At 46.6% G+C, this 57,671-nt stretch carries 56 protein-coding genes, 1 pseudogene and 1 CRISPR repeat array (1 of these 58 running past the window's edge); of the genes and pseudogenes, 31 read left to right on the plus strand and 26 right to left on the minus strand.

Annotated elements, in window-relative coordinates:
- From M0P91_RS05940 to rho, 11 genes are all read right to left on the minus strand, one after another.
- Positions 1 to 1,187, minus strand: a 1,187-nt coding sequence (locus M0P91_RS05940; protein WP_295065626.1) for a methyl-accepting chemotaxis protein, incomplete at its 3' end; no start/stop codon positions are given.
- 144 nt (positions 1,188 to 1,331) lie between these two features.
- Positions 1,332 to 2,891, minus strand: coding sequence for a sensor domain-containing diguanylate cyclase (locus M0P91_RS05945; RefSeq protein ID WP_295065628.1), 1,560 nt, complete (start codon positions 2,889 to 2,891; stop codon positions 1,332 to 1,334).
- Between the two features lie 238 nt (positions 2,892 to 3,129).
- Positions 3,130 to 3,360, minus strand: a complete 231-nt coding sequence (locus M0P91_RS05950) for a hypothetical protein (RefSeq protein ID WP_295065630.1) — start codon at positions 3,358 to 3,360, stop codon at positions 3,130 to 3,132.
- Complete coding sequence (locus tag M0P91_RS05955; RefSeq protein WP_295065632.1) at positions 3,357 to 3,548, minus strand: YwbE family protein; 192 nt, start codon at positions 3,546 to 3,548, stop codon at positions 3,357 to 3,359. Before M0P91_RS05955 ends, M0P91_RS05950 begins: the two co-directional genes overlap by 4 nt.
- Positions 3,549 to 3,908, minus strand: a complete 360-nt coding sequence (locus tag M0P91_RS05960; protein WP_295065634.1) for a cupin domain-containing protein — start codon at positions 3,906 to 3,908, stop codon at positions 3,549 to 3,551.
- Positions 3,909 to 4,077: 169 nt separating this feature from the next.
- Positions 4,078 to 4,263, minus strand: coding sequence for a hypothetical protein (locus M0P91_RS05965; protein ID WP_295065636.1), 186 nt, complete (start codon positions 4,261 to 4,263; stop codon positions 4,078 to 4,080).
- 175 nt (positions 4,264 to 4,438) lie between these two features.
- On the minus strand, positions 4,439 to 4,657 hold the full coding sequence (locus M0P91_RS05970) for a cold-shock protein (RefSeq protein ID WP_013459406.1): 219 nt from the start codon (positions 4,655 to 4,657) through the stop codon (positions 4,439 to 4,441).
- A 273-nt stretch (positions 4,658 to 4,930) separates the two neighbouring features.
- A complete protein-coding gene (locus tag M0P91_RS05975; RefSeq protein WP_295065639.1) occupies positions 4,931 to 6,829 on the minus strand; it encodes an EAL domain-containing protein in 1,899 nt (632 codons plus the stop codon).
- A gap of 78 nt (positions 6,830 to 6,907) precedes the next feature.
- Positions 6,908 to 8,515, minus strand: a complete 1,608-nt coding sequence (locus tag M0P91_RS05980) for a DNA polymerase III subunit gamma/tau (RefSeq protein ID WP_295065641.1) — start codon at positions 8,513 to 8,515, stop codon at positions 6,908 to 6,910.
- Between the two features lie 113 nt (positions 8,516 to 8,628).
- The gene (murI, locus tag M0P91_RS05985; RefSeq protein ID WP_295065643.1) at positions 8,629 to 9,378 is read right to left on the minus strand and encodes a glutamate racemase; all 750 of its coding nucleotides are present in this window, start codon (positions 9,376 to 9,378) and stop codon (positions 8,629 to 8,631) included.
- Between the two features lies 1 nt (position 9,379).
- Positions 9,380 to 10,705, minus strand: a complete 1,326-nt coding sequence (gene rho / locus M0P91_RS05990) for a transcription termination factor Rho (protein WP_295065645.1) — start codon at positions 10,703 to 10,705, stop codon at positions 9,380 to 9,382.
- A 286-nt stretch (positions 10,706 to 10,991) separates the two neighbouring features.
- Between rho and M0P91_RS05995 the strand changes: the two genes are divergently transcribed.
- A complete protein-coding gene (locus M0P91_RS05995; RefSeq protein ID WP_295065647.1) occupies positions 10,992 to 11,798 on the plus strand; it encodes a formylglycine-generating enzyme family protein in 807 nt (268 codons plus the stop codon).
- 154 nt (positions 11,799 to 11,952) lie between these two features.
- Here M0P91_RS05995 and M0P91_RS06000 read toward each other — a convergent pair whose 3' ends face one another.
- Positions 11,953 to 12,357 carry a YchJ family metal-binding protein gene (locus tag M0P91_RS06000; RefSeq protein WP_295065649.1) on the minus strand — a complete coding sequence of 135 codons (405 nt, stop codon included), beginning with the start codon at positions 12,355 to 12,357 and terminating at the stop codon, positions 11,953 to 11,955.
- Positions 12,358 to 12,442: 85 nt separating this feature from the next.
- On the opposite strand from M0P91_RS06000, the gene M0P91_RS06005 reads away from it, so the two are divergent.
- The 5 genes from M0P91_RS06005 to M0P91_RS06025 all read left to right on the plus strand — a co-directional run bounded on the left by M0P91_RS06005 (position 12,443) and on the right by M0P91_RS06025 (position 15,839).
- The gene (locus M0P91_RS06005; RefSeq protein WP_295065651.1) at positions 12,443 to 12,877 is read left to right on the plus strand and encodes an NfeD family protein; all 435 of its coding nucleotides are present in this window, start codon (positions 12,443 to 12,445) and stop codon (positions 12,875 to 12,877) included.
- A 20-nt stretch (positions 12,878 to 12,897) separates the two neighbouring features.
- Positions 12,898 to 13,815: an SPFH domain-containing protein gene (locus M0P91_RS06010; protein ID WP_295065652.1), complete on the plus strand. Its 918-nt coding sequence runs from the start codon at positions 12,898 to 12,900 to the stop codon at positions 13,813 to 13,815.
- 52 nt (positions 13,816 to 13,867) lie between these two features.
- Entirely contained in the window at positions 13,868 to 15,169 is a 1,302-nt protein-coding gene (rmuC, locus tag M0P91_RS06015) for a DNA recombination protein RmuC (protein ID WP_295065654.1), read from the plus strand.
- Positions 15,170 to 15,340: 171 nt separating this feature from the next.
- On the plus strand, positions 15,341 to 15,577 hold the full coding sequence (locus M0P91_RS06020) for a CopG family transcriptional regulator (RefSeq protein WP_295065656.1): 237 nt from the start codon (positions 15,341 to 15,343) through the stop codon (positions 15,575 to 15,577).
- On the plus strand, positions 15,570 to 15,839 hold the full coding sequence (locus M0P91_RS06025; RefSeq protein WP_295065658.1) for a type II toxin-antitoxin system RelE/ParE family toxin: 270 nt from the start codon (positions 15,570 to 15,572) through the stop codon (positions 15,837 to 15,839). Before M0P91_RS06020 ends, M0P91_RS06025 begins: the two co-directional genes overlap by 8 nt.
- 10 nt (positions 15,840 to 15,849) lie before the next feature.
- On the opposite strand, the gene M0P91_RS06030 is transcribed toward M0P91_RS06025, so the two are convergent.
- Complete coding sequence (locus tag M0P91_RS06030; RefSeq protein ID WP_295065660.1) at positions 15,850 to 16,398, minus strand: CDP-alcohol phosphatidyltransferase family protein; 549 nt, start codon at positions 16,396 to 16,398, stop codon at positions 15,850 to 15,852.
- A gap of 341 nt (positions 16,399 to 16,739) precedes the next feature.
- On the opposite strand from M0P91_RS06030, the gene M0P91_RS06035 reads away from it, so the two are divergent.
- From M0P91_RS06035 to M0P91_RS06100, 14 genes and pseudogenes are all read left to right on the plus strand, one after another.
- On the plus strand, positions 16,740 to 16,985 hold the full coding sequence (locus M0P91_RS06035) for a FeoA family protein (protein WP_295065662.1): 246 nt from the start codon (positions 16,740 to 16,742) through the stop codon (positions 16,983 to 16,985).
- On the plus strand, positions 16,975 to 19,113 hold the full coding sequence (gene feoB, locus M0P91_RS06040; protein ID WP_295065664.1) for a ferrous iron transport protein B: 2,139 nt from the start codon (positions 16,975 to 16,977) through the stop codon (positions 19,111 to 19,113). The genes M0P91_RS06035 and feoB overlap by 11 nt, the downstream gene beginning before the upstream one ends.
- Before the next feature lie 35 nt (positions 19,114 to 19,148).
- Positions 19,149 to 19,811 (plus strand): response regulator transcription factor, encoded by a 663-nt coding sequence (locus tag M0P91_RS06045; RefSeq protein WP_295065666.1) that lies wholly within the window; start codon positions 19,149 to 19,151, stop codon positions 19,809 to 19,811.
- A 91-nt stretch (positions 19,812 to 19,902) separates the two neighbouring features.
- Entirely contained in the window at positions 19,903 to 21,210 is a 1,308-nt protein-coding gene (locus M0P91_RS06050; RefSeq protein ID WP_295065668.1) for an ArsS family sensor histidine kinase, read from the plus strand.
- Positions 21,207 to 21,973 (plus strand): annotated as a pseudogene (surE, locus tag M0P91_RS06055) (5'/3'-nucleotidase SurE). Before M0P91_RS06050 ends, surE begins: the two are co-directional and overlap by 4 nt.
- Positions 21,970 to 22,611, plus strand: a complete 642-nt coding sequence (locus M0P91_RS06060) for a tRNA threonylcarbamoyladenosine dehydratase (RefSeq protein ID WP_295065670.1) — start codon at positions 21,970 to 21,972, stop codon at positions 22,609 to 22,611. The pseudogene surE and the gene M0P91_RS06060 overlap by 4 nt, the downstream one beginning before the upstream one ends.
- Before the next feature lie 35 nt (positions 22,612 to 22,646).
- Positions 22,647 to 24,404: a GGDEF domain-containing protein gene (locus tag M0P91_RS06065; RefSeq protein WP_295065672.1), complete on the plus strand. Its 1,758-nt coding sequence runs from the start codon at positions 22,647 to 22,649 to the stop codon at positions 24,402 to 24,404.
- A 55-nt stretch (positions 24,405 to 24,459) separates the two neighbouring features.
- The gene (greA, locus tag M0P91_RS06070) at positions 24,460 to 24,957 is read left to right on the plus strand and encodes a transcription elongation factor GreA (RefSeq protein ID WP_295065674.1); all 498 of its coding nucleotides are present in this window, start codon (positions 24,460 to 24,462) and stop codon (positions 24,955 to 24,957) included.
- A complete protein-coding gene (gene argC, locus M0P91_RS06075; RefSeq protein ID WP_295065676.1) occupies positions 24,944 to 25,957 on the plus strand; it encodes an N-acetyl-gamma-glutamyl-phosphate reductase in 1,014 nt (337 codons plus the stop codon). The genes greA and argC overlap by 14 nt, the downstream gene beginning before the upstream one ends.
- Positions 25,947 to 26,699 (plus strand): metallophosphoesterase, encoded by a 753-nt coding sequence (locus tag M0P91_RS06080; protein ID WP_295065678.1) that lies wholly within the window; start codon positions 25,947 to 25,949, stop codon positions 26,697 to 26,699. The genes argC and M0P91_RS06080 overlap by 11 nt, the downstream gene beginning before the upstream one ends.
- Positions 26,696 to 27,640, plus strand: a complete 945-nt coding sequence (locus M0P91_RS06085) for a chemotaxis protein (RefSeq protein ID WP_295065680.1) — start codon at positions 26,696 to 26,698, stop codon at positions 27,638 to 27,640. The genes M0P91_RS06080 and M0P91_RS06085 overlap by 4 nt, the downstream gene beginning before the upstream one ends.
- 10 nt (positions 27,641 to 27,650) lie before the next feature.
- On the plus strand, positions 27,651 to 30,185 hold the full coding sequence (locus M0P91_RS06090) for a chemotaxis protein CheW (RefSeq protein WP_295065682.1): 2,535 nt from the start codon (positions 27,651 to 27,653) through the stop codon (positions 30,183 to 30,185).
- A gap of 2 nt (positions 30,186 to 30,187) precedes the next feature.
- On the plus strand, positions 30,188 to 30,682 hold the full coding sequence (locus tag M0P91_RS06095; protein WP_295065684.1) for a chemotaxis protein CheW: 495 nt from the start codon (positions 30,188 to 30,190) through the stop codon (positions 30,680 to 30,682).
- A gap of 38 nt (positions 30,683 to 30,720) precedes the next feature.
- The gene (locus M0P91_RS06100; RefSeq protein WP_295065686.1) at positions 30,721 to 32,151 is read left to right on the plus strand and encodes an aminopeptidase P N-terminal domain-containing protein; all 1,431 of its coding nucleotides are present in this window, start codon (positions 30,721 to 30,723) and stop codon (positions 32,149 to 32,151) included.
- Positions 32,152 to 32,377: 226 nt separating this feature from the next.
- Positions 32,378 to 34,766: a CRISPR direct-repeat array (repeat unit 30 nt; unit sequence GTTTCAATACAACAAATGTATCGGTTCAAG).
- A 165-nt stretch (positions 34,767 to 34,931) separates the two neighbouring features.
- On the opposite strand, the gene cas2 is transcribed toward M0P91_RS06100, so the two are convergent.
- From cas2 to M0P91_RS06160, 12 genes are all read right to left on the minus strand, one after another.
- The gene (gene cas2 / locus M0P91_RS06105; RefSeq protein WP_295065688.1) at positions 34,932 to 35,243 is read right to left on the minus strand and encodes a CRISPR-associated endonuclease Cas2; all 312 of its coding nucleotides are present in this window, start codon (positions 35,241 to 35,243) and stop codon (positions 34,932 to 34,934) included.
- Positions 35,240 to 36,244 carry a type I-B CRISPR-associated endonuclease Cas1b gene (cas1b, locus tag M0P91_RS06110; RefSeq protein WP_295065690.1) on the minus strand — a complete coding sequence of 335 codons (1,005 nt, stop codon included), beginning with the start codon at positions 36,242 to 36,244 and terminating at the stop codon, positions 35,240 to 35,242. The genes cas2 and cas1b overlap by 4 nt, the downstream gene beginning before the upstream one ends.
- A gap of 17 nt (positions 36,245 to 36,261) precedes the next feature.
- Complete coding sequence (locus tag M0P91_RS06115) at positions 36,262 to 37,515, minus strand: ATP-binding protein (RefSeq protein WP_295065692.1); 1,254 nt, start codon at positions 37,513 to 37,515, stop codon at positions 36,262 to 36,264.
- A gap of 84 nt (positions 37,516 to 37,599) precedes the next feature.
- Positions 37,600 to 38,091, minus strand: coding sequence for a CRISPR-associated protein Cas4 (locus tag M0P91_RS06120; protein ID WP_295065695.1), 492 nt, complete (start codon positions 38,089 to 38,091; stop codon positions 37,600 to 37,602).
- Between the two features lie 180 nt (positions 38,092 to 38,271).
- A complete protein-coding gene (gene cas3 / locus M0P91_RS06125) occupies positions 38,272 to 40,689 on the minus strand; it encodes a CRISPR-associated helicase Cas3' (protein ID WP_295065697.1) in 2,418 nt (805 codons plus the stop codon).
- Complete coding sequence (gene cas5b / locus M0P91_RS06130) at positions 40,676 to 41,437, minus strand: type I-B CRISPR-associated protein Cas5b (protein WP_295065699.1); 762 nt, start codon at positions 41,435 to 41,437, stop codon at positions 40,676 to 40,678. Before cas5b ends, cas3 begins: the two co-directional genes overlap by 14 nt.
- Entirely contained in the window at positions 41,437 to 42,333 is an 897-nt protein-coding gene (locus M0P91_RS06135) for a type I CRISPR-associated protein Cas7 (RefSeq protein ID WP_295065701.1), read from the minus strand. The genes cas5b and M0P91_RS06135 overlap by 1 nt, the downstream gene beginning before the upstream one ends.
- Positions 42,326 to 43,621, minus strand: a complete 1,296-nt coding sequence (locus M0P91_RS06140; RefSeq protein WP_295065703.1) for a hypothetical protein — start codon at positions 43,619 to 43,621, stop codon at positions 42,326 to 42,328. The genes M0P91_RS06135 and M0P91_RS06140 overlap by 8 nt, the downstream gene beginning before the upstream one ends.
- 48 nt (positions 43,622 to 43,669) lie before the next feature.
- Positions 43,670 to 44,014, minus strand: coding sequence for a hypothetical protein (locus M0P91_RS06145; RefSeq protein ID WP_295065705.1), 345 nt, complete (start codon positions 44,012 to 44,014; stop codon positions 43,670 to 43,672).
- Complete coding sequence (locus M0P91_RS06150; RefSeq protein WP_295065707.1) at positions 44,011 to 44,727, minus strand: CRISPR-associated endoribonuclease Cas6; 717 nt, start codon at positions 44,725 to 44,727, stop codon at positions 44,011 to 44,013. The genes M0P91_RS06145 and M0P91_RS06150 overlap by 4 nt, the downstream gene beginning before the upstream one ends.
- Before the next feature lie 50 nt (positions 44,728 to 44,777).
- A complete protein-coding gene (locus M0P91_RS06155; RefSeq protein ID WP_295065709.1) occupies positions 44,778 to 45,206 on the minus strand; it encodes a hypothetical protein in 429 nt (142 codons plus the stop codon).
- Entirely contained in the window at positions 45,206 to 45,694 is a 489-nt protein-coding gene (locus M0P91_RS06160) for a hypothetical protein (protein WP_295065711.1), read from the minus strand. Before M0P91_RS06160 ends, M0P91_RS06155 begins: the two co-directional genes overlap by 1 nt.
- 357 nt (positions 45,695 to 46,051) lie before the next feature.
- Here M0P91_RS06160 and M0P91_RS06165 point away from each other — a divergent pair, with 357 nt between their 5' ends.
- The 5 genes from M0P91_RS06165 to M0P91_RS06185 all read left to right on the plus strand — a co-directional run bounded on the left by M0P91_RS06165 (position 46,052) and on the right by M0P91_RS06185 (position 53,707).
- Positions 46,052 to 46,750 carry a DUF445 domain-containing protein gene (locus M0P91_RS06165; RefSeq protein ID WP_295065713.1) on the plus strand — a complete coding sequence of 233 codons (699 nt, stop codon included), beginning with the start codon at positions 46,052 to 46,054 and terminating at the stop codon, positions 46,748 to 46,750.
- 294 nt (positions 46,751 to 47,044) lie between these two features.
- Positions 47,045 to 49,621 carry an AAA family ATPase gene (locus M0P91_RS06170; protein ID WP_295065947.1) on the plus strand — a complete coding sequence of 859 codons (2,577 nt, stop codon included), beginning with the start codon at positions 47,045 to 47,047 and terminating at the stop codon, positions 49,619 to 49,621.
- Between the two features lie 183 nt (positions 49,622 to 49,804).
- Positions 49,805 to 50,716: a PhnD/SsuA/transferrin family substrate-binding protein gene (locus tag M0P91_RS06175; protein ID WP_295065715.1), complete on the plus strand. Its 912-nt coding sequence runs from the start codon at positions 49,805 to 49,807 to the stop codon at positions 50,714 to 50,716.
- A complete protein-coding gene (locus tag M0P91_RS06180; RefSeq protein WP_295065717.1) occupies positions 50,713 to 53,346 on the plus strand; it encodes an EAL domain-containing protein in 2,634 nt (877 codons plus the stop codon). The genes M0P91_RS06175 and M0P91_RS06180 overlap by 4 nt, the downstream gene beginning before the upstream one ends.
- 7 nt (positions 53,347 to 53,353) lie before the next feature.
- Complete coding sequence (locus M0P91_RS06185) at positions 53,354 to 53,707, plus strand: hypothetical protein (RefSeq protein ID WP_295065719.1); 354 nt, start codon at positions 53,354 to 53,356, stop codon at positions 53,705 to 53,707.
- Between the two features lie 12 nt (positions 53,708 to 53,719).
- Here the strand turns inward: M0P91_RS06185 and M0P91_RS06190 are convergent, their stop codons facing one another.
- A complete protein-coding gene (locus M0P91_RS06190; RefSeq protein WP_295065721.1) occupies positions 53,720 to 54,244 on the minus strand; it encodes a hypothetical protein in 525 nt (174 codons plus the stop codon).
- A 141-nt stretch (positions 54,245 to 54,385) separates the two neighbouring features.
- Between M0P91_RS06190 and rpmH the strand changes: the two genes are divergently transcribed.
- The 6 genes in view from rpmH to mnmE are tightly spaced (at most 34 nt apart) and all read left to right on the plus strand, a layout consistent with a single transcriptional unit that may run on beyond the window.
- On the plus strand, positions 54,386 to 54,520 hold the full coding sequence (rpmH, locus tag M0P91_RS06195; protein WP_013459438.1) for a 50S ribosomal protein L34: 135 nt from the start codon (positions 54,386 to 54,388) through the stop codon (positions 54,518 to 54,520).
- Positions 54,521 to 54,531: 11 nt separating this feature from the next.
- Positions 54,532 to 54,882, plus strand: coding sequence for a ribonuclease P protein component (rnpA, locus tag M0P91_RS06200; RefSeq protein WP_295065723.1), 351 nt, complete (start codon positions 54,532 to 54,534; stop codon positions 54,880 to 54,882).
- Positions 54,883 to 54,916: 34 nt separating this feature from the next.
- Complete coding sequence (gene yidD / locus M0P91_RS06205; protein WP_295065949.1) at positions 54,917 to 55,192, plus strand: membrane protein insertion efficiency factor YidD; 276 nt, start codon at positions 54,917 to 54,919, stop codon at positions 55,190 to 55,192.
- Positions 55,186 to 56,787: a membrane protein insertase YidC gene (yidC, locus tag M0P91_RS06210; RefSeq protein WP_295065725.1), complete on the plus strand. Its 1,602-nt coding sequence runs from the start codon at positions 55,186 to 55,188 to the stop codon at positions 56,785 to 56,787. The genes yidD and yidC overlap by 7 nt, the downstream gene beginning before the upstream one ends.
- Positions 56,774 to 57,616, plus strand: a complete 843-nt coding sequence (locus tag M0P91_RS06215) for a Jag N-terminal domain-containing protein (protein WP_295065727.1) — start codon at positions 56,774 to 56,776, stop codon at positions 57,614 to 57,616. The genes yidC and M0P91_RS06215 overlap by 14 nt, the downstream gene beginning before the upstream one ends.
- A 6-nt stretch (positions 57,617 to 57,622) precedes the next feature.
- A protein-coding gene (mnmE, locus tag M0P91_RS06220; RefSeq protein WP_295065729.1) for a tRNA uridine-5-carboxymethylaminomethyl(34) synthesis GTPase MnmE crosses the window boundary here: on the plus strand, positions 57,623 to 57,671 show its 5' end (the start). 1,295 nt of this gene lie beyond the right edge of the window; only the first 49 of its 1,344 coding nucleotides appear in the window; its start codon is at positions 57,623 to 57,625; the stop codon falls past the right edge of the window.

The raw sequence follows: 57,671 nt of genomic DNA on the forward strand, positions 1-57,671 counted from the left end.
TTTCCTTCTTTGATCTGTCCGACCACCTCTTCGATGATATCGGAGGTCTCTTTGGCGGCTGCCGCCGCCCGTTGGGCGAGGTTCCGCACTTCATCGGCGACGACGGCGAATCCCAGACCGTGTTCCCCCGCCCGCGCCGCTTCGACGGCTGCGTTGAGGGCAAGGAGGTTGGTTTGAAACGCGATCTGGTCGATCGCTTTGATGATACCGGAAATTTTTGCCGCCGATTCGGTGATCGCGTGCATGGAGCGGGAGAGCTGTTCTCCCTTTTCATATCCGGCACGGGCCGAATCGTTGGCGTTTTTCGCGAGGATATCGGCCTGACGGGCGTTGTCAACGTTTTGTGAATTGATCGCGGTGGACTCTTCTAACGTCGCGCTCACCTCTTCGACGCTGGAGGCCTGTTCGCTGGCCCCTTGGGCCAATGAGGATGAGGAAGCCGCTACTTGATCGGATGCCGAGGTGATCTGCATCGCCCCGTCGCGGATGGTGGTGACGCTCATGGTGATGGCTTGGTTGATGGAGCGGATGGTGTAGAGTGCAATACCCAGAATGACGATAAAAGTGATCAATCCGCCGATCAGTAAAATCATGACGAGATCGTCGGTGTTGCTCTGCTGAAGTTCAACCTCTTTTTGCCCCTCTTTTTTCTGGAAATCAAGGAGATTTTCAGCACTCTTGTACGCTTCTTTAAAGAGAGGAGCTACGACTTTGATTCGGTGGATATTAGCCTCTTTGTATCTGTTTTGGTGAAGCAGCTGCGCATTTTCTATCAACCCCTCTTTTACAAATTTCCCCCGTTTCTCTTTAAACGCTTGTGCCAGAGCTTTCTCTTCCGGTGTCAGGGGGGAGGAGATGTACCCCTCCCATAACGTTGTAATGGTCGCTATATTGGCAGTCACTTCATCCAGATGTTTATGGATGGAATGGTTGTGCAGGGTACTCTCTTCCAGCCGGGGATCGTGCATGCCGGCTAGCATCAGCTGATTAACGTTGGCATGCATGAGATCTAGGATCGTACCGATAGTGACCGCCGGTACCAGTCGATCGGTCAGTATCTTTTTGGCACCATTGGCGGATCGTTGTGCATTGATGATACTGTATGCCCCGACGCCCAGCAGTATTGCGAGCAATAAAGCGATCAGTAGCACCATTTTTTTACCGATTGTCCAATTATGGGTGTTCATACCGTGATTCCTTTATCGTCAGGAGTAATTTTTAGTGTTTTTGAGAATGAAGTATAACTTTTTTTGTAAAATATTACATAAATGTCACAAATTAAAAAAAAAGCGCTGAAGTGGGGGGGAAGAGAGAACCATGAAATGATTCGCCTAGAGCGAAGCAATTTGATTTCTTCCCCCGTTTTTGGCATGATAAAGGGCTGCGTCTACCCGTTTCATGACTGTGTCGATCGTATCGTCCGGATAGTAGGCGCTCACGCCGAAACTGGCGGTGATGCTCCCCATTTGTCCAAAATCAAACATTTCGATTTCCAATCTCAGCCGCTCGGCGAAGGCTGAAGCCTGCTCAAGAGTGGTGTAGGGGAGTAGAAGGATAAACTCTTCACCTCCCCATCGGGCGAAGAGGTCGCTTTCCCGGACACTTTTTTGGGTTATTGCGGCAATCGCTTTTAAGACATGATCCCCTTCCGGATGACCGTAGGTATCATTGATATTTTTAAAGTGGTCGATATCAAAAAGGATAACCCCAAGCGGATGGTCATACCTTTTCGCCCGGGTGAGTTCGTAATTCAGTTGTTCGTCAAATTTCATCCGATTCCATATCCCTGTCAGACTGTCTGTAGCGGCCAGCATTTCGAGCTGCTCTTCGAGTTTGATGAATTCGGTGATATCTTTTCCGGTGGAGACAAAATAGATAATATGGTTATTGCGGTCTTTAATCGGGACGATCGTTTTGTATTCGTGATAGAGCTCCCCGCTTTTTTTCTTGTTAACCAGATGCCCCCGAAAGCACTCTCCGGAGAGGAGCGTATTCCACATCTGTTCGTAGAACGTATCGTCATGTTTGCCGGAGCGGAGAAAGTTGATTTTTCGTTCGCGAACCGTTTCCAGCTGATATCCGGTATGTTTTTCGAAGGAGGGATTCAGATACTCCACGATCCCGTTGATGTCGGTAATGACGACGTTGTCGTCGCTCTCTTCAATCGCATGGGCAAATTTTTGCAGCTTGGTTTCGGTTTCGTGGCGGAATATGCTCAACAGCTCAAGAACGGTATAGGCCGCTACCAAAGCGATCACTCCCCGGAGAAGCTGAACCGGAAAACCGAAGGTGTTCTCAAAGGTGGTGTAATTCAGTGTTGAGGCGGGGAAAAAATGGGCATCGGGAACGATTATCCCCGCAGCGACCGCGTAGAGCAAAAGTGAAGCGATCAACAGTTTAAATGCGGTTTCAATTCGCGGGAGTTTGAGTTTTTTCAGATATTCAAACCGTAAATAGAGGGCATACGCACTTAAAATAATCCCCGGTATCCCGATACAATAGCGGGTGAGGATATTTCCCAACAAAAAAGGGTCACTGCTTTGGCCAATTAGAATGAGAATAGACAGCGGTAGGGGAGAGAGTGCTGCCACAAGAGTGAAGAAGGGGAGTTTTTCGAGTTTTTCGCTGATCATTCGAAGCCCGAAACAGAGGAGGAACAGGTACGAAAGGGCTAAGAGAACCAAACTGATCCCTTGTAGCAGGAGGGGTTTGTTCTGCTCGATCGTAAAAAACATATCGATCCACTCGACGACTCCGTGCGAAATGCCGAATGCACCGATGAGCCATATGTTTTTGGCAAGTTTGTATCTACTCCCCCCTTTCGGATAGAGCAAGATCGCAAACCCCATTAAAAAAAAAGCCAAACCGTATCCGAAAAAAAGTAGATACAAAGGATTCCTTTCAAGTATTAATGATTTAATGATACGTTATACCGTTTTATAACTTACACTCAGAAAAGAAAGTTTTCCGATCCCCCGTTATGGGGAGATCTAATTGAGTAACTGATCTTACGCACCTTGCCCTAGCAAGTACATAAAGGGAAATTAATCTCGCGCATCCGAAAGATACGGGTAGCTTCAGGGGGTTGTATGGGTGAAAAGCGTTAAAAAAGTCAACTGCTTGGCTTTTTTAGCTTTGGAACCCGGCCGATGCACAAAGTGCCGGCTTGAGCGTGACCGAATCAAATCCCGCCTCTTCGGCGAGTAAAAAGGCGCTTTGTCCCAGGATCATGATTTCGCGATAACGCACTTCATCAAGATGGATCCCCATCGTTTTTAAAATCTCGACGTTGGCGGCAAAATACCATTTTTCCGTCTCCACCAGGACGCCGTCGTTGTCAAAAAGGATCTGTTTTTTCAAAATACCTCTTTAACCCGTCCCACTTCACCGCTCATGAGACGCACCTTGATTCCGTGCGGATGATTGGGGGATTTGGTCAGGATATCGCGCACGATCCCCTCTGTCAATGCCCCGGTGGACTGGTCTTGTTTCAAAACGATGGTGACCCGTTTACCCGATTGGATATGTTTGCGTTCTCTACCGTCCATTTAGCACGCCAATACTTCGATCGTGTCCTGAGTTTTAGGGACAAGGCATAAAAAGTTGTAGGGTTCGTCGCCAAGGGTTTCGTAGCTGTGCGGTACTCCCGCAGGGATCAGCAGTACGTCTCCCGCCCCTGCCTCAAAGCTTTGATCGCCGATAACGACCCGTGCTTGCCCGCTGATCACGTACTGTTCGTGTTCGACGGTGTTAGTGTGCAGGGGCATATGCCCGCCACTCTCAATGGTGAAATTTCGCATCGCAAAATTGGGAGATTCGTCCGGAGAGAGGAGCATTTTCATGGCTACCCCTTTACCCGCTTTTTGGGGCATCGCTTCGATCGTATCGATTTTTTTGTGTAGAAACATCGTGATCCTTCTGTATGCCTCGTAAGAGGCTGATTTTAATGCCCGGAGAGTATCATCGGGATTACTTCCGTGCGCATAATACGATCAAAAGGTTAGCACAGAATTGTTGTGGATTTCATATGAAGGAGAGGGAGGTTTGCCTGTTTAAGGCAAAGGAAATATTCGGGGATTAGTCCCGTAGATTAAGCCAGGAGGGGGGATTATCAAATGAGAGTTCACTTTCGTGCCAGTCACTTTTTTCACCATGGCGTGCATGCAATTTCCCGTTCACGAGATGATATTGCAATCCTGTAACATTGCTGGTAAGTTTTTTACCTTGAGCGAGTGCTTCTAAAACAGCTTCTCTGCTTTCCATACGGTCCCCTTTTTTAATCGTAATGTCGATCCTAAAGCGCAAGAGGCATCTTGTGCGTATAATGGCTAAACGTAGGGGATAAAAGTACTGTAAAATATCTATTTAAAACACCCGATAGTGTCTTAAGAAAATAGTTTTGAGAAGAGGGGCAGAAAAACTCTGCCCGAGGAGAGAGTTACAGTGCTGTAACGTTTTCTGCTTGTGGACCTTTTTCGCCCTGACCAACAGTATAAGTCACTTTTTGACCTTCGTCAAGAGAAACACGACCATAACCGGTGCTGTTGATTTGACGGAAGTGTACGAATACATCTTTACCGCCGTTGTCTTGTTGGATAAATCCAAAACCTTTTTCGCTGTTGAACCATTTAACGGTTCCGTTTAGTACGTCTGCCATAGTAAACCCTTTGTGTTTAAAATACACTCCGTTTCCGAAGTGGTCGAAAATATAAAATGGAGTATTCTAAGGGCGGGTCGTACTGTTAACTAAAAGGTCTTCAATAAAAAGCAAGCCAAAGATGAAACTCTAAATCATCTTTCAATGGATAGATTATAGCTGAAAAATCAATATTGTACAAGGGGAATAGATACAAATTGTTAGATTTACACCATTGTGGGAATATTTCACCCTTTCAGCTTCTCCAAAACAGCGTAATGTTGAGCTACCCCCTTACGTTTTGACGATCGGGTGAAAAAATCTCTTTGCAAATTCATCCGATGGCATCGGGCGTGCAATATAATACCCCTGAATATAATCGCATTGAATCGATTCAAGGTAGTTTCGTTGTGCGGCAGTTTCAACCCCTTCCGCGATCACTTTAATCCCAAGACGGTGTGCCATGATGGCAATCGCTTCGCATAAAATCCTGTTGTCGTTATCGGTTTCAAGATCTCTAACAAAAGTTTTGTCAATTTTGAGAAACGTAACATCAAATTTTTTGAGGTGGGCAAGAGAGGAGTGGCCCAGACCGAAATCATCGATGGAGAGGGTAATCCCCCGATGGTCAAATTTTTGGAGTGTCTTAATGGTGGCATCACTTTGTTCCATGAGAACCATTTCGGTAATTTCTACGACGATGGCATCTGCCGGGAGACTCTGGTTGTCGATAAGCTCCGAAAGTTTTAGACATTGGGAAGAATCGCTTCGAAATTCTACGGGAGAGATATTGATTGAAATTTGAAACGTTGGATCGTAGTGCTCACGCCACACTTTGAGTTGGGTGGAGACTTCATCAAAAATCCATTTTCCGAGTTCGACAATCATCCCGGTATCTTCCGAAAGGGGGATGAAATCGGCAGGACTGACCAGCGTACCGTCATGACGCATCCATCGGATCAATGCTTCGGCTTTGTGGATCGTCTTGCTCTCTACGTGGAGAATGGGTTGATAATAGAGGACAAATTCTCCGTTCTTGATCGCTTCGCGCATCTCATCGGCCAATTGATGCCGTTTATGCAGGGCGTCTTGCATCATGGGGGTAAAATAGTGGTATCGATTTCTCCCCTCTTTTTTTGCCGAATACATCGCCTGATCGGCGTGTTTGAGGAGTACTTCCGCCGACAAGCCGTCGGTCGGAGCGACGGCGATACCGACACTGGCGGAGATAAAGGCTTTTTCGCCGTGCAAATCAAAGGAACGGGCCAGTTCGCTGAGCAAGGATACGGCAATTTTATCTATGACCAGTTCGTCATTGACTCCGGGGAGGATAATGGTAAATTCATCCCCTCCCAGACGGGAGACAATGTCGTTTTTTCGGACACATTGGGTAATCCGTCTTGCCGCTTCGCGGAGCAAAACATCCCCCTCATCGTGCCCGAAGGAGTCGTTTACCTCTTTGAAATTATCCAGATCGAGAAACATCAAGGCCAGAGGCAATCGGGTGCGTTCAATCTCATGCAGCTCTTTTTCGAGCCGATACATAAACAGGTTCCGATTCGGAAGCGCGGTTAAAAGGTCAAAGTTGGCTTGATACCAGATTTTTTGACGGCTCTCCTGATCATCATTGAGATCGGAAAAGATGGCAATACGTCGGTAGGGGTGGCCGTCTTCGTGAAAAAGTGTCCGTATCGTAAGCCATTTGGAAAAAAGATATCCGCTTTTATGGCGGTCGACAATCTCCCCCTCCCAACTGCCGTGGAGATTGATAGCATTTTTCATCCCCTCATAGTACGCTTTGTCATGATGCCCGGAGTAGAGAATATTTAATTTTTTACCCTGAATTTCATCGCTGCTGTAGCCGGTGAGTTTTTCAAATGCGCTATTGACGCGGACAACATGCTCATTCGTGTCAATGTCCGAAATGATGATGGGATCACTGTTGTTTTCAAAAAGAATTTCGGTCAGTTTGGCCTGATCGTCACGATTATGCAATTCATTTTTTAGCTGCGTCAATCTGGTGCGAAGGGCATAGGTACGGAGGATACCGGCGATAATGAGTAGGATAAGGATGAGTAAAGAGAGTGTCAAATAGGTGTAATCGACGGAACAGCAGGGGGACACATCTGAAGCACAGAGGGGGGCTGAAAGGGAGAGAAGGGGCAACACAAAGGATCGCTGTAACCGCATCATTTAACCTTCTGTTGATAAAATGAATATAACTTAACGTAAATGTGTAATGAGTTATTATATCGGATTTTTTTTAATTTTTTAAACTTTTGACTGAACGGTAATTTTGGTCGCTTCGAAAAGTTCCGCCGCTTTTTGAACCATCGGCTCTTTAAGGACATCGCTGCCGTTAAACTCTTTGACGCTGGTTTCGCCGCAGTCTGCAACACAGCTTCCGACACCGATTTCGGACTCTTCGACCATGGAAGCGGTTTGCGGCAGCGGTTCTTCTCGGGTCAGGAGGGGTGTTTCCAGAGCAGGCGGGGCGCTTTTGGTGCAGGGTCCCGATTTGATTTGGGTATCAATGCCGTAAATTTCGCGGACGAACTGGCGGATAATGCCGAAACTGTTTTTGAGGAGTTCTTTATCTTCCCCCTCGGCACAGCTCTCCCAGGTGAGGGTATTGCCTTCAAAGGAGACAAAGGAGACATTTTTCGTGAAACAGCGCTCCAGCTCTATGCTCCGGTCGGAAATTTTGTCGCATAACTGTTCAAATAATGATTTGGCCGGTTCGCGGAGGGTGACGGTAATCGATTCGGGGGGAGAGGTCATCTCCGGTACTCTCGGTGCTTCTGTGTGGGGAGTTCTGGATTCAAGAGACTCGATCATCTCATCGATCTCTTTGATACGCAGTGCCTCGATCATTTTAAAAAGGGCGAGACTGACGACGAACCCCCCGTCTGCATTGATGGCAAAGAGGGATTTCGCATCACTGAGGATACGGAAAAAACGTTCAATAATCAAAGGGCTGAAACGGTGGTCTCCGGTGTAGAGCCGTTCTTTTAGAAAAGCGATCAGCTCATCCACCACCATTTCCGCCTCATAGGCTTCGAGCTCTTTGACGATTCGCGTCAGCTCCGTCCGGTTTTTGGCAAATACGGCGGCAAAAAGGGTATCGATATAAAGGGGATCGAGTAACCCCAGCATATCGGCAACCGTTTTAATGTCAACAAACCCTTTGGAATAGATAATGGCCTGATCCAGAAGGGTGAGGGTGTCTCGTAAACTTCCCGATCCGCTGCGTGCCAAAATATCAAGCGCTTCGGATTGGAAATCGATCTTTTCGAGATGAAGAATATGGGTGAGATGGTTCACGATATTGGGATGGCTGATCCGTTTGAACCGAAAATGCTGAGTTCGGCTTAAGATGGTCGGCGGCAGTTTGAGCGGGTCGGTGGTCGCGAGGATGAATTTGACAAAAGGGGGCGGTTCTTCGAGTGTTTTAAGGAGGGCGTTGTGCGCCTCTTTGGTCAGCATGTGCACTTCGTCGATAATAAAAATTTTGACACTAGCGCTGGCAGGGCGGTATTTGGTGTGCTCAATCAGGTCGCGGATATCGTCGATTTTTCGGCTGGATGCGGCGTCCATCTCGATGATATCGATGTGGCGCCCCTCATTGGCCATGACGCAGTGGGTGCAGACATCGCACGGAGCGGAGGTCGGCCCTTTTTCACAAACGAGTGATTTGGCAAAAATCCGTGCCGTCGATGTTTTTCCCGAACCGCGAAGTCCTGAAAAAAGATAAGCGTGCGACAGGCGCCCCGTATCGAGGGCCAGAGAAAGGGTTTGGGAGATGCTCTCTTGTCCGATGAGCTCTTCGAACCGTTTCGGGCGGTATTTTAACGCTAATACTTCGGACCGTTCTGCCATTCGTTCTCCTTCTTTAATTCCTTGGTTCCAAGGTAATTATCTGCCTCGTGAGAGGCAAGCTTCAGTGCCATAGCGGCCAGCGTAGCCAAGCGGAGCTTTGCTCCGTTGGCGTTCTAATCCAGCGACAACCACTCTTTGGCGGTACGGCGAAGCCCTTCGGGATTTTCGGAAGCGAAAAATTTCAGTTCCGTTTTTTCAAACCGCTTGGTGAAATCGTAATGGTGTTCCAGATATTCGACAATTGCCTCTCCCGAATGGATCAGGGCACTTTTCTGGTTAAAGTAGCCGTCAATGGCTTCGGCAACGAGGGGGAAATGGGTACATCCCAAAATAATCGCGTCGGGATTCTTTTCCAAAGCACCGAAATAGTGATGAAGGGCACTTTGAAGCACTTCTCCCTCATAGAGCCCCTCTTCGACGATGGGGACGAGAAGGGTCGTGGCGATCGCACTGTGGCGCCGGTATCCCAGCTCTTCAAGCCCTTTTTCATAGGCGCGTGAACGGACCGTCGCTTTGGTTCCCAGAATCAGAATATTGGCATCGGTATCGGGGACGGCATTTTTAAGCGCCAGTACTCCGGGTTCGACGACCCCGATAACGTCACAGTCGCTGTGCAGACGCATCTCATCGAGGGCATAGGCACTGACGGTATTGCAGGCGGTGATCAGCAGATCAATTTCGAAATTTTTGAAGAATTCAAGTGCTTCAAGGGAGTAGCGGATAATGGTATTTTGGTCTTTGACACCGTACGGAACGCGGGCGGTATCTCCGAAATAGATGATCTCTTCGAAGAGTTTGTGTTCGAGTAACGATTTGACGACGCTCAAACCCCCGACACCGCTGTCAAAGACTCCGACTCGCATCTTATTTGGTCGACTCGTTCATACTGTCGAGAAACTCGCTGTTGCTCTTGCTTTTGAGCATCGTGTTGTAGAGGAAACGGAGTGCTTCGACTTCGTCTTCTTGCTTGTGCAGCATCGAGCGAAGGACAAATACTTTTTGGAGGATCTCCGGTCCGATGAGGAGCTCCTCTTTTCGGGTTCCCGATTTGAGGATATCAATCGCCGGGAAGATACGGCGATCGGAGATTTTGCGGCTGAGGACCACTTCGGAGTTTCCGGTCCCTTTGAACTCTTCGAAAATGACTTCATCCATTCGGCTTCCCGTATCGACGAGTGCGGTGGCGATGATCGTCAAGCTTCCGCCGTTTTCGATGTTACGCGCGGCACCGAAGAACCGTTTCGGTTTGTGCAGGGCGTTGGCATCGACCCCGCCCGAGAGGACTTTTCCCGAACTCGGGGTAACGGTATTGTAGGCACGGGCAAGGCGGGTGATCGAGTCGAGGAGAATCACGACGTCTTTGCCCAGCTCGACGCGTCGTTTGGCCCGCTCAATCACCATCTCGGCAACTTTGACGTGGTTTTTGGCCGGTTCGTCGAAGGTAGAGCTGTAAACCTCTCCGTTGACGGAGCGCTCCATATCGGTGACCTCTTCGGGACGTTCATCGACCAGCAAGACCATCAGCTCCACTTCAGGATGGTTGTTTGTGACCCCGTGGGCGATCTCTTTCATCAATTCCGTCTTACCGGAGCGCGGAGGAGCGACGATGAGTCCGCGCTGCCCTTTTCCGATCGGGGAGAAGAGGTCCATCATCCGCCCCGTCAGTTTGGTCGGCTGGTATTCGAGTTTGATCTGCTCTAACGCATAAAGAGGGGTGAGGTTTTCGAAGAGAGGGCGTTTCTTGGACTCTTCGGGGGGGAGATAGTTGATCGCTTCGACTTTGAGGAGGGCGTAATAGCGCTCCTGATCTTTCGGCGCACGAACCTGACCGGTGACGATATCCCCGTTACGAAGAGCGAAGCGGCGGATTTGGGTACTGGAGACGTAGGCGTCGTGCAAAGAGTCGCTGAAGCTTTGGTCCACGGCACGTAAAAAGCCGTAGCCGTCTTGCATAATTTCCAGGATACCCGTAAAGAGGATGAATCCCCCCTGCTGAACCTGTGTTTTGAGAATTTCAAAAATAAGGTCTTGACGTTTAAGTTCGTTGGGGTCTTCGATATTGAGCGAGTTGGCGATTTCAAGAAGATCTTCGAGTTTTTTGGTTCGAAGCGCTTCGATCGTAAACCCTTCTACCGGTATATGGGTACGGTTTTTTGAATTGTTTTTCGGAGTTTTTGAGGTTTCGCTCATTCGTGAAATGCCTTAATTATATGTGGATTTAGTCGGCGAGATTTGGGTGAGATGTCATAGACAGGTCATATAGTTTGTTTGATGACATTATAAACTATCGTTTAGCAGCTTGTCAAGCCGGAAAAAAAAAGGGGGAGAAAATCATCCGTTGGATTTAGGTTAACGGGGATTATCTTCTCCAATATAATTATGGTTTAAAAAAAATTGTTGTTTTGTTGCAAAATATAAACATTTTTTGCTATGGTTGCGTATCAAGTAACTCGATAAGCATGCAAAAAGGTTTAGTTTGTTCGACTTTTTAAAAAAGAAACCCGAAATCGTCCCTGAAATCGAACCGGTCATTGAAACCCCTAAGAATTTTACCAACTCCATCGGTATGGAATTCCTTTACATTGACGGCGGAGAGTTTATCATGGGGCGGAATCCTCAGTATCATGAAGGGGGCGATGTCGAATCACCGCACCATCCGGTATCGGTCAGAGGTTTTTGGATCTCGAAATACCCGGTAACGCAAGAACAATATTTTAAACTCACCCGCGTCAACCCTTCGTATTTTAAAAACGATAAAGTGGAAGAAGCAAGTTCGCACCGTCATCCGGTCGAGCAGGTGAGCTGGTTTGACGCCAAAGCATTTGTGGAACTCCTCAACCGGTATGAGGGGAAAACACGTTTTTATGCGCTCCCGAGTGAAGCACAATGGGAGTATGCCGCCAAAGCAGGGGGGAATACCCGCTTTACGTTCGGCGATTCGGAAGCACTGCTGGATGATTACGCAATTTATGAATACAGCTCCAATTTCAGAACGGGTGTAGTGGGGGAAAAACTCCCCAATCGGCTGGGAATATACGATTTGTTGGGGAATATATGGGAGTGGTGCGAGGATGACTTTTTTGCGAACTACATGGGGGCCCCGAAAGACGGTTCAGCCCGCATCGGCGCTCTGGAGGGGGAGTCGTTCAAAGTTCGGCGGGGCGGAAGTTATAAAACGGGGTATATGTGTTTACGAAGTTCGTTTCGCGGCTATTCGCGTCCCGATTTTATTTCCAATGAGATCGGATTTCGTCTCGTTATTAACGGCCACCCTTTTTCATAATTGATATTACGCACTTTACGGGCAGAGCCCGCAAAGTGGCGGGGACAATTTGTCCCCTGCACCCCCCTGAAGCTACCCGCATCTTCCGGATGCGGGAGAAAAACTGCCCTTTCACCCTTGTTAAAGGAAGGTGCAAAACATCAGCGAGTGATCGTTACGATTCGGGAAATTCTCCGCTTTCGTAGAGCCATTTCTTGTCTATCTTATAAAATCGGCTTTTTTCAATAAAACTTCCCTCTCCCAAAACTGCGCTAAACGTTACATATGCGACCGACTCCCCGTCAATAAAATCCAGAATTTTTAATCCGGTAAAATCGTGGGTACGCGAAAACGCGAGGATGCTCCGGGCCCACGCCGCTCTATCGTCGCTGTAATCGCCGTTATTAGGATGGGTCGTATCCATGATGTATTCGGGCAGGGAAAGGGCGAACGCACTGTAGCGCGAGCGCATGAGTTTTAGAGCATTGGAGGGGAGTATCCCCTTATGATAAGGGTGGCAGCATTTTTTGTATTTGTCGCCGCTGTGACAGGGGCAGGGGGCATTGGGTGAAATTTTCATATCCGAATGATAATGTAATTTACATCAGAAGGGAATAAGGGGAAAATGTGTAATCTTAAATCCAAAATTCACCAAGGGTAACAAAATGTCCTATTTTTTCTGGCTGATTGTGGCGGTAGCCGCTTTTGTGATCGAGATGATGATGCCCACATTTTTCGCTTTATTCGCCGGTGTGGGGTTTCTGGTCGCGGCGGGGGTGGCGTTTGCCTCCCCCGAATCGCTGTTTGCCCAGCTGGTCGTTGCGGCGATTTTTATGATTATCGGGGCGGTCATATTTAAAAAGAACCGTATCGGCGACGATGAACGCAATGCGGTCGGAACCCACAACGAATTCACCGGAATCGAGGGGAAAGCGACGAGATCCCTCTCGCCGCATTCGGAGGGGGAGGTGGAATTGTATGAGCCGATTGTGGGGAATCGGGTGTGGCCGGCTCTCTCTTTAGAGGGGGAGATCGAAGCGGGGGGGCAGGTGCGCGTCGTCAAACTCAGGGGCAACACGGTCGTTGTCGAAAAAATTTAAATAAAGGTAAAGGATTTATTATGGATATCAGCGTTCTCTTTTCGTTAGTACTGGTCGTGGCGGTGGTTTATGCATTGTCGCAAATGGTCCGGATTGTTCCGCAGGGGGAAGAGTGGGTCGTCGAGCGGCTGGGGAAATACCATACGACGCTGCTGCCGGGGCTCCATCTGCTGATCCCTCTCATCGATATCGTTGCCTATAAAATCGTCACCAAAGAGCTGATTCAGCAGACCCGTGAGCAGGAAGTCATCACCAAAGACAACGCCGTCGTCATCATCAGCGCGGTGGTTTTTTACCGCGTTACCGATCCGGGGAAAGCGTCGTATTCGATCAGCAATTTCGAAAGTGCCGTCGCCAATATGACGATGACAACGCTGCGTGCGGTGATCGGCGGAATGACGCTGAATGAATCGTTGTCGCAGCGCGATGTGATCAAAGCCGAAGTGGCGGGAAAAATACGCGATTCGCTCAGCGGCTGGGGATTGACGCTGGGGAATCTGGAGGTACAGGATATTCGCCCGAGTCAAAATCTGCAAGAAGCGATGGAGCGTCAGGCGGCGGCAGACCGCGAACGCGAAGCGGCCATCTTGATCGCGGACGGTCAAAAGCGTGCCGCCATCGCCGAAGCCGAAGGGCTCAAAGAGTCGATGATTCTCGCCGCACAGGGGAGACTCGAAGCGGCCAAACTCGAAGCGCAGGCGAAAGCGGAACTGGCCGATGGGGACCGCAAGGCGATGGTGATTGTTTCCCAAGGGCTTGCGGGCGGGGATGTGGCTCCCCATTATCTCCTAGCGCAGCGCTATATCGACAGCGTCAAAAATCTGAGTGAATCGGAGAATGCCAAAGTGGTCTTCATGCCCTCGGACTGGCAGCAAAGCCTCGCCGGTGCCGTCGGATCGCTGGGGTATCTGGGAAGCATGCTGAGCGAGAAAAAATAGGGCAGGATGCCAACTATTTCGTCTCTTAGGAGCGGTTGGCTATAATCGTGCCATGATCTACGAAATAACTACTTTTATCTCTCTAGCCGCCGCCGGCATTATGACAGCCGCTTGGATGCGGAGCCATCACTCAGCGGCGCTGTCACAATCACAAGCGGTACAGTTGCAGGAAGCGTTGAATCAGGAACAAGCCTCACGGCGCGAAGTGCAGTCGAAATTCGAATCGCTCAAAAACGAATATCATGGACTGGAACGCGATTATGCGATTCTCCATACCCGGAACGAAGAGTCGGGGAGGGCATTCGAAGAGAAAATCCGCCTCCTCGACGAAGCCAAAACACAGATGAAAATGCAGTTCGAACATCTGGCAACCCAGATATTCGACCAAAAAGCCAAAACATTCGACGAAGCCCATGCCAAAGGGCTTGACCTTCTCCTCAGACCGTTCCGCGAACAGATTGCCCATTTCGCCCGCCAGAGCGAAGAGCGATTTGTCCACGACCTCAAAGAGCGTCAGAGTATCAAAGAGGAGATTATCCGCCTCAAATCGCTCAACGAGCGCCTCAGCGAAGACGCGATCAATCTGACTCAGGCACTTAAGGGGGAGAATAAAACCCAGGGGAACTGGGGGGAGATCGTCCTAGAGCGGATACTCGAAGAGTCGGGGCTACGAGAGGGGCACGAGTACGAGATCCAAAGCACCCTCAGCGACGAAGAGGGGAAAAAGTTCCGCCCCGACGTCATCGTCCACCTGCCGCAGAACAAAGACATCATCATCGACTCCAAAGTCTCCCTCGTCGCGTATGATGCCTTTACCCGGGCTGAAAACGACGAAGAGCGTGCCCATGCCCTCAAACAGCATCTCCTCTCGATCCACGGCCATATTAAAGGACTCAGCTCCAAACGCTACGAACAGCTCAGCGGTGTCCGAACCCTTGATTTTGTCCTGTTGTTTATGCCCATCGAGGGGGCGTTCTTGCTGGCCCTCGAACAGGACAACACCTTTTTCAAAACGGCGTACGAGCAGAACATCGTCGTCGTCTCCCCCTCGACATTGCTAGTGACGCTGCGGACCATCGAGCACATCTGGCGCAGCGAATATCAGGAGCGCAACGCCAAAGCGATCGCCGCCTCAGCCGAAGCGCTGTACGAAAAACTGGTGGCGTTTGTGGAGGATATGGAGAAGATCGGTGAGCAGATCGGGCGTACCCAAAAAAGCTATGAGGGGGCGATGAACAAGCTCTCCACAGGTAAAGGGAATTTGATTCGTCGCGTCGAGGCGATGCGGAAACTGGGGCTGAAGCCGAAGAAGATGCTTCCGTCGTCGGTGATGGATGAGGGGGAAGAAGAATGAAATACATACAAGAGACGATTGAATGCAATAAACTATTTGATGCCTATTTAGTTGGACGAGAAGATTTAAAATCTAAGGGTTTCAGCCTCTCGATTATTTGATTACGCCGTTATTGACATTATGAATAAAATTGAATACAATTGTTTTATAATGAATAAAAAAGGGGCTGTTGTGAAAACAGTAACGATGAGAGTTGATGACTCGGTTTATCAAATGATTGCACTTGCGGCTTCGGGTGAGCGACGAAATATTTCCAATTTTATTGAGTATGCGACATTGCAATATCTTTCATCGGCGCAATATGTCGATAATGCAGAGATGGCGGAGATCATGACGGATAAAGAGTTGGTAGAAAATCTTAAACGTGGATTTGAAGAGGTGAAAAACGGAGAGTATACGATTGTCTGAGTTTTCAATTGCTGAAACGAAAAGCTTTGAAAAAATAAAAGCGGGTATTGAGAAAAAACTGTATACGAAAATTACGAATATCGTCTATCCGCAGCTCCGTCAAAATCCCTATTTCGGAACCAATATTAAAAAACTCAAAGGGGAGTTTGAGGGATATTACCGCTACCGTCTCGGTGATTATCGACTTTTTTATCTTATTGACGATGGAAAAGTTGTGGTTGTTGTCGTCGATTTTCGACATCGCCAAAATGCGTATGGATGAACCAGCACTTTTACAGGTGCGGAATCTTCACTTTCGAGTTGAGCAGCGCTCCGATGAAGATCATCAAGGCGAGCACCCCCATCCATCCGATAAATCCCGATCCCAGCCATACAAGCCACAGTAAAATCGCCCCCAGCGGCGTCGGAACCCCTGTAAAATGTTTGGCTACTTCTCCGGCATCGGCGTTAATATTAAACTGAATAAGACGGCGCAGACCGCTGATAACGTAGTAGATGGACGCGATCGAGGTGATGATGAGAGGGATGCCGGAGAGATGGGCATAAACCCCCTGAAAGATAAAAAAGGTGGGGACAAGGACGAAGCTCAGAAAATCGGCGAACGAATCGAGCTGAATCCCGAATTCGTTGGAGAGACCGAAGCGACGGGCGATTTTTCCGTCGATGATGTCGAATGCCCCCCCCATCCATGCGAGGATGACGGCGAGTATAAATTGATTTTGGGTGATGAAATAGGTGGCTAAAAGCCCGCAGGTGATATTTGCCATTGTGACGAGATTCGCGAGATTGAAATGACTGGTTGAACGCCAAAGAAAGGGCATGGGACTCCGATGAAAGCGAATTATAGAAGGTGCAATTATAACCAATCGAGCACAAATTGAGTTAAATGGCTTGTAAATGATAATTCTTTTCATTTGCTAAGTGTGCTGTAAGATGATAATATATATCATTTCTAGAAGTAAAGAATATTGTTATTAATAACTGATGTTACGCACTTTCCGGGCAAAGCCCGTAAAGTGGCGGGGACAATTTGTCCCCTGCACCCCCCTGAAGCTACCCGCATCTTTCGGATGTGGGAGATTACTAAGCTTTTCGCACTTGTTTAGACAAGGTGCGTAAGGTCAGTCAATAATTTGAAAGTTTTAAACAGAAGGATTTTAATATGGAAAAATCCACGATGACTCTCCTGAGCGCTTGCAGTAAGGGGGGGACGGCACGAGTTGTTAAGATCAATGCGACGGGCCCTTTGAAACAGCGGCTCCTCTCTTTCGGATTGATGAAAGGCTCTGAGGTGAAAATGCTCGAATGTTCTCCGACCAAAAGTACGTTTGAGATTAAAGTGGGGAATGTGAGTCTGGCATTGCGCAAAGAGGAAGCTGAACTGATCGAGGTAGACGATGTCCGATAATCTCCAGGTGTGTGAAATCGACAGTAAAAATTTAAGAATCGCCCTCGTAGGGCAGCCGAATGTGGGTAAAAGTATGCTGATCAATTCGATCGGCAATGCACGGCTGCACGTCGGGAATTTTACCGGGGTGACGGTCGAGAAGAGCGAAGTGCTGTTTGAATACAAGGGGTACCATTTTACCGTCGTCGATCTTCCGGGGACTTACGCCTTTACCGATTACTCCATCGAAGAGCGGGTGACGCATGAATTTCTTTGCAATGAACGTTATGATTTAATCATCAATGTCCTCGATTCGACCAATATGGAGAAAAATCTTCAGCTTACCGCCGAACTCATGACGATGAGCAAAAAACTGGTGGTTGCCCTCAATATGAGTGATGAAGCGCAGCGGGAGGGGATTGAGATTAACGCCCCTTATCTTTCGCAGCTTCTGGGACTTCCGTGTGTCCGCGTCTCTGCTGCGGCGAAGACGGGGTTGGATGAGTTGATGAGTGCGGTTATCAACGTTCACGAAACGCCGTTTCAGGAGCAAAAACTCATTTTTAGCGAAGCGGTCGAAGAGGAGATCTCCCTTTTGTCCGATTATTTGGACCGTCATCGCTTCAAAGCAAAGATATCAAACCGCAATATCGCGATCAACCTTTTGCAGCAAGAAAAGAAAACCTACCGCACCCTGCACGAAAACCCGATATGGGTTGAGATGCAGCCCCTTTTGCGGGAAGCGGACCGTCATATCTCTTTGCATCACGATACGGAGGATGTCAAAGAGATTTTTGCGGAGGAGTATCTGGCCTTTAATCGGGGGATTATCGCCGAAACGGTCAAGATAAAGCCGAAAGCCGTTGAGCAAAAAACGACAACCGAAAAAATCGATGCCGTTTTGATCCATCCGTTTTTCGGAATCCCCCTTTTCTTGTTTTTTATGTGGTCGCTGTTTCAGCTCACCTTTGAGATCGGCTCTATCCCGATGGTCTGGATCGATGCCTTTTTCGGATGGTTCGGCGGCGTCGTCGGATCGACGATCCCCAATGAAGCGGTTCGGTCGCTGGTGGTCGACGGAGTGATCTCGGGGGTGGGGGCCGTCGTGCTGTTTGTCCCGAATATTGTGATCCTTTTTGTCGGGATCGCCTTGCTTGAATCGACGGGGTACATGTCGCGCGTCGCCTTTTTGCTGGATGGATTTTTCCATAAATTCGGTCTGCACGGACAATCGTTTATCCCCCTCGTGACCGGGTTCGGATGTTCGATCCCCGCCTATATGTCGGCGCGAATTTTGAAAAACGATCGTGATCGCCTCTTGACGCTGTTTATTATCGGGTTTATGAGCTGCGGTGCGAGACTGCCCGTTTACGTCCTCTTTACGGGGGCGTTTTTCGGCCCTGAAATGGCGGGCAATGCCCTCTTCGCCATTTATATTCTCGGTGCGATGATCGGTCTGAGTGCGGCAAAACTCCTTAAAATGACGGCGTTTAAAGGGATGGATGAGCCGTTCGTGATGGAGATGCCCAAATACCGCCTCCCTTCCTGGAAACTGATCTGGCATACGGTGTTGACGAAAACGATGATGTATCTGAAAAAAGCGGGGAGCTTTATCGCCGCCGCATCGATGCTGGTATGGTTTTTAAGCACCTATCCGAAAAACGGGGAGTTAGAGAGACAATACGCGCAACAGATTGAAAGAGCCTCTTCGGAACAAGAGGTTAAGACGCTTCAAAATACTTTGGCCGAAGAGCAGCTCTCCCAAAGCTTTCTGGGGCGTATCGGACATACGATCGAACCGGCGTTTGCCCCTTTGGGATTTGATTGGAAGATGGCGGTCGCTCTTCAGACCGGATTGGCCGCCAAAGAGGTCGTGGTGTCGACGATGGGGGTACTCTATTCTCTGGGAAGCGATACGACCGAAGCGGACAACTCGCTGATGCGTGCGATCCACACCCATATTCCGTTTGCCTCGGCGGTTGCGTTTATCGTCGTTATCATGACCTATCTCCCCTGCCTCGCCGCATCGGTCGTCTTTACCCGCGAAGCGGGGGGGATCAAATACTTCGGCTATCTCTTCGCTTTTACAACGATCGTTGCCTATTCGTTGGCGTTTATCGCGTACCATCTCACCTTGTGGTTGAGTTAGGTGCGTATTAACCGTCTCTGGGTTACAATAGCGGCATGAGTAAAATATTAATGATTGAAGACGATCTCGAGCTTGCCGAGATTCTGACCGAATTTTTAGAACTGTACGACTTTTCGGTAACGACCGAAGATGATCCGTTCAAGGCGCTTAGTATCCTTAAACTGGAAAAATTCGATGTGGTTATTCTGGATTTGACGTTACCGGGAATGGACGGGTTGGAAGTATGCGAAGCGATACGGGCACGTCAGAATATTCCGATTATCATCTCTTCGGCCCGTTCGGATGTGACCGATAAGATCAATGCCCTTGAATTGGGAGCGGATGATTACCTCCCCAAACCGTATGACCCCAGAGAGCTGGAGGCGCGAATCCACTCCGTGCTGCGCCGATACGATGCCGCTTCCGCCGCCGCCTCCGAGAGAGCGTGTGATTTCAAATTGAATGAATCCGCAATGCAGATCAGTTATAAAAATCGTCCTCTTGAACTGACCAATGCCGAATACGGCATCCTCGCCCACATGATTAAGAAGCAAGGGCTGGTTGTCTCCCGGGAAGATTTGATCCATAATGTCGCGGCAATCAACGAAGACTCATCCAATAAGAGTATTGATGTCATGATGGGACGTATCCGTAATAAACTGGGAGACAAAACCCTTATCGAATCGATACGCGGTATCGGCTATAAGTTACTCAAATGAGAAAAAAACTCTGCCCGAAAAGGGCTAGCTTCAGTGCTAGAGCGGCCAGTGCAGCCCGAGGGATTTTATTCCTTGGGCGTTCAAACTAACGATGCTCAAAAATAATGCTGTACTCGCGACTGTTTTATTCGCCATGACGGTGACGGTTGTCAGTGTCAGTACGACATTTTATCAGCTGTACGAAATTAACCGCGTCAAATATATCGACAATATTTTCAACAAACACTCCCTTATCAGTCAGATTTACCATTCGTATCTCCTCAAACAGATCTCTCAGCCGATGTTTGAAGCCAATCTGGCGCTGTATGACCTATACGAAGTGGTTGACGCCGATGCGTATAAGAAAATTACGGAGCGGGGAGAGAGGTTAAAAGAGGAGGGGAAATCGGCAGAGGGAATTGATGGCGATTTGTTGATGGAAGCCCCTTATGCCGAGCTTATTGTCAGTCCGATCGCCTCAACGATGATCGATTATCGGGGAGATATCTATTTTTTGATCGAATCTTCCCACAATGCCGTATTGCTTGAAGACCGTAAAACCGAATCGTACAGTCCGGTGATCCTCCTCTCCGCCTACGGAACGATTATGTCGATTTTGATCGTATCGTTTGCGCTGATTATCCATCGGCTAAAACCTCTGCGCCGCCTCCGTCGACAGATTGCCCGATTCGGAGAGGGGGATATGGGGGTGTCGTTCAAGATCGCGGGAAATGACGAGATCGCCTTGATCGCCAATGAACTCGATACGACCCAGAATAAAATCCGTTCACTGATCGAATCGCGGACCCTTTTTTTACGCAATATTATGCATGAGCTCAAAACGCCGATCGCCAAAGGGAGAATCGCTTCAACGATGTTGGCCGATGAGAAGCAGCAAGGGCGTTTTTTGGGGATATTTGAGCGGCTGGAATCGCTGATCGGGGAGTTTGCCCTGATCGAAGAGATCACCTCTGGAAATCAGCACCTTGAGAAAAAAGAGTATCGTCTGGTCGATATTATCGACGGGGCGATCGACAGTGCCATGGTGGAATACGATTCGGTCATACAAGAGGTTGATGCTTCGATTAAAATCGTTGCCGACTATCGTCTGTTTGTAACGGCTATCAAAAATCTGATCGATAATGCGATCAAATATTCCCCCGAGAAAAAAATGTCGATATCAATGGAAAACAGTGAAATTGTTTTTAAAAATCTTGGTGAACCGCTCAAAAAACCCCTTTCGTATTACATTGAACCTTTTACCAAAGACCACCCTACCAAAGACAGCTTCGGGCTGGGGCTCTACATCGTCGATGCCATTTTGAAAGAGCACGGCTATGTCCTCGCCTACGAACGCCGAGGTGAGGAAAACTGTTTTATTTTTGTCCCTTACACCCAACGATCAAGGAATAACCGATGAAAGAGATACTGATTAGTAATGACGACGGATACGAATCCCCGGGACTGCGTGCCCTGCTTGACGCATTGGACGGATTGGGGAGGATTACCGTCGTTGCCCCCTCGACCGAAAAGTCGGCATGCGGCCATTCGCTGACGCTGACCCGTCCTTTGAGCTTTTCAGCGTCGAAGACGATTTTTACAAACTCGACGACGGCACCCCAAGTGACTGTATCTATCTGGCCCTCCATTCGATTTTCGAAGAGCGCAAACCCGATCTGATCATCAGCGGGATCAACAAGGGGTCGAATATGGGAGAGGACATCACCTATTCGGGTACCGCCGCCGCCGCAATGGAGGGGGTATTGCACGGTGTCCCCTCGATCGCTATTTCGCAGGTGATGGACTTTACCCAGCCGATGGGGGATTTTGCCCTGGCCAAAACGGCGATACGGACATTGGCGTCAAAAGTTTTGGAGGGGGGATTCCCCCTGCGTCACCGTGAGTTTTTAAACGTCAATATCCCTTACGGCGTCGATACACTCGAGTGGTGCGTCACCTACGCAGGATACCGCTATTACGCCAATGATGCCCATCTGCACCGTAATCCGAGGGGGATGGAGTATTACTGGCTCGGTCTGCATCCGCTGGAGTTCAAAGCCAGAGAGGAGCAAGAGGGGGTGTGTGATTTTGAGGCGATCGAGAAAGGGATGGTCTCTGTGACCCCGGTTCAGCTGGACATGAGCGCCTATGAATCGATGGTGCGACTGCAGGAGTGGCTGTGAGAGATACCCGTACCAAACTCGTTTTCGGCGAAGAGGCGTTCGGAAAACTTCAGAATGCGAAAATCCTCCTGCTCGGGGTCGGAGGGGTCGGAAGCTTTTGCCTCGACTGCCTGTACCGCTCCGGAGTGCGCAACATTACGATGATCGATTTCGATGTATACGACAAGACGAATCAAAACCGTCAGATGCATTCGGAGCTGCATGAGGGGGAATCCAAGGTTTTAGCCCTCAAAAGCCATTATCCGGAGGTCGAAGCGATCCATCTGCGCATTACCCCCGAATGGGTCGAGACGTTTGATTTTGAGCCCTACGACATCGTCCTCGATGCGATCGATGATATGAAAGCCAAGATAGCGATCATCCAAAAGTGCTATCCGAAACTCATCAGTTCGGTCGGTTCGGCCAAACGGCTCGACCCGACCAAGATCGAGGTGTGTTCCATCTGGAAAACCCACGGAGACCCTTTCGCCGCCAAAATCCGTGCCGAACTGCGTAAACGGCATTTCAAAGGGGATTTCTCCTGTATCTTCAGCTCCGAACTCCCCCGCATTAAAGAGAAGGGGAGCTTTGCGGGGGTTACGGGATCGTTTGGTTTGGCGATGTGCTCATTGGCACTGCGGAGGATCTCCCAGCTGTAATCATTTTGTGATGAAAGAGGCCTATACTCCCAGTCATGAAACTTTTTCATCCCCTTTATCATCATTATTTAACGGTACTGGATATCGCATTTCAGCCGATTGTCGATATTCATACCGGAGAGATTTTCGGTGTAGAGGCACTCCTTCGGGGAACCGATACTCTCGGGTATGAGTCGATCGGCTCATTTTTTGATGCCCTGTATGCGGATGGAATCCTCTACCGCTTCGATGTGCATCTGCGGGAAAAAGTTGTAGAACGGTTTCGTACGATCTCGGGATGTGAGAATCTGAAGCTTTTTTACAATATTGATAACCGTCTCTCGGAGATGGCCGATTTTTCAAAAGGGAACACCTCCCAAATCCTTCAGCGGCACGGTTTAGACAGCAAAACGATCGTCTTTGAACTTTCCGAACGCAACGAGATTATTCACAGCACCCGCTTTTCCCAACTGATCCACCATTATAAAGACGAGGGATTTTGTATTGCCATCGATGATTTCGGAATCGGGCAATCGGGTTATAAGTTTCTCTACCACTGCACCCCCAACATCATCAAGATCGATCGGTTTTTTTTAACGTCGATCGATAAAGACCCCAAAAAAAAGCTCCTTGTCCGCCATATCGTCCAGCTTGCGACGTTGATGGGATGCCGGGTAATTGCCGTGGGGATCGAAAACGAACAAGAACTGGTTGTCTGCAAGGAGGTGGGGTGCCATATGGTACAGGGGTATTTTATTCAGTATCCCACCCTGGACTCTACCCAAATTCTCCACAAGTACCCGCATGTATCGAGTGAGTTTCTGGTGGACAAACGCTCCAAAAGCGATCAAAATATTATTTTGAAACGGCTTGAATACCTTGATCCGATCATCGTCGGGGAGTCGATGGAGTCGCTGTTGGACCGGTTAAAACAAGACGAGGAGATGTTTTTGGTCCCGGTCGTCGATGCACACTACCATCCGCTGGGGATTATCCATGAACACCGGCTCAAATCGGTTATCTATTCCCCTTACGGCAGATCGTTGATCCAAAACCGCTCTTCGAATCTGTCGGTTTTGGAAAACTATATTGAACTGATCCCCATCGTCGATCTAACGATGCCGTTGGAGACGATCATCGAGCTTTTATCGCTGAGTGAGAATGCACCGGGCGTTTTGGTGATGGTCTCCTCCCGATACATCGGCTATCTGAGCGCACGGGTTATGATTGAAGTGATCCATGAACGCAACCTGATCCGTGCACGCGACGAGAATCCCCTCAGCCGCTTGCCCGGGAATTACATGATCAACGAGTATATTGCCCGGACGTTTGAAACAAAATCGGAGGCGGTTTTGTGCTATTTTGACTTTGACCATTTTAAGCCCTATAACGATTATTACGGATTTCGCAACGGAGATCGGGTGATTTTGCTGTTTGTCGATCTGATGCACAAAGGTTTGGCGCAGGAGTATTTTAAAGGGCATATCGGCGGGGACGATTTTTTTCTCGGAGTCACTTTGAGCAAAACCAAAACGTTTGAAGAGGTGTGCGGCGAAGTCGAAAGGGTGATCTTGAAATTCGGCGAGGATGTACGCGAGTTTTACGATATCAAAGACCGGGAGCAGGGGTGCATTATTGCCGAAGATCGTGACGGGACCCGTCGCGAGTTTAAACTCTTAGGGGTCAGTTCGGTCGTGATCCGCGTCGGAAACTCATCGACGATCACCTCTGCCGAACAATTGCAGCGTGTATTTTCAATCGAGAAAAAAACGGCTAAAAAAGCCCCCAACCACATGAGTATCATTGATAAGTGATCCTATCGGAAGGCATGTTTGGTATAATGTCTTAGAATAATTTTTGGAGTGTAATGTGGAGCAAAAAGAACCCATGACCAAATTCGGGTTTCAGCGTCTGTCCGATGAGCTGAATACCCTTAAAACCGTTGATCTTCCTGCCGTTAATGTCGAAATTGAGCGGGCTAAAGAGTACGGAGATTTAAAAGAAAATTCGGAGTACCATGCCGCACGTGAAAAACAGGCGTTTATCGGTGCGCGGATCGCGGAACTGGGAGAGGTGATTTCACGGGCGCAGATTGTGGACCCGAGTGAGCTTGAACATGCCCGGATCAGTTTCGGCTCTACGGTGGTATTGTGTGATCTCGACACCGATCAGGAGGTGACCTATACGATCGTCGGAGGGTGTGAAAGCAACCCCTCCAACGGCCTTATCTCTTTTAACTCTCCGCTGGCCAAACAGCTATTGGGACGTGAAGAGGGGGATGATTTCAAGGCGAAACTCCCCGGCGGCGAAAAATCGTTTGAGGTATTGGAAGTGAAATATCAGGAGATCGTGTTTGAATCGCATTAACGTCGGAATTATCGGAGTCAGCGGCTATACGGGACTTGAACTCGTAAAAATGCTTCTGCAGCATCCGATTTTCAATCTCACCTACTGCGCCAATACGGAGGGGGGAGCCTCTTTATCCGAACTTCACCCCGTTTTGAGCGGTGTGTGCGATCTTTTGGTCGACAAAGTGGATCTGGAGCGTGCCGCACAATCGTGCGAACTGATGTTTTTGGCGCTGCCGCATAAAACGGCGATGAATACGGCCAAAGGGTTGTTGGAGAGAGGGGTCAGAGTGGTCGATCTCTCTGCCGACTACCGCCTGAGCCGAGAAAATTATGAAGCGTTTTATTGCGAGCACGAGGATGTAGAGAATCTGGAACACGCGGTCTATTCGATCCCGGAGCTGCACGGTAGGGTTGCGCAGGGGGCACGATTGATTGCCAATCCGGGATGCCATGTGACGGCTAGTTTGATGGCATTGGCCCCGTTTCTGGATCGGATTGATACGAAGAGCCCGATTTTTATCGATTCCAAGACCGGGGTATCGGGTGCGGGGAAATCCCCCTCATCGACGGTCCACTACGTCAATGTTAACGACAATATCCATTGCTACAATATTATCAAACACCGCCACGCCACGGAGATCGAGCAGCACGCCTCGTCATTGTGCGCCCGGGAGATCCGGGTGACGTTTGTCCCCTCTCTCGTGCCGATGACGCGGGGGATGCTGGCGTGTGTCTATGCAACCCTCACATCAGAATGCGATCCGCTTGAGGTGATGGAGGCGTTTTATGCTTCCAAACCGTTTGTCCGCATCCGCACCGCACCGCCGCATACCAAAATGACGGCGGGGACCAATTTCGCCGATGTGTATGCCGCACGTCACGGAAATGCCCTCGTCGCGATGTGCGCGATCGACAACCTGATGCGCGGAGCGAGTTCTCAGGCGCTGGTGAACGCCAATATCATGATGGGACTTGACGAGACGATGGGGATACCAAAAATTGCCTATGTCCCCTGAACCTTTCGGTTTGCAAGAAGGGGCGATACTGGTCGCCGATGCCCATTACGCACCGTGGAATCCCCCTTTTCTCGATTTTTTACGTGCGCTGAGAGGGGGAAAAATCCGGACCCCTCAGCTGATTTTGATGGGGGACATTTTCGATCTTCTTTTCGGCGATATCGATGCGACTCACCCTTTCAACCGTGAAGCCGTCGATCTTTTGAATCTCCTCTCCGAAGCAATGGAGATACTCTATCTGGAGGGGAACCACGATTTCCGTTTGCGGCGGCTGTTTCCCCGGATACGGGTTGTACCGCGCACTCGGCAGCCCCTTGTCGGGACGTTTAAAGAGCTGAAGGTGGCCCTGTCGCACGGGGATACCCGAATGGGTTTGGGATACGAGCTCTATACCGCATTGATCCGTAACGGAGTTATCCTGAAGATCTTGAACCGGATCGATCAATGGGGGGGCGGATTTATCGTGAAACGGCTGACGACGATGATGATGGGGAAACGCCATTGCCACCCGATCGAAGGATTTGAGGCGCTAATTCGCAACCGCTATCCGCAGGGGCGGTCGGTGTCGGCGGATGTGATTATCGAGGGGCATTACCACCAAAACACCTCGTTTGAACTGGGAGCGAAGCAGTACTATTTTAACCTCGGTGCTTTTGCTTGCAATGAAAGATATTATGCTGTACAATCTTCCCAAAACAGGATGGTTTTGAAAGAAGTTTTCTTATCTAAGGAGCCCCAATGAAGGGACGTTCAGAAATTTTGAAAGTCGGAACCAACGAGATGGAATTGGTCGATTTTCGTATTTTTAAATATGAAGGCGATGAAATTTATGAGGGGATATACGGAATCAACGTCGCCAAAGTGCGCGAGATTATCCGATTCCCGAAGCTGACCGAACTTCCGGGTGTTCCGTCGTTTATTGAGGGGATTTTTGATTTGCGCGGCGTCGTGATCCCGGTTGTCAATCTCGCAAAATGGATGGGGGTCGTCGCTCCCGAAGAGATGAGTAAAAACTCCTGTATCATCATTACGGAGTTTAATAATATCCTGATCGGATTCGTCGTCCATGAAGCGAAGCGGATCCGCCGTATCAACTGGAAAGATATTGAACCCGCATCCTTTATCTCCGGAGAGGGGGGGCTGGACGGCTCCAAAGTGACCGGTGTCACCCGCATTGAAAACGACGGGGTATTACTGATTCTGGATTTGGAAGGGGTTGTGCAGGAGCTGGGACTCTATCAGCCGGCTCACGGGAAACTGGAAGCGGGGAAATACAGTTTCAGCGGCTATGTCCTCCTTTTGGATGACAGTGCTACGGCACGCCGCATTATCCGCGATGCCCTCGAAGAGATGGGATTTACGGTAATCGAGGGGACGGACGGTGAACAGGGGCTTCAGATTCTTGAAGATTTGTACCGGACGTACGGATCGGAGATTTCGTCCAAACTCCGCCTTATCGCTTCGGATATCGAGATGCCGTTGATGGACGGATTCCATTTCGCGGCAAAGGTGAAAGCCGATAACCGTTTCAAAATGATTCCGATTGTCTTTAACTCCTCCATCAGTGACCATTTCAGTGATGTGCGGGGGAAAGAGGCCGGAGCAGAGGCCTATCTGGTCAAGTTCGATTCGAATTTATTTTACGATGAAATCGCGCGTGTCGTGAACACGCATATTCAATAGGGGTAACGTGATGGATGAATTTCAAGAGATATTGCAAGACTTTTTGATCGAGTCGTTTGAGCTGATAGAGCAGCTGGATCAAGACCTCGTAGAGTTAGAATCACGTCCGGATGATTTGGATTTGCTGAACCGCATTTTTCGGGTTGCCCACACGATCAAAGGGGCCAGTTCCTTTTTGAATTTTGATGTACTGACCCATTTGACCCACCATATGGAGAATCTCCTCAATATGGCCCGTCACGGAGATCTGGAGATTGAGCCTAACGTTATGGACGTTATCTTAGAATCGATTGATCTGATGAAAGCGCTATTGGTCCGTATCCGTGACAGCGGTGAAGATTCGGGATTGGAGATTTCCGGATGCGTCGCACGTTTGGATGCGGTGGCGAACGGTGAAACCGGTGCCCCCGCCGAAGCGCCGAAAGTTCCGGAGCCTGAACCGGTCGCCGTCGTTGCGGCGGCGAAGAGCGATGATGAGCCGGATTATTCGGCGATGAGCGATGCGGAAGTGGAAGCGGAAATCGAGCGGCTGTTGGCCGTACGTCAGGCTGAAGATGCGGCGAAGCGCAGCGTCAAACATGAGAGTAAACCGCAGACTGAAGAGGAGATCGATTACGAAAATCTCAGCGATGCGGAAGTGGAAGCGGAAATCGAACGTTTGTTGGCCATACGTCAAGCCGAAGATGCGGCGAAGCGTGCAGCCAAAGGGGGATCTTCCGCTCCGGCCGCGCAGCCTGCCTCGGTTCCGGAGCCCAAAGTGCAACCTGCCCCTGAACCCAAAGCGGCTCCCGCTCCGGTAGCGGCATCCACTCCTCCACCGGTTCCGGCCGCTGCCCCGAAACCTGCAGCGGCCCCCGCACCGAGAAAAACCGAACCGAAAGAGGATGGTGAGAACCGTGGCGGTGCGGCGGTAGAACAAACGATTCGGGTCGATGTTAAGCGGCTTGACCACCTGATGAATCTGATCGGAGAACTGGTACTGGGGAAAAACCGTCTGATCAAGATCAATGACGATGTTGAAGAGCGCTATGAAGGGGAAGCCTTTTTGGAGGAGCTCAATCAGGTCGTTTCGATCGTTTCTCTGGTAACCACCGATTTGCAGATCGCGGTAATGAAGACCCGGATGCTTCCGATCGGCAAAGTGTTTAACAAATTCCCCCGGATGATTCGGGACCTTTCGCGTGAGCTCAACAAAAAAATCGAGCTTGAGATTACCGGTGAAGATACCGAACTCGACAAATCGATTGTGGAAGAGATCGGCGATCCGCTGGTTCACATTATCCGTAATTCGTGCGATCACGGTATTGAAACGCCGCAGGTACGTCTGGCGGCCGGGAAAGAGGAGACCGGAACGATTCGGCTCAAAGCCTATCATGAAGGGAACCATATCGTCATACAGATCATTGATGACGGTAAGGGACTTGATATCGAAATGTTGAAATCCAAATCGGTCGAAAAAGGGATTATTACCGAAAAAGAGGCCGATATGATGTCGGAAAAAGAGGCATTCGGCCTCATCTTCCGCCCCGGTTTTTCGACGGCTGCCCAAGTGACCAGCGTCTCGGGACGCGGGGTCGGTATGGATGTCGTCAAGACCAATATCGAAAAGCTTAACGGAATGATCGATATCGATTCCGAACTGGGGCAGGGGACCTCGATGAAACTCAAAATCCCCCTCACCCTTGCGATTATTCAGGCGTTGCTGGTCGGGGTGCAGGAGGAGTACTATGCGATCCCTCTCGCTTCGGTTTTGGAGACGGTCCGTATCAGCAAAGACGAGATCTATACCGTCGAGAGCCGTTCGGTCATGCGGTTGCGGGATGAAGTCCTATCGTTGGTTCATATCGGCGATATTTTCGAAGTGGAGCGGGTTTTTGATAACAACGAACACGCTTATGTCGTCGTGCTTGGGCTTGCCGAGAGCAAAATCGGTCTGATTGTCGATTCTTTGGTCGGGCAGGAGGAGATCGTTATCAAATCCCTCGGTGAATATCTCAAAGGGATCGAGGGGATCGCCGGAGCGACGATTCGCGGCGACGGCGGTGTAACGCTGATCGTCGATGTCGCGGCGCTGATGCAGATGGCCAAATCGGTCAAATCGACGGTAGGACAAGAGAACAATGAGAAGAAGGGCCGATCCGGCAGCAAAAATAGTGCGAGTGACTATTGTGTCATGATTGTAGACGACTCCAAAACCGACCGCACCATTATGCGCAAATCGATAGAGCCGCTGGGGATAACGCTGATCGAAGCGACCGACGGTGTTGAAGCGCTCAATATCCTCAAACAAGGGGATCATAATTTTGACGCCATGCTGATCGATATCGAGATGCCGAGAATGGACGGATATACGCTGGCTGCGGAGATCAAAAAATACAACAAGTATAAAAACATGCCGCTGATTGCCGTCACCTCACGCAACGGGAAAGCGGACCGGATGCGCGGAGTCGAGTCGGGTATGGTTGAGTACATTACCAAGCCGTACTCTCCCGAGTATCTGATGAATGTGGTCAAACGCAATATCAAATTTAATGAGGGGCTATAACGATGAGCGAAAAACTTCAACAAATTATTAACAAACAGCACAAGTCTCTCGCGGGGGACGATACAAAAATCGAAGAAGTGATTCAATTGGTCGGATTTATCGTCGGGGATGAAGAGTTTTCGGTCCCCATTCTGAGCATTCAGGAGATCATTAAACCGATCTCATGGACACGGGTCCCTCAAACACCTCCCTATATCTTGGGGGTATTTAATCTGCGCGGTTCGGTCATCCCCCTGATCGATCTGCGTTCGCGTTTCGGTTTGGAGGTGATGAAGCACACTGAAGATACCCGTTTTATCGTGATGAAAAACGGGGACGATGTGGCGGGGTTTGTTATCGACCGTCTGACCGAAGCGATCCGCCTTCCGAAACGCGATGTGGGACCGGCACCGGAGACGATCTCTACTGAAGAGAGCATGATCGACGGAGTCGGAAAACAGGCCGACCGCATCGTAACGATCCTGAAGGTTCGAAAACTTCTGGAACGGAATTTTTAACGGTTTTTTTTAAAAAACACGCATCGAGACGCATCCCGATGCGCTACGCTAACGTTGAGTTCTCTTCGGCAGAGTGCCCAGAACAAGGGGACCGCTTTTCGCTTAATAGCGAAAATGTTTCTCTGAAAACCGTTTGCGATTTTTGTTATTTATGGCACAATAACGCCATGAATGAAAACCACTTTTTAAACCGCCGAAACAAACTTCTTGAGCGCATGGAGGCCGGGGTTGCGATTATCGCCTCAGCCTCTCCCCAAACACGCTCCAACGATACCGAATACCCTTACCGACAGAACAGCGATTTTTACTACCTTTGCGGATTCGATGAGGATAACTCGGTATTGGTTCTAATCAAAACGGCGCACGAATCCAAAACACTCCTTTTTGTCGAAGAGATCAACGATGAACACGCCCTGTGGAACGGAGCGCGTCTAGGGGTCGCGCGGGCCAGCGAGAAACTCGGTATCGACGAGGTCCGGGATATCGCGGTTTACCCTGAGCAGATTCAGGAGATTTTACGCGAACACACCCGTATGTATATCGATTTGTACGATGAGGGGCATTTTCTCTCGCAAGCGAAACAAGGGGCCAAAGCACTTCAGGCCGCGCGCGGGGTGAAGTCCCATATCCGGACGATGCACGATCTCACCTACCTGATCCGATCCATGCGGCTCATCAAATCAGAGGAAGAGATCGCTCTTATCAAGAAAGCGGTTGCCATCACGGCCGAAGCGCACCACGAAGCGATGCGCATATGCCGGGGGGGGATGATGGAATACGAACTCCAGGCCCGAATGACCTATCAGTTTCAATCACGCGGGGCGCTTTGCGAAGCTTACGGTGCCATTGTCGCAGTGGGAAATAACGCGAATACCCTCCATTACATCGATAACCGCGATATCCTCGGAAATGACGATCTGGTATTGATCGACGCGGCGTGCGAATGGGAACTCTACGCCAGCGATATCACCCGTACTTTTCCCGTCAGCGGAAAATTCACCGAACCGCAAAAAGAGCTCTACGAAAAAATACTGGAGGTTCAGCTCAAAGTGATCGCGGCGATGAAACCGGGGGTCAAACGCGATTGGCTGCAACGCTACAGCGAGGAGCTGCTGTGTCAGCTCCTGATCGATCTGGGGATTCTCCACGGAGATTTGGATACGCTTCTCGAATCAAAAGCCCACAAAAAATACGCCCCGCACGGAATCGGTCACTGGATGGGGCTGGATGTCCACGACCCGTGTCCTTACGTCGATGAATCGGGAGAGAGTCTGGCGTTTTTGCCCGGCATGGTCATGACGGTCGAACCGGGGATCTATATCCGATCCGACGATGAGTCGGTAGAGGAAAAATACCGGGGAATCGGCATCCGTATCGAAGACGATATCCTCATCACCTCTGAGGGATGTGAAAATCTCTCGTACATGATTGCGAAAACGGTGGAAGAGATAGAGGGGATGTGTCGTTAAAAAAAAGAATTAAATAACTGACCTTACGCATAGTATTGGTTTTAACCATTCAAAGTTGCCTTTGGCTTCGTCATTCCCGACTCGATCGGGAATCCAGCTCTCTCTTATGGGGATGGATCCCCGGGTCAAGCCCGAGGATGACGGAAAACGAATCGAGTGCGTAACATCAGTTAAATAATATGTAGAAAGTGAAAATGGCTCTATAAATCTCCTCTTCTTCATGGGCGTTTCAATACAACAAATGTATTGGTTCAAGAGTGACTACGCAACATCGATCGATAAAACGGTAACGTTTCAATACAACAAATGTATCGGTTCAAGTTGAAGTCCTTCGTTTCTGTATTGATACACTGAGAAAGTTTCAATACAACAAATGTATCGGTTCAAGAATCGGGATATCAACGACGAGAGAATTTAGATAATGTTTCAATACAACAAATGTATCGGTTCAAGTTTTCTTCTTCCGTCCAACTGTTTACAAAAGCGACAGTTTCAATACAACTAATGTATCGGTTCAAGTACCTTTGGTCACGGTCTTACAACTATTACCGAATCGTTTCAATACAACAAATGTATCGGTTCAAGACGTGTATCCGGAACCCCACTAAAGCGGGTAATGTAGTTTCAATACAACAAATGTATCGGTTCAAGGATAAAAGAGGTTGAAATAATCAATCGCTTTGTAGGTTTCAATACAACAAATGTATCGGTTCAAGTGGCGTGTTTTTGGTGATCTCTTCTTGCTCTTCGGGGTTTCAATACAACAAATGTATCGGTTCAAGTATGACTATAATTTGATAAACGGTTTATTAATTTCGTTTCAATACAACAAATGTATTGGTTCAAGTACGGCGACGGAGCTTTCGATAGCCGATACGTTTGGGGTTTCAATACAACAAATGTATCGGTTCAAGAGGGGGGATTATGGGATACCGCTACAACCATTTACCCGTTTCAATACAACAAATGTATCGGTTCAAGCGGGGGCGAACTAGGCCGTCACATGATCTTTAATTCGTTTCAATACAACAAATGTATCGGTTCAAGTTTTTATGTAGCTGATAACGGTAATGGCATACCTACGTTTCAATACAACAAATGTATCGGTTCAAGTACACCATGTCAGAGCTTGTGGATAAGTCTTCAAGGTTTCAATACAACAAATGTATCGGTTCAAGATTCGCAATGCCGTGTAGTCTTCCACGTCTTCTTGTTTCAATACAACAAATGTATCGGTTCAAGAAAAGGCAATCAGACCAAAAGAAGACATATCACTGTTTCAATACAACAAATGTATCGGTTCAAGTACACCATGTCAGAGCTTGTGGATAAGTCTTCAAGGTTTCAATACAACAAATGTATCGGTTCAAGATTCGCAATGCCGTGTAGTCTTCCACGTCTTCTTGTTTCAATACAACAAATGTATCGGTTCAAGCGCCGATAAATGCCGCCGACAACAATGTCCTTTCGCGTTTCAATACAACAAATGTATCGGTTCAAGGAATTGATATGCGGTGTATGTATCGCGTTCTAGCCAGTTTCAATACAACAAATGTATCGGTTCAAGATGGACGTGACGCGTTTGCGGACGATGCAACATTGTTTCAATACAACAAATGTATCGGTTCAAGGGTTGCGAAAATCGTAGAGCAGCTCAAGGCTTCAAAGTTTCAATACAACAAATGTATCGGTTCAAGCGATGGTCTAGGATGGTGTATGCAATTCCATCATAAGTTTCAATACAACAAATGTATCGGTTCAAGAATACGATGGAACATCGATGAACTATATTCTAAAGTTTCAATACAACAAATGTATCGGTTCAAGCCATTTCGTTTCACAAACGCAAAGTTGCTAAGGTGTTTCAATACAACAAATGTATCGGTTCAAGAGAGCGTGTTCCATTGGTTGGAACTGGAGGGATGCGGTTTCAATACAACAAATGTATCGGTTCAAGCATTTGCGTTCCCTCTTTGTTTCTTCAATCTTGACGGTTTCAATACAACAAATGTATCGGTTCAAGTCGCATACGGGGTCAATAAGCTTCTTGAAGCTAAAGAGTTTCAATACAACAAATGTATCGGTTCAAGCCGCTTCCATCGTCCCAACAACTTCTGCCATGTCATGTTTCAATACAACAAATGTATCGGTTCAAGCTTTCATTAATGTTCCGAAAGTATTACCAACTACTGTTTCAATACAACAAATGTATCGGTTCAAGATAGGCCAGTAACCTGTGTTATAACATACTTCTAATGTTTCAATACAACAAATGTATCGGTTCAAGGACATCCGCTCTCTAATAATCTCATCGTCATGGTCGTTTCAATACAACAAATGTATCGGTTCAAGTTTAATAACGTATTTAGATGGGATGTTATCATCTCCGTTTCAATACAACAAATGTATCGGTTCAAGGCAGTGTGCTGATGAAAATAATAATTGATAAAACTAGTTTCAATACAACAAATGTATCGGTTCAAGAAGAACAAGCGCATTTGAGGGTGGATACTCTAACGAGTTTCAATACAACAAATGTATCGGTTCAAGAGGCACTTGAAGCCGTATTAAGGAGCCATAAACTAGTTTCAATACAACAAATGTATCGGTTCAAGGAAAGTAAATAGGCAATTATATTTTTTTAGATTGCCTAAAAATAGGGGTTGGAACGACTTTTTCCAACCATTTTAACAATGAAATTTGAAAGAGCTTTCATACGATTAAAACTCTTTATTTTAGCCATTTATCGAATAAAAATCCAGTGATTCGGTTGGAAAAATTCAGATAAAAATTGATTCTTGTTCCCTGTCGGTGTTGCCGAGTGTTTCTTCGCTAAAACTGCCGCTGTGGAGGACTTTGATAATCGTGATGAAATCGAGTTCCGGATCGATCACTTTTTTGAGTTGGGCGGTCATTTTGATTTGATTGGAGGGGGTGATATTGCCTCGAAAAATCGATTTTTGGTGGTGTTTGAGGTACTTTTTACAGATTTTAAATACTTTGGCGACGCGATATTTTCCTATTTCGCTAAATTCATCGGCGATATCGTAAAACAAAAAGACGTAGTTGTAGTTTGTGGTGTCCTTTTTCACTCTTTGTCCTTGAGTGAAAAGGGTCGAAATTCGCGCCCTTCGACGATGGTTTTGATCAGTTTGTATCCGTCGAGTTTGATCGCATGTTTGTAGGAAACCTTTCGTTTGAGTTTGGGGTGGAGGAACGATTCGTTGAGCCGCTCTTCGAATGCGTCGATAAAGATTTTCTTTCCCTCCTCGTTGAGAAGCGCGTAGTTGAGATTTTTATCAAAATGTTTGGTTACCTGGAGTTTTTTACGGCCGACGAGATCGAAAATCGTTCGAAACACGATGATCGGTTTAAACGCTTCGCTCAGATCGAGGCTCAGGCTAAACCGACCTTCCCGGGGGCTGTGGAGGAAGCTGATCGATTGGTTGAGATGGGTATTGTAAATCGCCGAAATGGTTTTGGTATAAAGCAGCGTGTTGCCGAAACTGACCAATGCGTTCATCGGATTGTCGGGAGGGCGTTTGACCCGTTTATTCATCAGAAAATCTTCGGGTAAAAAGTGGCTGAAGCTGTCGTAAAACCGATTCCAAATTTGCCCCTCGATAAATAGTATCTGTTCGATCCGCAGCTCTTTATCCAGAAAGTTCGGTACATCACTTTTGAGCCAGTCGAGATAGGGCTTAAGCTCTTTTTTGTCATGGCGATAGTAGTGGTAGAGGATTTCGTGAATATTGCGCGCGATGGCGTTAACGATCGATTTGGCGATGATGAGGCGGTTTTCGATATACATGAGCGATTGTTTGATCGTCAGATCGCCGCTGATGAGCTGATCTTTGGGATAAAACGTACCGCTGTAGTTGCCGTGATAGTTGAACAGATGGATCGTGATCCCCGCACGGGCGATGAAATCCAGAAACTTGGTGTTGAAACTCACCTCATTCATGCAGTAGAGTTCGCGCGTATCTTCGATCGGGATGTAAAAATTCCCTTTTTCGTTGATAAACGCGATGGAGTTGTCCTTGCGTTTCAGCTCCCCCATCGAAAAGATGTACCGGGTATGATTTTTTGCCATTTTTGCCTCTTTAAAGATTACTGTAATGCAAATCTCTCAAAACTTACGACCTCAACATCTCCTAAGACTTTGTCGGTCTCATAGGTAATAAGTTTGCAGCTTTCGTCCCCTTTTTTAAAAGCGTCAAAAGCGTTTAGCTCTCTCTTTTTCGTTTTCTCGTCACGGATATCGTATGAGACTTGATAGAGTGTTTTATCGGTATAAAAATCTATCTCATAGGTATCTTTGAGATAGGTGAGTGACTCATATTTTTGCCATAAAACATTAAATACGCCGTTTTCGAGAGCCGCACCCAAATTGTCGGAAAATTTCGGTAATATCTGCAAAAAGCCGTTATCTTTTACATAGATTTTTTTCATCGATTTGATTCGCTCTTTGGGTTTGGTGTGAAATCTGTCGATACGACTGACTAAAAAAGTCTCTTCGAAATAGTGGATATACTCTTTGATGGTTTTATCACTGAGTTCAAATATAGATGCTAACGTAGTGTAGTTGAGCATCGTGCACGCATTGCCGATGAGATAAAAAAAGAGCCTCTCGATACTTTCGCTATTACGTATCCCATAGCGAGGGACGATGTCGCGGTAGATGATATTTTTCGCATAACTTATGAGCAGCTCTTTTTTTGCCAATGGTTCTTCTACGGTAAAAACTTCATAAAAACCACCCCAGCGCAGATACTCCTCTTTGGCTCTGAGTATAGCGATTTTATTGCTTAGACGCGCGAGCTCATCACTGTAATCGATTCGGTAAAAATCCAGAAACTCTGCAAATGAGAAGGTGTCAAGATGGATATTGAGACTTCGACCCGTGAGCAACGTACCCAAATCGTTCGAGAGCATCGAGGAGTTTGATCCCGTGATGATAAACTTGATATCGCTTGATTCGTACTTGCTTTTTAGGTAAACCTGCCAGTTTTCAAAAAACTGTATCTCATCGAAGATGACATAGATTTTCCCCATCGGACCCAGCAGTTTGAGATACTCCTCATAAATCGTCTCCAAATAGGTCGCATCGTGACGATATTCCAAAAAAAACGGTTGTTCGAGATTGACGAATAGAATATTTTTCGGATTCACTCCCGTCTCGATGAGATGATGTATGGCCGTTTTTGCAAGGGTGCTTTTACCGCATCGTCGAATACCCGTAATGGTGATGATTTGTTTTAGCGGGAGATAACGAACCAAAGTAGCAAATTTCTCTCGTTGCGCATAGGTGATCAACATACCGTTCCAATGCGGATTTTGCTCTTGGAGTACTTTTTTAATCATAATTCTCTATTTCCAATCATTATACGGAAGTATATTTACCAATATTGTACATATATAGGGAAGTTTGTCAAGTATTTAGTCCGTTTATATGAAACAATACTCATAATACGCACATTTTTTGCATTTGTTTTCAAAAACAGGGCTCGGCGCAGAGGGGAGGGCGATGAGGTGCTCTATCTCCTCCACAACCTCTAAAAGGGCCTTTTCATTTGCCTCGTCCAGTTCGACGATTTGCGTTTTTCGATTTTGACGGTTGGCCTCGATGTACTCGATTTTCCCTTTTTTCTCGATCCCTTTTTGACGCAATAGATACAGATACAACAGCACCTGCCATTTGACCGCTTCGGGGTCAGAGTCGGACTTTTTCACCTCGACGAGATAATCGGCGGTGAGCTTGTCCAACCGAACGTTATCGATTTTAATCTCAGTGTGTTGGGATTTCTCTTCGTTAATCTCGTGCAATACTTTGCCGATACGAACATCCTCGGAGTTATCTTCGAGGTTTAGACGATTGGCGTGCATCCAACACTGAGTTTTACAGTGAAAATAGTAGTTGATGAGGGTTCCGGTGATCATTTTTTTTCCAACATATTACTATCTCTCATTTTGCAGTTACTTGCTTATATTTTTTAACTGTCCGTTTTTTTCGGACAATTCACTTACTATCATTTTCAACTGGCTACAATTTGAAGCCAATCGACTTTTTGCATATTTTTTCGACTCAAAAAGTTGTATTTTTTGCAGGGGGTTCCTCTTTTATAAAAAATTAGAACTTTTGATAGTGTTGTATTGTTCTCTATCAAACTTACCTTCAGAAGTTATAAACTCTTCATAGTTTTTGACATAATAGTAGCCATGTTCCTCTTCGCCAATGTACGGTCTTTGTCCCGTATAATTTTTGAAAATAGTAAACGTAAAAAATTGCATCAAAGCGTTAAGTTTTGATTTTTGATACTCTCTTTTTGAAAACCCCTCGATAGTATTGATTAATTTAAATTCGTCCCAAACTTTTTGCCCGTCCAGTTTTCCATCGGTCAAAAACACTTCATCCAATAGGGCAAACTCTTTAACGCCTTCATAGATCGATAAATCGATTTGAAATGGAAAATAGAGGGTAAAGTTTTGAGAGTTGATAAGGATCATAGTTTTTGAAATCTCTTTATAATTGAGCTTTTTTAGTAACTCTGCAAAATTATCATAATTTGACAATAGTCCGTTGTTGTAACGTAAACCTTTTGTCTGTATAACTTCTAGAACTTCTTTGTAATATGCTCCAAAATCTTTATTGCTAAGGATTTCTTTATATTTATCTTGCTTTAAATCAAAACCTAGACGATTATCATCTCTGTAAATTTTTCCTACATCATCCATATCAAAAAAATAAACAATCCCCTCTCTCAAACAACTTCGATTGATTCGTCCCATAAACTGCTCTTCGCTATCAATCGTAGAAATATCTTTAAATCCGATATCCATATCAATATCTACACCCGCTTCGATGACCTGCGTCGCCACAATAATCAACGTCTCATTTTTACTTTTATTGATAACGTACTGACGGTACGCTTTATTGTCATCACCGCTCAGTTCATACACATTATCAAACTCATCTTTGATTGTGTTATAAAACTCTCTGGCACTCTGTTTCTTGATAAACTCAAAGAGGATTTTTTTCTCTTTCGGTTGTGTACGTAAAATCTCAACCAATTTCTCTATATTCATCTCACCATCAATTAAAGAGAAATCCATCGTGACGCTTTTTTTAAATAGATCATCACCAAACAAGATTTTTCTTTTTTCATCCCCTATCAGTGCTACAAAATTATCTTTTTTCTCCAAGAAAAAATCGAGTTTTGGCAATGTTGCCGACATAATGATAATTTTGATATTGAGGTGTGAGGCATATTTATCGAAAAACTCCACCATATACCACCACAAATGGTTATTGTAGCTTTGTATCTCATCAAGGATAATAATGCTATTGGCGAGTTGCCAAAGGGGGAAATTATCCTCTTTTGACGTTCCGAAGAGAATATTAAACAAACTCACATGCGTAGTAATGATAGCAGGTGAGTGAAAAAAGAGTCTATTGATATACGATTTTTGGTATTTACTCTCTTCATCTTCTTGTTTTTCTTCATTGATGGTTATCGGTGTTATCGAATTGATTACCTCTATTTTGAGTTCATCTTTAAATATCTCGTCAAACACATTTTTGGTTTGTTCTACCAATGTATTGAACGGGAAAATATAGAAGAGTTTATTGAGCTTTTCATCGTGAGTGAGTAATTGCAATGCCAGATTTATCGATGTAATCGTTTTTCCGCTTCCCGTAGGGGCTTCGAGATAAAAGATGTTTTTAGCAAGGTTTTGAAGTAAGTTTTTTTGTGCTTCTTCAAACATATCGTTTCGCAGTTTATTGATACCTTGAGGATTTTGGAACTTAGGAGAGGAGAGATATTCATCAAACTTTGCTTTTAATCTCTCTTTATCATCAGCACTAAAAAGTCCAAAATCCTCTGTTTTTATTGCCGCCATGTATTCGGTCGTTGCGTAATAATCACTGGAGACGAGGAGAGAGAAAAGGAGTTTATTGAGGATGTAGAATTCAAACTTATTTTCAATATATGAATCTATGTTTTTTTTGATATTGTTAAAATCGGGATGATTTTTCTGCTCTTGGTTCGTTTTTGAAAAATAGGTTTCAATATTTCCCAAAGCTCCATGATGTTTATCGATATGATAAGCGAAGTTGTAAAGTATAAAAATCAATCGGTAGTAAGTATGATCATCTTGTATAGCATCAATTTTTTGTTTGTAATAATCAAGATATTCCAATGCCCCACCATGAGAATGGTTACTGTCTCCACACTCTTCAAATCCTTTAAAAAGAGGGTTCTTCATCTTTTTAGCTTGAAAACAAGGATTTTTTTTCCCTAAGTCGTGCAGATAGATAGCATTTTCAAACATCTCTTTAATGAGAATAAAATTTTGTGTGTCTATTGTGTGGATTAAGCTATTAATGATGCTATCCAAATTTTTCAACGTAGATATTTTATGAAAATATTCCATCGTCAAATCTAAATGATTTATCAAAGTTTCACTTGGTATTTCATCTGTTTTTGAAGTATGTGCATGGAATCGCTCATCGACTCCAAAATTAGATAAAAGCATAGTTTTGACCGCCTAATGAGTAAACATTATCGAAATCACCGCTTTCGATAATGTGATTCGTAAATACCAAAGGTGCATACTCATAAAAATGAAACTCTGATTGTAAATGTATAGGAGATATTTCTTTAAAATAATAAGAAAGTTCCCCGCGAGGAGCTATTTTAGAAATTTGAAGTTTATTTTCATCAAATAATGAAGAAATTTTTATTCCCTCTAATGGATCTTGCCCCTCTAAATACTCGACATTCTCTATCTTCGCAGGATGATCATTTTTACCTAAATAAGGGATAAAAATCGATTTTCCATTTATCAAATACTCACTGATTTTTTGAAATTCATCACTACCGTCATCAAGAATCATAATCTGCCATTGCGGATTTTCCAGCCACTGTTCACGAACAACTAAATTTCCCCCTTGCTCTTGCGATGCATAGCCTACAGAGTTGTTAAACGTTTGGATTTTTTTCGAAAAATAGCCGTTCGGTGCAAGCGGTGTAATCGAAATTTTTAGGTGCCCCAGTTTTTCGTAAAATTCGGGATACCCCTCGTTCAGAGGTTTTTTCTCTTTTTTCAACCGTTCATTTTCATCGTGCAGTTGCGTATATCCACCCAGCCCGATAATCGCTCCCAACAATCCCAATAATGCCGGTTTATGGATATTGTTATAGGTAAAATAGGTGTAAACATTGACATCAGGTTTACGGAAACACGCCGTTTTACCACTGAGCTTAAAACTGATCGCTTTCATTAGGCGATAGACTCTTGGGTAAAGATGTTAAATCGATTCAAAGAGGTTTTAACATCTAATTTAAACGGATTGTAAAACACTTCGACTTTTGCGTATTTGTCTTTGATGAGTTCTTCGACTTGTGAGAGATCAATACTTCTGTTTTGGCTATCAAATAGGATGTAATCGCTCAAATCGGGTAAATAACACTCATCATTTTTACACTCGACAAACAACGCGAACTCGTTTTCACATCCGACTTTAGAGTTGGTGCTGTATGACGTAGCACTCACCAACGCCACTTTTTTAAACTCGGCATAATCGGCTTCACTATAGCCTTGAAAGTTATCCCCTAAAAGAGTTTTATACTCGTTGTAATTAGCTGGATTGATACTGAATCCGTAAAAATAGTGTGCTTCATCAACGGTGATTTTAGTACCGAGGGTAGATTGTTTGGCATCCTCTTTTGTGGAATCGGCAAACGGGGATAAAATATCTTGGATTTCAATATTGGTATCATCAAATTTGTTAAATCCTTGCCCGAATTGTACCGCTCCAGTAATAGAGATATTTTGCTTTTTCTCAGCAAAAGTAGCGCCAAAATTTTTAACATCCGTAGCTTTAAAAAGATTTTGCATCACTTCTGTGGTAGGGGTTTTATCTGTAATTTCCCCAAAGAGTAAAATATAACGATCTTCAAGCTTTCGAGGAACGATAGAACCTTTTTCATCTTTCCAACTTTTGATAAAAAGAACTTTCTTGCCCTCATTTTCCCACATCTTTTTCATCGGGTATTTGAGTGCTTTATCGCTCCCGAAAATATCACCGTTACTTGTACTTTTCGGTCTGCCCGTAAAATCTGCATTCCAATTTGCCATTTTTGCTTTAATGCCGATGACTCCATATACTCTATTCATCCGATCCCCCTTCTTTTTTCATATAAAATAAATTTTGTGACAACACTCCGACCAAAAATGCATCTTGATCAATCGATGGATCATTGTCATCATAAGCGGTAATAAGTGATAGTGCATTATTAAATTTAGTCTGATTCAATCCGATTTCATGTTTGTATTTAAAAAATGTAAATTTGATCTCTTCTTTGAGTTTTTTCACATTTTTGGCTCTCAAAAACGGTTCAAGCATGTCCGCATCTTTTTTACCCGATTTGCTTTTTGTGAGCAAATACTTCGAAACCTGCCCCGCGAGATAGCAAAACTCTACTTTGTCCAAATTTGTATAATCGGATGTTTCGAGTTTTTCAATCATCTTTTTTTGCATGAAATTTATATCCATAATCTGTTCTCCTTTATGATGTAATAATGAAACTTTAAGGTTCAAACTCTCTTTAGCCCTATACTCCCGATTTTGCCGTAGATGTTCAATAACAAAATCAGTCCCGTATTTTTTGACAACCTGATAAAACTCCCTCTCATCAAATTTTTTGAAATAGTTCACCATTGCGTATTTGGTTTCAAAAATAAGTTGTTGCAATTTTTTCGATACGAAATCGGAAACTTTTAGATCATCTCTAAAATAGTTATGTTTCAACTGTCTATTGTAAAAAACTTCGTCTACTACATTTTCGAGCTGCCAAAGCTCATGAATCTCATCATCTTCTTTATTTGGAATTTGAAGATAATTGTGAATTCGGATAGAATCATTGAATTTCTTAATTTTGAGTGGTAGATAATCAAAATCATTAACAATTGCTTTTCCATTATCAGAGTATTTATTAAGAAATATGTTTTTAAATAAATCTGTCTTGTAAGGCTGTAAAGCTAACCAATCAAAAAATAGTTTGCTTTGCATCGCAATATCAGAGGAAATCATAAAAGGCGTTGTTAATTTTCTTGTTTTTTGTTCCAAAAAAGGTTTTTTATCATTCAGTCCCATATTATCATTTGATAAACCATATATAATTTTGTTCGTTTCTATTGAATATTTGTTTTTATTATAGATTTTAAGTGCAATATAAATTGCACTTTCTTGTTTATAAATTTCCTCATTTTTATCAAAATAAACCCTTATATACTCTTTTGGATTATATTCTTTTGCAAACTCTTTCAAGTATAAAAGCTCATATTCAAGTCGTCTCATTTTCTTAACGATGTCTTTTTTTCGACTTAAAGGTTTGATAACATGACAAAAACTTGCAAGAATTCTTTTCTCATTTTTTGAATCAAATTCTTTAAAACTTAACACTTTATTGAAAAGCTTTGTTCTAAGATGAGAAAAATCAAGATTTAAAAACTACTCTATCTTCATAAAAAGTGTTAAATAATTATTATTATGAATCGTTTTTTTAGGAGCATCGTATGCTTTACCTGTATCAATTACATTACTATAATAATCTCTTTGTTTAAACCATTCATAGAGGAGATTTTGATTATTGCTTAAAGTGTCTTTAAAAGAATGTTCTGTTTCATTTTTTCCATCTTTTTTAACTTTTTGACTTGATTTAATATAATAACCGATGTTTCCATTATCATTAATTTTGACATACAACCCATCTTTTAGCTGATAATTATCCAAAATCAGCTTATCCCCTTTTTGTTCATACTCTTTTTTGAAAACTTCTAATACATCATATATCATCTCATCCCCCCAGCCAAACAAAACCCCCCGCCATAACTATTTTTCTCCCCCAGTCCGCACGCCAGTGCGATAAACGCCAGTTTTTGGCTGATGGGGTCTTCGTTGGGGACGATTCTGAACTTGTTGCCAAAAAAGGTGACCGGTTTACCGTCTTTGTGAATTTTGATATTCTGGGGGACGCGGTTTTTGATTTCGATCATCTGGATGAAGTTTTGGGGTGCTTTGATTGCTTCACCGTAGAAGCTTTGGTATTTTTTTTCCAGATTGTCGTGAAGCTGACGTTGGAGCTGTACGATATCGCCGTTTTTCTCCATCGTCCAGTAGAGGCTTCCCTCGCAGGTGACGATGACGGGGGTGGCGCTGTAGAGCTCTTGAATAAAAAAAGGGGTTGTTTTTTTATGCGCGGTTTCGACGACGATCAGATCGGGGTGGTCGATGTTTTGCCGCAGCGCTTTGGAGAGGAGGGTGATAAACGCTTCGTCGAGAGCCCGGATGGCGAAACGGTAGGTGGAACCTTTTTTATAGGTTTTATCGCTTTGCGTCGGGAGGAGTCCGCCGAATACGTAGTGCTTATACCCGCTTTTGGTATGGGTTTCCTCCAACCCTCCGCGCATCATCGAAAAGGTGATAAAAGCGGAGAGGGTTTCGAAACTCCGGTGAAAATCCAGATCGGATTTCAAATATGCTACGCATGTCAGTTCAAAATAGTGCATCGTGTATCCTGTTGTTTTTTTATAACAACAGTAGTTTAAGATTATGAAACTTAATTGTAACTATAACTCCACCCGTTGAGGCCGTCTTTAGCCTCTTGGAAGTTGTCGGATTCTCCTACGAAATCGATGATGTGCAGGAGCTTCCAGGGAATCGTATTGGCCTCGGCATCATCGATGAGGTGGCGGGGCATCGGGGTCTCTTGGGAGGTTTGAGCGAAGGCGACGCGCTCCAGATTGCTGAGGAGGTGTTTGACTCCGCTGATACCGTGTTCCTGACAGAATTTCTCCAAAATTTTCGGTTGTATCTCCCGGGGGATCGGGTCGGAGGTGTTTAAAAAGAAGGTGAAATGGATTTGCGGTTCCGATGGGGGCATCATGGAGGGGGCTGCCATGATGATAAATTCGACATTTTCCAAATGGCGTTCGATTTCGGAAGCGGAAAGGTAGCTGTTGATGCTCAGAGGCTTCATGGTTTCCATTAGTGTTCCCCTTTGAGAATTTTAGAGATCAATGAAGTGATCCCGAGATGAAGATTGTAGTTCGTGATCGGAAAGTCGACCCACTCATCGCTGAGGTTGACGCTGTAGCCGCTCAGATAGCTCCCCAGTTTTTCCAAATCGATCGGCCGGTATCGCGCTGCATCGGCTGCATCGATTTTAGTCCGGAGCAGTTTCCCCGCGTCATTGCTTTTGCTGAGGGTAAATGCGAGTGTTTTGAGACTCATCAGATCGCACCACCGCAAGAACAGCTCAACTGTGAGTTCTTCTTGCGGAATCCCTTCGGGAGTAAAGAGGAGTTTTTCATTTCGTAAGGGGAGGAGGACGCTGAGAATCGCTTCGCAATAGGGGAGGGTTTTCTGCTGCCAGAAAGGGGCGTCATCGCTTCGTTCCAGCGCGGTCGAGACGGCCCCTGAAATCGAGGGGAGATCACCGGAGCGCAGGAGTGTCGACATTGAGTGTAAAACCATTATAAATGCTCCTGAATTTTTCGCAACTGTAACCTTTTTTGTATAATACCCCTATTAATCCCCCTTCTTAATCTCCCGCATCCGAAAGATGCGGGTAGCTTCAGGGGGTTGTATGGGTGAAAAGCGTTAAAAAAGCCAACTGCTTGGCTTTTTTAGCTTAGGAGCCGATGCACGAAGTGCCGGCTGGGCTGTCCCTGCCACATTAGGGACTTTGTTCCTAATGTGTGTAACAGTTTAATCTCCCGCATCCGAAAGATGCGGGTAGCTTCAGGGGGTTGTAGGGACGTTAGTCCCTGCCACATTAGGGACTTTGTTCCTAATGTGTGTAACATTAATATAATAAACGGAGGTTTTTGTATGGATAAAGGATGGGTTACGAATATCACCGCCCTCGGGGCGGTTGGAGTCTCATACGCATTGGAAGGGAGCGGAGCCGATATGCTCCGAAACGCGGGGCTCTTTGCCCTCTCCGGAGCGGTGACGAATCAGCTGGCCATTCATATGCTGTTTGAAAAGGTTCCGTTCTTGTACGGTTCGGGGATTATTTTGGATCGGTTCGAATCGATTCGCGATGCGATCAAAAATCTGATCATGGAGCAGTTCTTTACGCCCGAAAAAATCGAATCGTTTGTCCGTTCCCAAGAGCGTACGATCGATTTGAGTCCGATCATAGAGGAGACCGATTTTACTCCGGCGTATGACGCATTGGTGCGAAGCGTTATGGAATCACCGATGGGGGGGATGCTGGGGATGTTCGGGGGCGAAGCGCTGATCGCCAAACTCAAAGAGCCGTTTTTGGTGAAGATCAAGGCCTCTACCGTAGAGATTTCCCAAAGCGAATCGTTTATGAATGCGCTTAATGTCCATCTCCATCAGGGGAGCGGCCATTTGGCCGAATCGATCGAGGCCATCGTCGAATTGCGTCTGGCGGAATTGACCCCGACGATGGTTAAAGAGATGCTGCACACCCTGATGAAAGAGCATCTGGGATGGCTCGTCGTATGGGGGGGAGTCTTCGGCGGGGCGATCGGGGTGATCGCCTCTTGGATAAGTTAATCTACGCTTACGCATCTTGCACTAGTAAGTGCGTCAAGGGGAATTAATCTCTCGCATCCGAAAGATGCGGGTAGCTTCAGGGGGTTGTATGGGTGAAAAGCGTCAAAAAAGGCAACTGCTTGGCTTTTTTAGCTTGGGAGCCGATGCACGAAGTGCCGGCTGGGCTGTCCCTGCCACATTAGGGACTTTGTTCCTAATGTGCGTAATATAAAATTGAATATTTTTATGCAAAAGACTTGACAACAATAGACTCAAAGTATTATAATTTCCGTAACTCAAGTAGGAGAAATGATGATGCAACATATTTTTGAGAAACTAACCCACCAAATGACCGAGATGATCGAATCGTCGATCTCTTTGGCCCTTCATAATAAAAACAGCGAAGTCCAGCCGATCCATTTTTTATGGGCATTGCTTGCCAACAGCAATTCGCCGCTCAATCAGGCGTTGATGAAAATGAACGTAGAGAAAACCGCCATTGAACTGGAGGTGAAAAGTCTCGCTTCCAAACTGCCGAGCGTGTCGAGTATCAGCAAAGAGAATATCCGACTCTCGCGTGATTTTGTCAACGCTCTGGAACGTGCGGCAGCCGAAATGGCGGTATGGGGCGATTCGTTTATCGCTGTCGACACCTTTTTGGTCGGAAACCTGACCACCTCTCCGTTCAAAGAGGTGTTTGAAAAATATCTGAACGTTCGTGAGCTGCACAAAACGTTTGAGGCGATGCGCGGCGGACAAAAGATCGAGAACCAAACCTCGGACGAAACGCTGGAGAGCCTCTCCAAATACGGGATCGATCTGACACGCGAAGCGTTGGAGGGGAAACTCTCCCCTGTTATCGGACGGGATGAAGAGATCAGCCGGATGATGCAGATTCTGATCCGCAAGACCAAAAACAATCCGATCCTTTTAGGGGAACCGGGAGTCGGAAAAACGGCATTGGTTGAGGGGCTGGCACAGCGGATTGTCAACAAAGAGGTGCCGCTCTCTTTGCAAAACAAACGGGTTGTCACTCTGGACATGAGCGCTTTGATTGCCGGGGCGAAATATCGGGGTGAGTTTGAAGATCGCCTCAAAGCGGTCATCGATGAGGTCAAAAAATCGGCGAACGTGATCCTTTTTATTGATGAGATCCATACCATCGTGGGTGCGGGGGCATCGGAGGGGTCGATGGACGCGGCCAATATCCTCAAACCCGCATTGGCACGGGGAGAACTCCATACGATCGGTGCGACGACGCTTAAAGAGTATCGCAAATATTTTGAAAAAGATGCGGCGTTGCAGCGCCGTTTTCAGCCGGTACACGTCGAAGAGCCGAGCGTCAATCAGTCGCTTCAGATTCTGCGCGGGCTCAAAGAGCGTCTGGAATCGCATCATAACGTGACGATCACCGATTCGGCACTGGTGGCGGCGGCGAAACTCTCCGACCGTTATATCAACGACCGTTTCCTCCCCGACAAAGCGATCGATCTGATCGACGAGGCGGCGGCCGAGCTGAAAATGCAGATCGAATCCGAACCCAATGCCCTCGCATCGGTCAAACGCAAAATTACTCAGCTTCAGGTTGAAAAAGAGGCGCTCAAGATGGAAGAGAGCGTCGCCAATACCAAGCGTCTCGAAGAGATCGAGCGTGAACTTGCCGATACGAGCGAAGAGCGTCGAAGTTTAGAAACCCAGTTCTCGCATGAAAAAGCGGTGTTTGAACAAGTCGCGAAAATCAAAAACGAGATCGAGGCGAAACGGCGCGAAGCGGAGTCGGCAAAACAGAGTGCCGATTTTAACAAAGCGGCGGAGATCGAATACGGCCAGATTCCGAAACTCTTCGAAGAGGAGAAGTTTCTTCAGGAAAAATGGAAAGGGATGCAGGCGCAGGGGACACTTCTTAAAAACAGCGTCGATGAAGCGTCCATTGCGGGGATTGTGAGCCGTTGGACGAAAATTCCGGTCAACAAAATGCTGCAAAGCGAAAAAGAGAAGATTCTCCATATCGAAGATGAGTTGAATCAGGAAGTGGTGGGGCAAGAGAAAGCGACCCATGCGGTAGCCCGTGCCATCAAACGGAACAAAGCGGGACTCTCCGACAAGAGCCGTCCGATCGGATCGTTCCTGTTCCTCGGACCGACCGGGGTGGGAAAAACGCAGACGGCGAAAACCTTGGCGAAATTCCTCTTCGACAGTGCAGAATCGATGATTCGTATCGATATGTCCGAGTACATGGAGAAACACGCGGTATCCCGCCTCGTCGGTGCCCCTCCGGGATACGTCGGGTTCGATGAGGGGGGACAGCTGACCGAAGCGGTCCGCCGCAAGCCCTACAGCGTTATCTTGTTTGACGAGGTTGAAAAAGCACATCCCGATGTCTTCAACGTCTTGCTACAGGTTTTGGATGACGGGCGTTTGACCGATAACAAAGGAGTTGTCGTCGATTTTACCAATACGATCATCATCCTCACCTCCAATATCGCCAGTGACAAAATCATGGCCCATCACGGAGAGAGCGGATTGGAAGGGATGGTTCTCGATGAGCTCAAGCGTCACTTTAAACCGGAGTTTTTGAACCGTCTCGATGACGTTGTCGTCTTCAATCCGCTTGGTGAATCGCAGATTCTCAGTATCGTCGATCTTTTCTTCAAAGAGATTTCGGCCAAAGTAGAAGAGCGCGATATCGTCTTGACCCTATCGGATGGGGCGAAGCGCTATATCGCTCAGGCAGGATTCGATCCGGTTTACGGAGCCCGCCCGTTGAAGCGTGCGTTGTATGAGATCGTGGAAGACCGATTGGCCGATCTGATTCTCGGAGGAGAGGTCGAAGAGGGATCACGCGTAGTGTTTGATACGGGAGAAGAGGGGATCACCGTCACCCTCTCATAAGTGATAAAACTGACCTTACGCACCTTGCCTAAACAAGTGCGTAACATCAGTTAATAATCTCCCGTATCCGAAAGATACGGGAAGCTTTAGGGGGTTGTAGGGACTTTAGTCCCTGCCACTTTCCGGGCTTTGCCCGAAAAGTGCGTAACATCAGTGATAAAAAAATGATATAATTTAGAAGAGATGAAGAAGATTGGGAGCAGTGTGCTGGGCGGTTTATTACTACTGATCGTTTTGTTTTTTACCGGATGCCTTTCGGAGGGGGACAAAGCGGTGCGCTACACCCCCTCGACCTCCGTTACCCCGGCAAATAGCGAATGGATCGTGGGGATCCACCCGTATCTCAATTCTCAGAAAACCTTTCTGGCGTATGAGCCTATTCTCCGTTATTGGGAACATCAGACAGGACTTCGGCTTCGGCTTGAAACCTCTTTGGATTATGCCGATTATGAGCGTAAGCTGTACGGTGGCCATTTTGACCTCTCCCTTCCTAACCCGTATCAAACGTTGAAATCACTCGAATACGGATACCGTATCGTCGCAAAAGTCAAACCCGACAGTGAATTCAGAGGGGTTATTGTCGCCCGAAAGGATCGTTATATCCGTTCGGTGGAGCAGCTGCGCGGCGAGGTGATCAGTTTTCCGGCACCGACGGCTCTGGCCGCTACGTTAATGCCGAAATGGTTTTTGTTTGAACACGGTTTGAATGTCGACAAAGAGTCTTTCCCCCGGTATGTCGGTTCTCAATACTCTTCGATTATGAATGCCTACACGAAAGACGCGGTAGCTGCGGCGACATGGCCGGCCCCCTGGAAGCGGTGGCAACTGGAAAATCCCCAAAAAGCAAAAGAGATGGAGCTGGTGTGGGAGACTGCACCGCTGGTCAATAACGGGGTTGTCGTCCGGTCGGATCTGAATGCAACGCTGGTAGAAAAACTGACGGTTGTACTCGGTACGATGGATCGGGATCCAACCGCGAAAAAACTCCTCCTTCCGACGGGATTTGCCGGATTCGAAAAGGCCGATACCGCGCGGTATGAACCGGTTCGTAAATTTTTAATCCGTTATGACCGGGCAATCGGATTGCCGAAATGAAGAAGCTAAAACTCTTTTTTGCTTCGATCAAAGGGCGTTTGACCCTCGGCGTTGTCGTGCTGCACGTTCTTTTAATGGGGATATTCGTTTATGACTTTATCGCGCGAGAACGTCATTTTCTGCTGGAACACTCCTTTTCAAGAGTCCGTGATTTAACCCTCCTTATCGCTTCGAACGGATCGCTTGCTTTGGTAAACGACGATATCGTCTCCCTGACCGAGTTGGTCAGTCAGGTGGAGCATCTTCCCGATATCGAGATTATCCTGATAATGGATAAAAATTACCGTGTCCGCGCATCCAACAAAACGGCCTATTTCAACCAGATCTTCGATGATCCGGCGAGTCTCGGAATCCGCAAAGAGTTGAAAGGTGCAACCGATTCGGTCGTACAAAAATCGCATGACGGAGTTGTCGATACGATGGTTCCGATGAAAATCGGCAGAGAAACGGTGGGGTATACCCGGATCATCTCAACGACCGACCGCATCGCTCTGGAATTGAAGAAACTTTTTTACAAAGGGCTGATCTATATCCTTTTTGCCATTGTGATCGGCGGAACCATCGCCTGGTGGATCGTCCGAAGTCTAACCTACCGTTTGACGAAACTCTCTCAGGCGGCGTCTCAGATTGCACAAGAGAACTATAACGTTTCGTTGCCGCAGTTTCAGGGTGACGACGAAATTTCGAAAATGGGGCAGGCGTTTCGTGTGATGATCCATTCGATACAAGATCAGATCGCTACTCTTAAATCGATGCTCATAAAAGTGCAAGAGGCTGAAACCATTGAACGTGAGCGTTCCGAACAAAGCGAACGGTACCAAAAAGCACTGTTCCAATGGTCCCAAATCAATTACGAGACACCGGAAGTCGCGATTCACAATACGTTGGAAATAACGGCGAGTACTTTGCAGATAGAGCGTGTCAGTGTTTGGCTTTTTGATACCGATCAGGGGGGGATCGTGTGCCAGGATCTCTACAATGCGAAAAACGGGACCCATGAACACGGAATGGTTCTGGAACAGGCCCATTATCCCGAATATTTTGATACGTTGCTGCGGGGGGGGATCATTGACGTTCAAGATGCCCAACACGACCCCCGTACCTCTGAATTTACCGAAACCTATTTAAAGCCTCTGGGGATTCAGTCGATGTTGGACATGCCGATTATACAAAACGGAAAAGTGATCGGAGTAGTCTGCTGCGAACAGGTCGGCTCTTTACGCGGCTGGAAACCCGAAGAGCAGGAGTTCATGCTCACCATCGCCAATTCGATTATCGTCTCCATAGAGATCGACAAAAGGAAAAAAACCGAAGAGATTCTGGCGTATCAGGCCCATCACGATGAGTTGACCCATCTGTATAACCGGGCCCTCTTTACAGACCGCCTCGAACATGCCATCAAAAAAGCCCGACGCGCGCAAAGTCAGGTTGCTATTATGTTTATGGATTTGGACCATTTCAAAGAGATCAATGATTCATTGGGGCATGCAATAGGGGACGAAGTTCTCATTTCGGTCGCCAAGAAGCTGAGTGAAAATCTACGAGAGATTGATACCATTGCACGATTAGGGGGGGATGAGTTTACCCTGATCGTCGAAGAGGTTGATGATCTTCAAAAACTCAACGAGATTGCCCTTAAGCTGATCTCTATTTTTCAGCACCCTATTTTGATCGGCAATCACCAATTGTACGTTACCTGCAGTATCGGTATCAGTCTCTACCCGCTTGATGGAGACAATGCCCAGAGTTTGCTCCGAAATGCCGATTCGGCCATGTATAAAGCAAAAGATGAGGGGCGCAACAGTTATCAGTATTACACGGAAGAGTTGACGGCCCGGGCATTTGAACGGATTGCTCTGGAGTCGAGTTTACGTCAAGCCATTGAAAAAGAGGAGCTGGTGGTGTTCTATCAACCTAAAATAGATGGGGTGAACGAAACGATGATCGGGATGGAGGCATTGGTGCGGTGGAATCATCCCGATCTTGGGATGATCTCTCCGGCCAAATTTATTCCGATAGCCGAAGAGACGGGGTTTATTGTCGTTATCGACCAATGGGTAATGCATACCGCGATGAAGCAGATCGTGCAGTGGAGAGAGGATGGATTGAACCCGGGGGTGGTTTCGCTGAATTTGACCAAAAAACAGTTACGCCAGGAGGGCTTTCTAGCAGGGATGCACCGGATGCTGAGCGAAAGCGGATGCCGGCCGGAGTGGATAGAGATGGAGGTGACCGAGGGGGATATTATGAAAAATCCTGAACAGTCGATAGCGGTATTGATCGAATTGAGAAAAATGGGAATTGCTTTGGCGTTGGACGATTTCGGTACGGGGTATTCCTCGTTGGCCTATTTGAAACGGTTTCCGATTACGACCCTTAAAATTGATCAATCGTTTATTTGCGGGCTCCCGGACGATAATGATGATACGGCGATCGTCCGCTCAACAATCGCTTTGGCCAAGAGTATGGGGATGGAGGTTATTGCGGAAGGGGTAGAAACGGTTGAACAGAAAGATTTTCTGATTGCCAACGGATGCCGCAATATCCAGGGCTATCTCTATGGCCGCCCGATCCCATCATCCGACATGAGCGAGAAACTGCGTACCCGGTTAATGCAAGAGAGTGTATAATTCCCCCATGAAACGGATACTATTGATTCTTGGATGGAGTATTGGGGTATGGGCGTGTACCGGGGACTGTATGACGTGCCATCCGGCCTTGCTAAAGAACATTGAACATGATTCGCGCCACAAAGCAATGCAGACGTGCATCCGTTGCCATACGGCCAATCCCGAAAAAATGGCCGATTGCGGAAGTGACTGTTTTGCCTGCCATCCGGTAGCGAAAATCGAAGGGATACGGGTAGCGGAGCATCAGGTGATCCGGGAGTGCCGTGATTGCCACATGAAGCGCAATGCCGTTTTGAATGTTGACACCAAACCCAAAGGGGTGTCGGCGATGCCGACGCTGCGTGATTTCATCACTCCCTAAGAGAGGGGAGGATTAGGCATACACCGGCGTAAAGACGGAGTCAAATCCGTCAAGAATTTTTTGCATCAGCTTTTGGGCTTCATCGATCATTTTTTCATGGGCAGTACGGTTTTTGAGGGCATTGTCAAAAAGGTCGACGATACCGCTTTTTGCATAGTTTTTGGTGTTGTCGTCTTTGTATTTGAGATCTTTGATCAACGACGTGACGTCCGACGCGATTTTATTGACCGGAGTCGTCTGATTTTGGCTTTCGAGCTCTTTCATAAATTTATCAATGTAAGGTTGCGCCACTTTCATAAAAGTGTCAATCTCCTGTTTGTCCTGTTCGCTCAGACCGTTGCTTTGAAATTCGAAAGAAAAGGCCTGCAACGATTTAAAAGAGAAAGAAGCCTCTTTACCATCGCCGTTTTGCTTGCTGTTGAGGGAGAGTTCCTGACTGTTTTCAAAATTCAATGAGAGGGTGTCACCGCTGCTGGTTTTCATCTGAATCGCAAGTTCATGGGAACGGGACGCCTCTAATGTGGTGTTAGAGATCATAGCAACCCCTTTTATAGTAGTTTATTTGTAACGATATCGGCAATTTTTACAAAAAGTTAAACAAGCTTTTGTAAAGCTTAATCGCACTTTAAGTAAGATTTGACTAATATTGCGTGCTAAAATTGACTAAAGGGAATGGTTATGAAAAGAACATACCAACCGCATAATACACCACGTAAACGCACCCATGGTTTCCGTGCACGTATGGCTACAAAAAACGGTCGCCGGGTATTGAACGCTCGTCGTGCAAAAGGTAGAAAACGATTGGCTGTGTAAATAGCTTTTCGATGTTGAAGCTTAACAGTGAGTTTCAACGTGTTTATAAGCGCGGGAAAAGTGCTCACAGCACTTCGATTGCGCTTTTTTATCTTCCGATACCGGGAGAGAAAAAAGTAGGATATACGGCCAGTAAAAAAGTTGGAAATGCCGTGGTGCGAAATCGGTGCAAAAGACGTCTTCGGGCCCTTTTTGCCGAATTTAACCACGAATTGGAAGACGGCTGGTACGTTTTGGTCGCTAAAGGACCGTTATTTGATAATGCGTTCGAAGATGTGCGACGTGACTGCAAATATGTTTTAAAACGGGCAGGTGCAATGAGTAGCAGTGGAGCGGATAATGGTAAGAAAGTCATTTCTTAAGCTCCTTTGGCTTTATCGTCACTCCTTCTCGTTGATGACACGCGGTGCATGCCGTCATTACCCCTCATGTTCTGAATATGCTCTCTGGCAGTTTGAAACCAATACTCTCCCCCGCGCTTTTGGTGCTACTTTTTTACGTATTTGTCGATGCAACCAACTTTTCGAAGGTGGGATTGATTATCCGAAAATTGGCAAACCGATGATAAAACCTGCAGAACTTTCCATAAATACGATAAAATACTGGTTTGTTCCAACGAAGCGGAATTATTTTTTGATCAAAAATTTTAAGTTTAAAGGGTCACAGTGTTAGATAAATTTACCCCGAATCAGCGGCTTTTGTTAGCAGTCGCTTTATCCTTCCTATTTTTTATAGGCTACACCACAATATTTCCTCCGAAAGTTCCAAATGCCGATCAGAATGGGACCAAAGCTTCGGTAGCACAAACGGTACCTCAGGTACAACCATCCGCTGCAACCGAAACTTCTGCCCCAATACAGGCGGTCAATACGGTATCCACCGATACGCTGACCACGATCAGTGCAAAAGAATTTACCCTTAAAATCGATACATTGGGACGGATCTCGTCGGTTATTTTAAGTGACAAAAAACACAACGGAAAAGACGGAAAACTTGCCGAACTGATCTCTGCGGTCGGAGCGAAGCCCCTTTTTATCCGTTTTGCCGATGAAGCGCTTAACAATGTCGCTTCAACAACGGCGTATGCAAGTTCAGCCGATAACATCGTGTTGGGCGATAACGGTAAAGCAACGGTAACTCTGACGCAGAATTTACCGGAATTAACGGTTACAAAACTATTGACTTTCTATGCAGACGGCCACTACGATGCAAAAATCACCCTTTCGAATGAGAAACGGTACTACGTCTATTTAGGGCAGCACCCGCAGATTATCGAGCAGATGATGACGGTGGTCGGGAGCATGGTTTATGCCGGCGACAACCTGACCACCATTTTTGAAGACGGTGACGTAGAGGGGCGATCGATTTTTACCGACGTTCACCTTGCTTCTTCGTTTGACCAATATTACGCGTCGATTATGTTCAATCTCGCCCCTTCAACCCAAGTCATTGTCGAGCGGGATATGGACAATAATCCGGTTACCTATCTGGAAGGACCTAATAATTTTACGTTTAGCGGGTATATCGGGCCAAAAGAGCACAAGACGCTTGCCGCAATCAATCCGGTATTGGTTAATGCCATCGAATACGGTTGGTTCACTTTTGTTGCTGCCCCTATCTTCAAGGTATTGATGTGGTTGCACGGTATTTTAGGCAACTGGGGATGGGCGATTGTCGCATTGACGATCATTATCCGTATTTTTCTTTACCCTTTGACCTACAAAGGGATGGTGTCGATGCAGAAAATCAAAGACATCGCTCCCCGTATCAAAGAGGTACAGGAGAAATACAAAGGGGATCCGCAGCGTATGAATGCGGCAGTGATGGAGATGTACAAAAAACACGGTGCCAATCCGTTGGGCGGATGTTTGCCGTTGTTGCTCCAAATCCCGGTTTTCTTCGCGATTTACCGTGTTCTTTTAAATGCGGTTGAATTACAGGGGGCGGAATGGATTCTGTGGATTCACGACCTCTCCCGTATGGATCCGTATTACATTATGCCGATTTTGATGGGTGCGACGATGTATTATCAGCAGAAAATTACACCGAGCAACTTTACCGATCCGTTGCAGGAGAAGATTTTTAAATTTTTACCGATTATTTTCACCTTTTTCTTTGTTACTTTCCCATCAGGGCTTGTATTGTACTGGTTTGTGAACAATCTTTTCTCCATCGGTCAACAGTTTTTGGTTAACAAACAGTTTGAGGCGGCACGTGCGGCACGTCATGAAGCGCATCTTGCGGAAAAGCATCATGAAAAAAATTGAAGCTTCTACATTAGAGCAAGCCTACGCACAGGCAGCAGCTGAATTCGGATGTTCGGTTACGGAACTACAGGTTGAAATTATCCAATTTCCTTCGAAAGGGATTTTGGGGCTATTTAAAAAATCGGCAATTATTATGGCTAACTTTTCTCCTGTAAAAAGTGCAGAGCCGAAAGAGAAGATAAAACCGCAAGCCGCTCCGGTTCCCGCAGCAGCGGTGGTCCCTGAAGAAGTAGCGATCCCGGAGCCGTATCCGCAGGGGACAATGCACCATGACACGTTGATTTCTGAATCGTTTGTTACCGAGCAGGAAGACGAAGTAGAGAGGACGCCGGAGGATGAGGAGGATTTTTTCGAGGATGAACTCACCGCGTATGAGTGTGCCCTGGAAGTCAAGGAACAGATCAACCTCCTTTTTAAAGATATCTGTTTTGAGATTAATGCAATCGAGGTCAGTTTATACGATGAAAATACCCTTTTAGTCGAATTTACCGGTCCCGATGCGGCATTGATGATCGGAAAAGAGGGTTACCGCTATAAGGCCCTCTCTTATATGCTTTTCAACTGGATCAATGCAACGTACGGAATGCAACTGCGTCTTGAGATCGCCGAATTCCTGAAAAATCAGGAAGAGTCGATCTCCCGCTACCTAATCGGAGTCTATGCGATTATCGATCAAGAGGGTCGGGCACAAACAAAAGTGTTAGACGGAGTTTTGGTCCAAATCGCCCTGAAACAGCTCCGCAACCGATATCCCGACCGTTATGTCGCGATCCGCTCTACCCGTGAGGGCGGTAAGTTTATCGTCATCAACAGTTACCACGAGTATTGATTTTTTATGTCTGATACCATAGCCGCCATCGCTACGGCGAATGGCGTCGGTTCCA

It is taken from the genome of Sulfuricurvum sp. (genome assembly GCF_023229695.1).
Lineage (GTDB): Bacteria > Campylobacterota > Campylobacteria > Campylobacterales > Sulfurimonadaceae > Sulfuricurvum.

What these genes read in the sequence shown, in the direction of transcription:
- M0P91_RS06165 (WP_295065713.1), top strand. Translation starts at nt 46,052, where the DNA reads ATGGATAAAGGATGGGTTACGAATATCACCGCCCTCGGGGCGGTTGGA.
- M0P91_RS06085 (WP_295065680.1), top strand. Translation starts at nt 26,696, where the DNA reads ATGAAGGGACGTTCAGAAATTTTGAAAGTCGGAACCAACGAGATGGAA.
- M0P91_RS06180 (WP_295065717.1), top strand. Translation starts at nt 50,713, where the DNA reads ATGAAGAAGCTAAAACTCTTTTTTGCTTCGATCAAAGGGCGTTTGACC.
- feoB (WP_295065664.1), top strand. Translation starts at nt 16,975, where the DNA reads ATGTCCGATAATCTCCAGGTGTGTGAAATCGACAGTAAAAATTTAAGA.
- rnpA (WP_295065723.1), top strand. Translation starts at nt 54,532, where the DNA reads ATGTTGAAGCTTAACAGTGAGTTTCAACGTGTTTATAAGCGCGGGAAA.
- M0P91_RS06185 (WP_295065719.1), top strand. Translation starts at nt 53,354, where the DNA reads ATGAAACGGATACTATTGATTCTTGGATGGAGTATTGGGGTATGGGCG.
- cas3 (WP_295065697.1), bottom strand. Translation starts at nt 40,689, where the DNA reads ATGCTTTTATCTAATTTTGGAGTCGATGAGCGATTCCATGCACATACT.
- M0P91_RS06095 (WP_295065684.1), top strand. Translation starts at nt 30,188, where the DNA reads ATGAGCGAAAAACTTCAACAAATTATTAACAAACAGCACAAGTCTCTC.
- M0P91_RS06045 (WP_295065666.1), top strand. Translation starts at nt 19,149, where the DNA reads ATGAGTAAAATATTAATGATTGAAGACGATCTCGAGCTTGCCGAGATT.
- M0P91_RS05955 (WP_295065632.1), bottom strand. Translation starts at nt 3,548, where the DNA reads ATGGACGGTAGAGAACGCAAACATATCCAATCGGGTAAACGGGTCACC.
- M0P91_RS06010 (WP_295065652.1), top strand. Translation starts at nt 12,898, where the DNA reads ATGGATATCAGCGTTCTCTTTTCGTTAGTACTGGTCGTGGCGGTGGTT.
- murI (WP_295065643.1), bottom strand. Translation starts at nt 9,378, where the DNA reads ATGCGAGTCGGAGTCTTTGACAGCGGTGTCGGGGGTTTGAGCGTCGTC.
- rpmH (WP_013459438.1), top strand. Translation starts at nt 54,386, where the DNA reads ATGAAAAGAACATACCAACCGCATAATACACCACGTAAACGCACCCAT.
- rho (WP_295065645.1), bottom strand. Translation starts at nt 10,705, where the DNA reads ATGAGCGAAACCTCAAAAACTCCGAAAAACAATTCAAAAAACCGTACC.
- cas5b (WP_295065699.1), bottom strand. Translation starts at nt 41,437, where the DNA reads ATGAAAGCGATCAGTTTTAAGCTCAGTGGTAAAACGGCGTGTTTCCGT.
- M0P91_RS06065 (WP_295065672.1), top strand. Translation starts at nt 22,647, where the DNA reads ATGAAACTTTTTCATCCCCTTTATCATCATTATTTAACGGTACTGGAT.
- M0P91_RS06155 (WP_295065709.1), bottom strand. Translation starts at nt 45,206, where the DNA reads ATGGAAACCATGAAGCCTCTGAGCATCAACAGCTACCTTTCCGCTTCC.
- M0P91_RS06115 (WP_295065692.1), bottom strand. Translation starts at nt 37,515, where the DNA reads ATGATTAAAAAAGTACTCCAAGAGCAAAATCCGCATTGGAACGGTATG.
- M0P91_RS06000 (WP_295065649.1), bottom strand. Translation starts at nt 12,357, where the DNA reads ATGAAAATTTCACCCAATGCCCCCTGCCCCTGTCACAGCGGCGACAAA.
- M0P91_RS06090 (WP_295065682.1), top strand. Translation starts at nt 27,651, where the DNA reads ATGGATGAATTTCAAGAGATATTGCAAGACTTTTTGATCGAGTCGTTT.
- M0P91_RS06145 (WP_295065705.1), bottom strand. Translation starts at nt 44,014, where the DNA reads ATGATATATGATGTATTAGAAGTTTTCAAAAAAGAGTATGAACAAAAA.
- yidD (WP_295065949.1), top strand. Translation starts at nt 54,917, where the DNA reads ATGACACGCGGTGCATGCCGTCATTACCCCTCATGTTCTGAATATGCT.
- M0P91_RS06005 (WP_295065651.1), top strand. Translation starts at nt 12,443, where the DNA reads ATGTCCTATTTTTTCTGGCTGATTGTGGCGGTAGCCGCTTTTGTGATC.
- M0P91_RS06050 (WP_295065668.1), top strand. Translation starts at nt 19,903, where the DNA reads ATGCTCAAAAATAATGCTGTACTCGCGACTGTTTTATTCGCCATGACG.
- M0P91_RS06170 (WP_295065947.1), top strand. Translation starts at nt 47,045, where the DNA reads ATGCAACATATTTTTGAGAAACTAACCCACCAAATGACCGAGATGATC.
- M0P91_RS06160 (WP_295065711.1), bottom strand. Translation starts at nt 45,694, where the DNA reads ATGGTTTTACACTCAATGTCGACACTCCTGCGCTCCGGTGATCTCCCC.
- M0P91_RS05975 (WP_295065639.1), bottom strand. Translation starts at nt 6,829, where the DNA reads ATGATGCGGTTACAGCGATCCTTTGTGTTGCCCCTTCTCTCCCTTTCA.
- M0P91_RS06035 (WP_295065662.1), top strand. Translation starts at nt 16,740, where the DNA reads ATGGAAAAATCCACGATGACTCTCCTGAGCGCTTGCAGTAAGGGGGGG.
- M0P91_RS06100 (WP_295065686.1), top strand. Translation starts at nt 30,721, where the DNA reads ATGCGCTACGCTAACGTTGAGTTCTCTTCGGCAGAGTGCCCAGAACAA.
- M0P91_RS05960 (WP_295065634.1), bottom strand. Translation starts at nt 3,908, where the DNA reads ATGTTTCTACACAAAAAAATCGATACGATCGAAGCGATGCCCCAAAAA.
- M0P91_RS06150 (WP_295065707.1), bottom strand. Translation starts at nt 44,727, where the DNA reads ATGCACTATTTTGAACTGACATGCGTAGCATATTTGAAATCCGATCTG.
- M0P91_RS05980 (WP_295065641.1), bottom strand. Translation starts at nt 8,515, where the DNA reads ATGGCAGAACGGTCCGAAGTATTAGCGTTAAAATACCGCCCGAAACGG.
- rmuC (WP_295065654.1), top strand. Translation starts at nt 13,868, where the DNA reads ATGATCTACGAAATAACTACTTTTATCTCTCTAGCCGCCGCCGGCATT.
- M0P91_RS06030 (WP_295065660.1), bottom strand. Translation starts at nt 16,398, where the DNA reads ATGCCCTTTCTTTGGCGTTCAACCAGTCATTTCAATCTCGCGAATCTC.
- M0P91_RS05970 (WP_013459406.1), bottom strand. Translation starts at nt 4,657, where the DNA reads ATGGCAGACGTACTAAACGGAACCGTTAAATGGTTCAACAGCGAAAAA.
- M0P91_RS06175 (WP_295065715.1), top strand. Translation starts at nt 49,805, where the DNA reads ATGAAGAAGATTGGGAGCAGTGTGCTGGGCGGTTTATTACTACTGATC.
- M0P91_RS06215 (WP_295065727.1), top strand. Translation starts at nt 56,774, where the DNA reads ATGAAAAAAATTGAAGCTTCTACATTAGAGCAAGCCTACGCACAGGCA.
- M0P91_RS06080 (WP_295065678.1), top strand. Translation starts at nt 25,947, where the DNA reads ATGTCCCCTGAACCTTTCGGTTTGCAAGAAGGGGCGATACTGGTCGCC.
- M0P91_RS06120 (WP_295065695.1), bottom strand. Translation starts at nt 38,091, where the DNA reads ATGATCACCGGAACCCTCATCAACTACTATTTTCACTGTAAAACTCAG.
- M0P91_RS06190 (WP_295065721.1), bottom strand. Translation starts at nt 54,244, where the DNA reads ATGATCTCTAACACCACATTAGAGGCGTCCCGTTCCCATGAACTTGCG.
- M0P91_RS06135 (WP_295065701.1), bottom strand. Translation starts at nt 42,333, where the DNA reads ATGAATAGAGTATATGGAGTCATCGGCATTAAAGCAAAAATGGCAAAT.
- cas1b (WP_295065690.1), bottom strand. Translation starts at nt 36,244, where the DNA reads ATGGCAAAAAATCATACCCGGTACATCTTTTCGATGGGGGAGCTGAAA.
- M0P91_RS05965 (WP_295065636.1), bottom strand. Translation starts at nt 4,263, where the DNA reads ATGGAAAGCAGAGAAGCTGTTTTAGAAGCACTCGCTCAAGGTAAAAAA.